The 57671-nt window shown below is 60.9% G+C and carries 51 protein-coding genes, 1 tRNA gene and 8 pseudogenes (2 of these 60 cut by a window edge); 33 read left to right on the top strand and 27 right to left on the bottom strand.

Annotation, left to right across the window (positions count from 1 at the left end):
- The 5 genes and pseudogenes from ABSY17_RS12115 to ABSY17_RS12095 all read left to right on the top strand — a co-directional run.
- A tRNA-Val gene (locus ABSY17_RS12115) sits at positions 1-44 on the top strand; it begins 31 nt to the left of the window's first position.
- Positions 45-86: 42 nt separating this feature from the next.
- Positions 87-233 carry a DUF2171 domain-containing protein gene (locus ABSY17_RS12110; RefSeq protein ID WP_378950710.1) on the top strand — a complete coding sequence of 49 codons (147 nt, stop codon included), beginning with the start codon at positions 87-89 and terminating at the stop codon, positions 231-233.
- Positions 234-238: 5 nt separating this feature from the next.
- The gene (locus tag ABSY17_RS12105) at positions 239-1156 is read left to right on the top strand and encodes a helix-turn-helix transcriptional regulator (protein WP_378952628.1); all 918 of its coding nucleotides are present in this window, start codon (positions 239-241) and stop codon (positions 1154-1156) included.
- Between the two features lie 235 nt (positions 1157-1391).
- Complete coding sequence (locus ABSY17_RS12100; RefSeq protein ID WP_378950707.1) at positions 1392-2039, top strand: outer membrane protein; 648 nt, start codon at positions 1392-1394, stop codon at positions 2037-2039.
- Positions 2040-2157: 118 nt separating this feature from the next.
- Positions 2158-2752: pseudogene (locus ABSY17_RS12095) on the top strand (SOS response-associated peptidase).
- A 221-nt stretch (positions 2753-2973) separates the two neighbouring features.
- On the opposite strand, the pseudogene ABSY17_RS12090 reads toward ABSY17_RS12095, so the two are convergent.
- A pseudogene (locus tag ABSY17_RS12090) lies at positions 2974-3081 on the bottom strand (transposase); the annotation flags it as partial.
- Positions 3082-3204: 123 nt separating this feature from the next.
- On the opposite strand from ABSY17_RS12090, the gene ABSY17_RS12085 reads away from it, so the two are divergent.
- The 4 genes and pseudogenes from ABSY17_RS12085 to ABSY17_RS12070 all read left to right on the top strand — a co-directional run bounded on the left by ABSY17_RS12085 (position 3205) and on the right by ABSY17_RS12070 (position 7379).
- Complete coding sequence (locus tag ABSY17_RS12085) at positions 3205-3567, top strand: hypothetical protein (RefSeq protein WP_378950704.1); 363 nt, start codon at positions 3205-3207, stop codon at positions 3565-3567.
- A 413-nt stretch (positions 3568-3980) separates the two neighbouring features.
- Positions 3981-4757, top strand: a complete 777-nt coding sequence (locus tag ABSY17_RS12080) for an outer membrane protein (protein ID WP_378950701.1) — start codon at positions 3981-3983, stop codon at positions 4755-4757.
- 709 nt (positions 4758-5466) lie between these two features.
- A pseudogene (locus ABSY17_RS12075) lies at positions 5467-5742 on the top strand (SOS response-associated peptidase family protein); the annotation flags it as partial.
- Positions 5743-6140: 398 nt separating this feature from the next.
- A complete protein-coding gene (locus tag ABSY17_RS12070) occupies positions 6141-7379 on the top strand; it encodes an acyltransferase family protein (protein ID WP_378950698.1) in 1239 nt (412 codons plus the stop codon).
- Here ABSY17_RS12070 and ABSY17_RS12065 read toward each other — a convergent pair.
- The 8 genes and pseudogenes from ABSY17_RS12065 to ABSY17_RS12030 all read right to left on the bottom strand — a co-directional run.
- Positions 7348-7479, bottom strand: a pseudogene (locus ABSY17_RS12065) (MFS transporter); the annotation flags it as partial. The gene ABSY17_RS12070 and the pseudogene ABSY17_RS12065 overlap by 32 nt on opposite strands.
- 637 nt (positions 7480-8116) lie before the next feature.
- Complete coding sequence (locus tag ABSY17_RS12060; protein WP_378950695.1) at positions 8117-8614, bottom strand: hypothetical protein; 498 nt, start codon at positions 8612-8614, stop codon at positions 8117-8119.
- Between the two features lie 364 nt (positions 8615-8978).
- Positions 8979-9164 carry a hypothetical protein gene (locus ABSY17_RS12055; RefSeq protein WP_378953035.1) on the bottom strand — a complete coding sequence of 62 codons (186 nt, stop codon included), beginning with the start codon at positions 9162-9164 and terminating at the stop codon, positions 8979-8981.
- Positions 9165-9366: 202 nt separating this feature from the next.
- Positions 9367-9582 (bottom strand): annotated as a pseudogene (locus tag ABSY17_RS12050) (hypothetical protein); the annotation flags it as partial.
- A 65-nt stretch (positions 9583-9647) separates the two neighbouring features.
- The gene (locus tag ABSY17_RS12045) at positions 9648-10937 is read right to left on the bottom strand and encodes an efflux RND transporter periplasmic adaptor subunit (RefSeq protein ID WP_378950692.1); all 1290 of its coding nucleotides are present in this window, start codon (positions 10935-10937) and stop codon (positions 9648-9650) included.
- Positions 10930-14112: an efflux RND transporter permease subunit gene (locus ABSY17_RS12040; protein ID WP_378950689.1), complete on the bottom strand. Its 3183-nt coding sequence runs from the start codon at positions 14110-14112 to the stop codon at positions 10930-10932. Before ABSY17_RS12040 ends, ABSY17_RS12045 begins: the two co-directional genes overlap by 8 nt.
- Before the next feature lie 529 nt (positions 14113-14641).
- Positions 14642-14959 carry a sensor histidine kinase gene (locus tag ABSY17_RS12035; RefSeq protein WP_378950686.1) on the bottom strand — a complete coding sequence of 106 codons (318 nt, stop codon included), beginning with the start codon at positions 14957-14959 and terminating at the stop codon, positions 14642-14644.
- An 8-nt stretch (positions 14960-14967) separates the two neighbouring features.
- Positions 14968-15528: a histidine kinase dimerization/phospho-acceptor domain-containing protein gene (locus ABSY17_RS12030; protein ID WP_378952625.1), complete on the bottom strand. Its 561-nt coding sequence runs from the start codon at positions 15526-15528 to the stop codon at positions 14968-14970.
- Between the two features lie 139 nt (positions 15529-15667).
- Between ABSY17_RS12030 and ABSY17_RS12025 the strand changes: the two are divergent.
- The 3 genes and pseudogenes from ABSY17_RS12025 to ABSY17_RS12015 form a co-directional block, all read left to right on the top strand.
- A pseudogene (locus ABSY17_RS12025) lies at positions 15668-16504 on the top strand (ATP-dependent DNA ligase); the annotation flags it as partial.
- 71 nt (positions 16505-16575) lie between these two features.
- Positions 16576-18210 carry a DHA2 family efflux MFS transporter permease subunit gene (locus ABSY17_RS12020; RefSeq protein WP_378950683.1) on the top strand — a complete coding sequence of 545 codons (1635 nt, stop codon included), beginning with the start codon at positions 16576-16578 and terminating at the stop codon, positions 18208-18210.
- 1351 nt (positions 18211-19561) lie between these two features.
- Positions 19562-20146, top strand: a complete 585-nt coding sequence (locus ABSY17_RS12015) for a DUF4337 domain-containing protein (protein ID WP_378950680.1) — start codon at positions 19562-19564, stop codon at positions 20144-20146.
- 17 nt (positions 20147-20163) lie between these two features.
- Here ABSY17_RS12015 and ABSY17_RS12010 read toward each other — a convergent pair.
- Positions 20164-20406, bottom strand: a pseudogene (locus tag ABSY17_RS12010) (PRC-barrel domain containing protein); the annotation flags it as partial.
- A 61-nt stretch (positions 20407-20467) separates the two neighbouring features.
- Here ABSY17_RS12010 and ABSY17_RS12005 point away from each other — a divergent pair.
- Positions 20468-20794 (top strand): terminase small subunit, encoded by a 327-nt coding sequence (locus tag ABSY17_RS12005; RefSeq protein ID WP_378950677.1) that lies wholly within the window; start codon positions 20468-20470, stop codon positions 20792-20794.
- Between the two features lie 494 nt (positions 20795-21288).
- On the opposite strand, the gene ABSY17_RS12000 is transcribed toward ABSY17_RS12005, so the two are convergent.
- Positions 21289-21768, bottom strand: a complete 480-nt coding sequence (locus ABSY17_RS12000; protein ID WP_378950674.1) for a VanZ family protein — start codon at positions 21766-21768, stop codon at positions 21289-21291.
- Between the two features lie 358 nt (positions 21769-22126).
- Positions 22127-22639: a DUF2380 domain-containing protein gene (locus ABSY17_RS11995; RefSeq protein ID WP_378950671.1), complete on the bottom strand. Its 513-nt coding sequence runs from the start codon at positions 22637-22639 to the stop codon at positions 22127-22129.
- Between the two features lie 517 nt (positions 22640-23156).
- Here ABSY17_RS11995 and ABSY17_RS11990 point away from each other — a divergent pair.
- From ABSY17_RS11990 to ABSY17_RS11955, 8 genes and pseudogenes are all read left to right on the top strand, one after another.
- A pseudogene (locus tag ABSY17_RS11990) lies at positions 23157-23768 on the top strand (tyrosine-type recombinase/integrase); the annotation flags it as partial.
- An 82-nt stretch (positions 23769-23850) separates the two neighbouring features.
- Positions 23851-24021, top strand: a complete 171-nt coding sequence (locus ABSY17_RS11985) for a hypothetical protein (protein WP_378953032.1) — start codon at positions 23851-23853, stop codon at positions 24019-24021.
- Between the two features lie 471 nt (positions 24022-24492).
- A complete protein-coding gene (locus ABSY17_RS11980) occupies positions 24493-24684 on the top strand; it encodes a periplasmic nitrate reductase, NapE protein (RefSeq protein ID WP_378950668.1) in 192 nt (63 codons plus the stop codon).
- Positions 24685-24690: 6 nt separating this feature from the next.
- Positions 24691-25194: a ferredoxin-type protein NapF gene (locus ABSY17_RS11975; RefSeq protein WP_378950665.1), complete on the top strand. Its 504-nt coding sequence runs from the start codon at positions 24691-24693 to the stop codon at positions 25192-25194.
- Positions 25187-25453 (top strand): chaperone NapD, encoded by a 267-nt coding sequence (locus tag ABSY17_RS11970; RefSeq protein ID WP_378950662.1) that lies wholly within the window; start codon positions 25187-25189, stop codon positions 25451-25453. The genes ABSY17_RS11975 and ABSY17_RS11970 overlap by 8 nt, the downstream gene beginning before the upstream one ends.
- Positions 25450-27954, top strand: a complete 2505-nt coding sequence (gene napA / locus ABSY17_RS11965) for a periplasmic nitrate reductase subunit alpha (RefSeq protein WP_378950659.1) — start codon at positions 25450-25452, stop codon at positions 27952-27954. The genes ABSY17_RS11970 and napA overlap by 4 nt, the downstream gene beginning before the upstream one ends.
- Positions 27924-28415, top strand: a complete 492-nt coding sequence (locus tag ABSY17_RS11960) for a nitrate reductase cytochrome c-type subunit (RefSeq protein WP_378950656.1) — start codon at positions 27924-27926, stop codon at positions 28413-28415. Before napA ends, ABSY17_RS11960 begins: the two co-directional genes overlap by 31 nt.
- A 3-nt stretch (positions 28416-28418) precedes the next feature.
- Positions 28419-29126: a cytochrome c3 family protein gene (locus ABSY17_RS11955; RefSeq protein WP_378950653.1), complete on the top strand. Its 708-nt coding sequence runs from the start codon at positions 28419-28421 to the stop codon at positions 29124-29126.
- 63 nt (positions 29127-29189) lie between these two features.
- Here the strand turns inward: ABSY17_RS11955 and ABSY17_RS11950 are convergent, their stop codons facing one another.
- From ABSY17_RS11950 to ABSY17_RS11900, 11 genes are all read right to left on the bottom strand, one after another.
- Positions 29190-30326, bottom strand: a complete 1137-nt coding sequence (locus tag ABSY17_RS11950; RefSeq protein WP_378950650.1) for a helix-turn-helix domain-containing protein — start codon at positions 30324-30326, stop codon at positions 29190-29192.
- A 321-nt stretch (positions 30327-30647) separates the two neighbouring features.
- Entirely contained in the window at positions 30648-31706 is a 1059-nt protein-coding gene (locus ABSY17_RS11945) for an AI-2E family transporter (RefSeq protein WP_378950647.1), read from the bottom strand.
- A 155-nt stretch (positions 31707-31861) separates the two neighbouring features.
- Complete coding sequence (locus tag ABSY17_RS11940; protein WP_378950644.1) at positions 31862-32122, bottom strand: Kazal-type serine protease inhibitor domain-containing protein; 261 nt, start codon at positions 32120-32122, stop codon at positions 31862-31864.
- A gap of 191 nt (positions 32123-32313) precedes the next feature.
- Positions 32314-32640, bottom strand: coding sequence for a hypothetical protein (locus ABSY17_RS11935; protein ID WP_378950641.1), 327 nt, complete (start codon positions 32638-32640; stop codon positions 32314-32316).
- Positions 32641-32708: 68 nt separating this feature from the next.
- On the bottom strand, positions 32709-33206 hold the full coding sequence (locus ABSY17_RS11930; protein WP_378950638.1) for a DUF1269 domain-containing protein: 498 nt from the start codon (positions 33204-33206) through the stop codon (positions 32709-32711).
- Between the two features lie 139 nt (positions 33207-33345).
- On the bottom strand, positions 33346-33933 hold the full coding sequence (locus tag ABSY17_RS11925) for a hypothetical protein (protein WP_378950635.1): 588 nt from the start codon (positions 33931-33933) through the stop codon (positions 33346-33348).
- A 116-nt stretch (positions 33934-34049) separates the two neighbouring features.
- A complete protein-coding gene (locus tag ABSY17_RS11920; RefSeq protein ID WP_378950632.1) occupies positions 34050-37139 on the bottom strand; it encodes an efflux RND transporter permease subunit in 3090 nt (1029 codons plus the stop codon).
- Entirely contained in the window at positions 37136-38242 is a 1107-nt protein-coding gene (locus ABSY17_RS11915) for an efflux RND transporter periplasmic adaptor subunit (RefSeq protein ID WP_378950629.1), read from the bottom strand. Before ABSY17_RS11915 ends, ABSY17_RS11920 begins: the two co-directional genes overlap by 4 nt.
- Positions 38243-38318: 76 nt before the next feature.
- Positions 38319-39563: an arginine deiminase gene (gene arcA / locus ABSY17_RS11910; protein ID WP_378950626.1), complete on the bottom strand. Its 1245-nt coding sequence runs from the start codon at positions 39561-39563 to the stop codon at positions 38319-38321.
- Between the two features lie 19 nt (positions 39564-39582).
- Entirely contained in the window at positions 39583-41016 is a 1434-nt protein-coding gene (locus ABSY17_RS11905) for a basic amino acid/polyamine antiporter (protein WP_378950623.1), read from the bottom strand.
- 243 nt (positions 41017-41259) lie between these two features.
- Complete coding sequence (locus ABSY17_RS11900; protein ID WP_378952622.1) at positions 41260-42690, bottom strand: basic amino acid/polyamine antiporter; 1431 nt, start codon at positions 42688-42690, stop codon at positions 41260-41262.
- A gap of 255 nt (positions 42691-42945) precedes the next feature.
- Between ABSY17_RS11900 and ABSY17_RS11895 the strand changes: the two genes are divergently transcribed.
- From ABSY17_RS11895 to ABSY17_RS11885, 3 genes are read left to right on the top strand one after another with little or no spacing between them, the layout of a single operon-like run.
- The gene (locus ABSY17_RS11895; RefSeq protein WP_378950620.1) at positions 42946-44091 is read left to right on the top strand and encodes an alpha/beta hydrolase; all 1146 of its coding nucleotides are present in this window, start codon (positions 42946-42948) and stop codon (positions 44089-44091) included.
- 55 nt (positions 44092-44146) lie between these two features.
- The gene (locus tag ABSY17_RS11890) at positions 44147-44875 is read left to right on the top strand and encodes an esterase/lipase family protein (protein ID WP_378950617.1); all 729 of its coding nucleotides are present in this window, start codon (positions 44147-44149) and stop codon (positions 44873-44875) included.
- A gap of 25 nt (positions 44876-44900) precedes the next feature.
- A complete protein-coding gene (locus ABSY17_RS11885; protein ID WP_378950614.1) occupies positions 44901-46196 on the top strand; it encodes an alpha/beta hydrolase in 1296 nt (431 codons plus the stop codon).
- Positions 46197-46222: 26 nt separating this feature from the next.
- Here ABSY17_RS11885 and ABSY17_RS11880 read toward each other — a convergent pair whose 3' ends face one another.
- The 3 genes from ABSY17_RS11880 to ABSY17_RS11870 all read right to left on the bottom strand — a co-directional run bounded on the left by ABSY17_RS11880 (position 46223) and on the right by ABSY17_RS11870 (position 49670).
- Positions 46223-48085 (bottom strand): murein L,D-transpeptidase, encoded by a 1863-nt coding sequence (locus tag ABSY17_RS11880; protein ID WP_378952619.1) that lies wholly within the window; start codon positions 48083-48085, stop codon positions 46223-46225.
- A gap of 222 nt (positions 48086-48307) precedes the next feature.
- Complete coding sequence (locus tag ABSY17_RS11875; protein ID WP_378950612.1) at positions 48308-49192, bottom strand: sulfite oxidase heme-binding subunit YedZ; 885 nt, start codon at positions 49190-49192, stop codon at positions 48308-48310.
- Positions 49193-49316: 124 nt separating this feature from the next.
- Positions 49317-49670 (bottom strand): gamma-butyrobetaine hydroxylase-like domain-containing protein, encoded by a 354-nt coding sequence (locus ABSY17_RS11870; protein WP_378950610.1) that lies wholly within the window; start codon positions 49668-49670, stop codon positions 49317-49319.
- 170 nt (positions 49671-49840) lie between these two features.
- Between ABSY17_RS11870 and moaA the strand changes: the two genes are divergently transcribed.
- From moaA to ABSY17_RS11825, 9 genes are all read left to right on the top strand, one after another.
- Positions 49841-50836 carry a GTP 3',8-cyclase MoaA gene (gene moaA / locus ABSY17_RS11865; protein WP_378950607.1) on the top strand — a complete coding sequence of 332 codons (996 nt, stop codon included), beginning with the start codon at positions 49841-49843 and terminating at the stop codon, positions 50834-50836.
- A gap of 155 nt (positions 50837-50991) precedes the next feature.
- Entirely contained in the window at positions 50992-51912 is a 921-nt protein-coding gene (locus ABSY17_RS11860; protein WP_378950604.1) for a DMT family transporter, read from the top strand.
- Entirely contained in the window at positions 51909-52529 is a 621-nt protein-coding gene (mobA, locus tag ABSY17_RS11855) for a molybdenum cofactor guanylyltransferase MobA (protein WP_378950601.1), read from the top strand. Before ABSY17_RS11860 ends, mobA begins: the two co-directional genes overlap by 4 nt.
- A gap of 2 nt (positions 52530-52531) precedes the next feature.
- Positions 52532-53044: a molybdopterin-guanine dinucleotide biosynthesis protein B gene (gene mobB / locus ABSY17_RS11850; RefSeq protein WP_378950599.1), complete on the top strand. Its 513-nt coding sequence runs from the start codon at positions 52532-52534 to the stop codon at positions 53042-53044.
- Between the two features lie 163 nt (positions 53045-53207).
- Entirely contained in the window at positions 53208-53987 is a 780-nt protein-coding gene (locus ABSY17_RS11845; protein WP_378950596.1) for an ABC transporter substrate-binding protein, read from the top strand.
- 134 nt (positions 53988-54121) lie between these two features.
- Complete coding sequence (locus ABSY17_RS11840; RefSeq protein WP_378950593.1) at positions 54122-54835, top strand: ABC transporter permease; 714 nt, start codon at positions 54122-54124, stop codon at positions 54833-54835.
- Positions 54832-55662: an ABC transporter permease gene (locus ABSY17_RS11835; RefSeq protein WP_378950590.1), complete on the top strand. Its 831-nt coding sequence runs from the start codon at positions 54832-54834 to the stop codon at positions 55660-55662. The genes ABSY17_RS11840 and ABSY17_RS11835 overlap by 4 nt, the downstream gene beginning before the upstream one ends.
- A gap of 90 nt (positions 55663-55752) precedes the next feature.
- Entirely contained in the window at positions 55753-56622 is an 870-nt protein-coding gene (locus ABSY17_RS11830) for an NAD(P)-dependent oxidoreductase (protein WP_378950587.1), read from the top strand.
- 11 nt (positions 56623-56633) lie between these two features.
- Positions 56634-57335: a DNA alkylation repair protein gene (locus tag ABSY17_RS11825; protein WP_378950585.1), complete on the top strand. Its 702-nt coding sequence runs from the start codon at positions 56634-56636 to the stop codon at positions 57333-57335.
- Here ABSY17_RS11825 and ABSY17_RS11820 read toward each other — a convergent pair whose 3' ends face one another.
- A protein-coding gene (locus ABSY17_RS11820) for an Lrp/AsnC family transcriptional regulator (RefSeq protein ID WP_378950582.1) crosses the window boundary here: on the bottom strand, positions 57336-57671 show its 3' portion. The gene runs 156 nt beyond the window's last position; the window shows 336 of its 492 coding nt (coding positions 157-492); the start codon falls outside the window, past its right edge; the stop codon is at positions 57336-57338.

Raw genomic sequence — 57671 nt, 5'->3', positions numbered from 1 at the left:
TCACACGGGTGGGGTCATAGGTTCAATCCCTATATCGCCCACCATTTCTTTTCAAAGACTTAGCCAAAATTTGTTACGCTGCCGTAATGGTTCACTTGAACCAGTCGCGCGGCGCTTTCGTGCTTTGTTCTCGCCTCGTTCTAGGGCACCATCACTTCATCCCTCTTAGCCTCGTGGTTGAGATAGAGAATGGCACGGTCCGGCTATCGGCGAATGCAGACGTCGCAGTTTGAAGACGATGCCCAGCGCAAGCACCTTTGAATGCATCGCATCTATTCGGGCCCCTCCAATGGGTGGGGCCCTTTTCATGCCCCAACCGGGGCAAGGATGTGGCTTTCGATGCACCGGCAACGGTGGCGACGATCTCGCGCCTCAACGGCTTGGCGAAGGGCCATCGCCAGGCCCAGGAGTAATCGCGATCGATCCTCAACGTAACAAGTTCGCCATTTCGAACGGAGTCAACAACGGCGACACCATGCTGAGCGGCACCCAGGTCGGCCGCGACTACAGCGTGAGCAAAGGCGAAGCAGCACTGGTCTCGGCTTCGGAGGCGCTGAAAATGACCGGCAGCGACAAGAATATCTGGGCGAATGTGGTGGTACCCCGCGCCGTCCTGGCGGACGCCTTCGCCCATATCGACGATCGGCTGGCGCTGTCCATCGGGGCCGACAATGAGGCCCTTGATATGCTCAAGCGCTATTGCAGATTTCTGGATACCGGCCCCGCCATAGCCTCGCCCGATCTCATCACCCATGTCACCGAAACGATCGTCGACCTGATCGGCCTGGCGACCGGCGCGAAAGGCGAGGCCGCCGAACTGGCGGGCTTGCGTAGCCTGCGTGCGGCAAGGCTCCAGGCCATCCTGAACAAGATACGGGACAGTTTTGCCGATCCCTCCGTCTCGGCCCAGGGCGTTGCCCAGCAACTGCGGCTCTCCGTGCGCTATGTCCATGATCTCTTGCAGGAAACCGGGATGAGCTTTGCCGAGCGCATTCTCGAACTGCGCCTGCAAAAGGCCCACCGGATGCTTTCCGACAGGCGCAATGACCGGATGCTGATCAGCGAGATCGCATTGCTGAGCGGGTTTAGCGACGTGTCTTATTTCAATCGCTGCTTTCGCCGTCGTTTCGGCTCGACGCCGAGCAGCACCAGGTAGTCTCGCGCGACCCAAGGCCGGCCGCTCGCATGTCGCTGCCAACAGGCAGCGGTGCGAACACGCCCTCCGACTGAGGCAGAACAGCCACACTGATCGGGAAAGCGCCGCTGTGCTGTCCATGACAATTCGGGTGCGGTGCAGCCCAAGACGCTGACGACAGACAATGCGACACCTTACGCGACAACACTGCATCACCTATGAGACAGATGCTGCATCTTCGAGGGCACGGCATACAATGAAAACGACTCTTCTCGCTTCGACATTCTTGTTTGCTGTTTCTGGCAGCGCGTTTGCTGCTGACGCAGTCGTCTACCAGGAAGGCGCCGCCGCTTATAACTGGTCTGGCCTCTACGTCGGCGCTGCAATTGGCTACTCTTCTATCCGCACCGAGGACGTTGGAGAGGGTCAACCCAGCATTGCGGACGGCGGTCTTGGGAGCGCAATCTATGCCGGCTACAATTTCCAGTACAGAAATTGGGTCTTCGGTGCCGAAGCTGATTTGAAGTTCAGCAATGCTGAGGTGGAAGACATCGTATACCCGCTTCCGTACATTCGCCCGATCGAAAGTCGGGTCGCCGGATCACTTCGTGGGCGGGTAGGCTATTCGCTTGGCCAGGTCATGCCGTATGCCACGGGCGGCCTGGCCATGGGTAGTTTCCGTGTCGACCATGCTGCCGGCAAGGCTGACGTATTGGCCACGGAAACGATCACCGGATATGTCGTGGGTGGCGGCGTAGAGTGGGCTGCCACGGACAAACTCATTGTGCGCGCCGAGTATCTTTTCTCCGACTACGGAACCGATGATTTTGAATTCTCGTTCGACACTCATGAATTTGATGTCCGAACCCACGATGTCCGCCTCGGCGTCGCCTACATGTTCTGACCGGCATCCTCCCGCCTGACAAAAGCCCCGGCCCACCCGCCGGGGTTCTTGTTTGCATAATTGACGCCGGCCGCAACCCAAGGCAGGCTCGCGCCCCTTCATCCAGTGGACGCGCGCCATGCGCGACCTGACCGGCTTCAACGAGCCGTCACGTGACGTCTATCCGGGCACGCTCGCTCCGATCGTGCGTGTCGGCGAGGACGGTCAGCGCGAGATGGTGGCCGCCACATGGGGCATGCCGTCGCCGCCGGCCTACGTGAAGAACTACGATCCCGGCGTCACGAACATCCGCAACACCTCCTCACCCCACTGGCAGCGCTGGCTCGGGCCGGCGAGCCGCTGTGTGGTGCCGTTCACCGCCTTTGCCGAGCCGGACCCGGCGCGCAAGGTCGATGGTGGACGCTACGCCGAACGCCTGGTTCGCAACAGGCGCCGACCGGCCGCTCGCCTTCTTCGCCGGCATCAGGACGCCATGGAACGGCGTAAAGAAGGTCCGCGACGGCGAGCGTGATTTCGAACTCTACGGCTTCCTGACCACGTCGCCCAACTCTGTCGTGGAACCTATCCGCCAGAAGGCTATGCCGGTGATCCTGACCGAGCCTGATGAGGTCAACACTTGGCTGTCCGAGCCATGGGAACAGGCGAAAGCCCTTCAGCGCCCCCTGCCCGATGGCCAACTCACCATTGTCGAAAGGCAGGCCGTAGCTGCATGAGGCTCAACCCGCTGCGCCGTCCGGATTGCTACCCCAACCGCGGCATCGACTGCCAGGAAGCGGCAGACGAAGCGTTTCGGGAAGTCTGGGAGAACATGGCGACAGCAGGCTGGGGCGCCGAGGAAATCGCAGCGACGCTCTACGAGATGTGCGACAGCTTTCCGCTCGGCAGCGGGCATCACTACCTCTTTCCCAAGAGGTCCTTCAGCGCGACATTGTCGAGCATCGCGTACGCCGTGCTTCCGGCAGAGCTCCAAGACAGGAACGCCCGCCTCCAGCTCCTTCAGGATCGCGATGATCTGCTCCTCGCTGAACCGGCTACGCTTCATGTTCTGATCCTTTCAAGTCGGCCAGAACGAACTTCAAGCTGGATTAGGTCACGGGGGCGGCCCCACAATCACGACGTTCCCACCGTCGCCAAAGAAGAAGTTATCGTTGTTGGAGCGGTGGAAGTGATCATTGTGAACGCGGTGGAAGTGGTCCTTGTGGAAGTGACTGACATGATCAAAGCGATGACCGTGGAAGCCATTATGGAAGCCACGCATGCCGTGGAAGCCATTATGGAAGCCCATGCCGTGGAAGCCGTGGCCACCCATGCCATGGAAGCCACCCCCACGCCGAAACATGAAGCCGCCGTGACCGCCGCCGCCCATGCCGCCATGACCGCCGCCCATGCCGCCGCGGACGAGTTGCACGCCGCCAAGATCACCATTCCATGCACTTCCAACCGTTGGGGCAATGTCGGAGATGGGACCAGGAATGCTGCCGGCAAAAGCAGGCGCCCCACAGAACGCTCCAATGCTCAGCAACCCTGAGCAGGCGAGTACGGGAAGATAGCGTCCCATTTGTCTTCTCCAAGGAAAATGCCCGTGGAGACTCAAAGCCTGCGACGATCGTAGGGGATGGGCCTCTATCGGACCTCCTAAACAAACGCTTCGGAAACTTGAAAGCTTCCCCGCTCTCATCGCGTCGTAAGGTTGCTGTCGCTTATGGGTTCCCTGCCAAGGAGAGCCGCCAGCACCGCCGCCAGGACAAGGACCCCGGCCTAGCGCCGGCCTTGTCTGTTTGATCGAGACTCGAAGCCCCTACCTTTCGGCAGCGGGCTGACGCGCGCCCCAAAATCAGCGGCTTAGAATATGTGGTCAATCCGCAACGGAAGATCACGAAGCACGCCGTGCCATACAATGACAACTGTCTATGTCTGCCCCGATTGATTGAGGGGTTTTGCATGAAAACGATTCTTCTCGCGTCGACATTCTTGTTTGCTGTTGCCGGCACGCCATATGCTGCGGATGCAAGCGGCAAGTTGCCAGTTGCGTCAACCTACAATTGGTCTGGCTTCTATATCGGTGCGAACGTCGGGGCCGTCTTCGATGGACCAAACCAATCTTTTTATCAAAGCAATGCCGCACCCTTTAGTGCCACGCAATTTGCTCCGGTGGCCTTTGATCGCGGCACCCCCTCTGACGCGGTCGGAGGGGCTCACGTTGGTTACAATTGGCAAGTCGCTCCGAATTGGGTTTTAGGCATCGAGGGCGACTACAACCATTCTGGAATGGCTAAGGCTGCGTCGAGGCAACTCGACAGTTCACCCCCGGGAATTGCCGGAAGCAATTTCGTAACAATGGCCGATAGACTGCGCTGGCTCGCAAGCATTCGTGGCCGTGTGGCCTACGCGACCGACAATTGGCTATTCTACGGAACTGGCGGTATCGCCATCGCCGAGCAAAGGTTCCAGGGCGGCATTGTCAATGGCCTCGTCAGTGTGCCTGTGACATCCATTCAATCGGAATTCTCCAGTGGCTCCACCGGTTGGGTCGCCGGTGCCGGTATCGAGTGGCGCCATGGAGGAATAACTGGCTGCTTCGAGTCGAGTATCTCTTCTATGGGTTGCCCGGCAAAACAAGCACGGCGCCGTGCACGAGTTGTACCCCTGGTAGTTTCGACTACCCAGGCGTGTTTACCTGGAACGCTAACCATTTCGAAACTGCGCGTGTTGGTCTGAGCTACAAATTCTGACCTACGCCGGATCCGCTATGCTCCAGCCCCGGCCTAGCGCCGGGGTTTTTGTTCGCGCCTGAAACGCAAAGAGCACCCCGCCACCTTTCGGCAGCGGGGCGAATGATTGCTTGAATGCGAAGCGCCGAACTTATCCGATACGGCTACGTGCAAGAGCCATAGTGGGAGCCGCAGTGAGAATACTGGCCGCCCCCAAAGACACCGTGCATGCTACCTCTGCTGTTGCCGTGGGAGTGGTGATGACCACCGCTGCCGTGGGAACCGCTGCCGTGGGAGCCGCTGCCGTGACCACCACTGCGAACCAGTTGCACGCTGCCGCCAAGATCACCATTCCAAGCACTTCCGACCGCTGGGGCAATGTCGGAAACGGGGCTAGGAATGCTGCCGGCAAAAGCAGGTGCACCGTAGAGCGCACCAGTGCTCAGCAACGCCGAGCATGCGAGTATGGAGAGAATGCGTCTCATTTGTCTACTCCAAGGGAGGGGATGTCCGTGGCGCGCCCTACGATCATCGGAGGAGTTAGGCCACTATCGGACGACGTTTTGTAAACGTTCGGCAGCGACGATGCTTCCCCCGCTCAACGTTTAGTGATGAGACGTGAAGTCCCTGTCCTGTGCGGGCTTCCTTCGACGCGGACCAGGGCGATCATCCAGATGCGCAACTCAGGCTAGCCCCGGCTCTCCAGCCACTGGCGGCGCGCCCTCGCCTTCTTCGTCGGGCTCTGGACTCCATGGAAGGGCATCAAGAAGGTCCGCGACGGCGAGCGCGATTTCGAGCTTTTCGGCTTCCTGACTACGTCGCCCAACCAAGTGGTGGAACCGATCCACCAGAAGGCCATGCCAGTCATCCTCACCGAGCCCGAGGAAGTCGACACATGGCTGTCGGCGCCTTGGGACGAGGCCAAGGCACTGCAGCGGCCCCTGCCCGACAACCGGCTCACCATCGTCGAGAGGCAGCCAACCGCAGCATGAAGCTCAGGCAGCCGCGCTATCCAGATTGCTACCCACACTAGAACATCGGCCCAGGATGCAGCAGACGAGTGGGAGAACCGCGGAGATCAGGGAGGCGAAGCGCCAGCAAGCATTGAACGAAGGGCTGCGTAAACTATCCCAACATCTCAAGCGCCCGGGTGGTACGACCTGGAACACAGTCACCGCCGTTCGGTCTGTGGTCTAAGCGTTGCGAACTCAGCAACAACGTAAAGCGCTGGATCGTGACTGGGCACGATGCCACCCATAGCCGCTGATTGTTTTTTCAAGTAACAGCGGGGCAAGGTACTTCTCTGACGGAGGACTTCCATCGGCGCGCCGGCCGCGTTCGACGAACGACTGCGGCAACGCAAGAGAAGTAGAAATTTCGGAATTTCCCAATGCAGTTCTCAAAGATCGGTGGAACAAATCGCCTGTTCGAACTCGAGTGCTTGCGGGGATTCGCTGCGGCATACGTCGTGGCATTCCATGTGCTGCGCCCAGAACTGCAGACCTACTCATATCTGCTCTCGGTTCCGCTTCGCTTCGGTCAAGAAGCCGTGATCGTATTTTTCGTGCTGTCCGGGTTCGTAATCCGCTACTCTTGGGTCACAGCGACTGAGCGGAATTGGCAGAAGTACGTGATTGCCAGGGTAGTTCGTATCCTGCCAATATTTATCGCAGCACTAGTCGTCTCATATTTTTGCGCGGTATCGCTTCGGGGCGATCTTATTGACCCAGATCTGCGGGCTCTGGCTGGCAATCTGGCCATGCTACAGGACCGCCCCCGAGTGGGCACAATCGTTGAACCCTACCTGGGGAACGCAGCACTTTGGTCGTTGTCCTATGAGTGCGCCTTTTACGCTCTTTACATTGTGGTCATTCAATTCGTGCCAAGGCAGCTGCGGACGCCCACAGTGGCGGTCGTCTCCACGGCAGCGTTCTTGCTGATGCTGGCTTATCCGAACCAGTTTGCACGATTCTTCGCCTATTTCCCGATCTGGTGGGTCGGCGTCGTGCTTTGCGATGTTCATCTCGGACGTACGGGGCATCGGGAAATCGCATTTGCGATAGCGCCTGTTGCACTTATGGGGGCGATCCTTTTGGCACTGACGCTTAGGGCGGAGATTACGCTTGAGGTTGGCGCCTCGGTCCTGTTTCCGTTTCTGGAGCTGCGTCATTTCACGGCGGCACTTGCGGTGACGGCTCTTCTCCTGGGTTGGGGGCGTTTAGGCTGGAGTAATTTTGCATCTCTGCTTGGCCCATTCGCGAAGTTGGCTCCCGTTTCTTATGCAATTTATGTAGTTCACTTTCCGATCATGACTGGTTGGCGTGAGAGCCTCCCTGTTCCTTTCTGGCTTGGTGTATTGCTTACAGGGACACTTACACTCGGCTTGTCGATCGTCCTGGAAGGTCCGTATCAGAAGTGGGTTGGGCGACATGTTCGACGGTTCTTCACCGGGCCCTTGCCTACAACGGGTGGAAGCTCCGGTGGCCAAACCTCCGGGAATTGCGCACGACCATTGTTCATCCTTGGAACGGTCGTCCTGTTAGGGCTTTGGTTGAATCCCACTACAATCAGGTCCGCACGACCGACGGATATGCATTCGCTGCAGCGAGGCTACGAGGGACCGAAGTGAAGCTGGTGTCGGCGGCGCGTTCCACCTCGTTCACGACCGCCATGAAATAGGACGAGTGCGTCGACACATCCATCTGAGACAGGGCCACTCGTACAAGCTGCGCGGCGGTAGGCACCTTGGGACGAGGCGAAAACCCTTTGACGCCCCTGCCCGACGACCGGCTCACCATTGTCGAAAGGCAAGCCGCCGACGCATGAAGCTTTGCCCGCCGCGCTATCAAGGCGAGCGAGACACCTAGGCCTTGCCGGCGTGATGGACACGGAACCAACCTCCCCAGAAGATTGTTGAGCGATGTCTCAACGGCATCGGGAGGCCTTCAATGGATCGCCGACTATTCCTGACCGGTATGGTCGCTCTGGCCGGCTCGGCAGTCGCCACAAGCATGATCCGGCCAACCCACGCATTCCCGCTTCGCTCGTCCGCTCGGGGCGGTATCCTGGGCGATCTGGATAGACCATCAGATGACGTCGCCGAAAGCGACGCCGAGCCTACACTCGTCCAGTGGGGCCCGGGGCCCTACCGTCGTAGGCGCCCTGTCTGGCGAAGGTATTGCCGAAGCTACTGGCGACGCGGCCGGAGGATCGTACGCTGCTATAGGCGGCGCGTTTGGGTCTGGTACTAGCCCTGGCAATCTGGAAGAAGCAAAGAAGCCCCGCCTCCTTTCGGCAGCGGGGCTCAATGTTTGGCTTGAAGTGAAGTGCCGAACTTATCGAACTTATCCGACGCGACTAATATCCCTAGTAGTACCCAGGATAGCAGGAGCCGTAGTAGTAGCTGGAATAATAGGGGCCACAGTAAGAATACCACCACGGCAGGCCGTACCCAATCACGACGTCCCCACCGTCGCCAAAGAAGAAGTTATTGTTGTGGAAGTGGTGGAAGTGATCAAAGCGATGACCGTGGAAGCCACTATGGAAGCCACCCATGCCGTGGAAACCATTGTGGAAACCACCCATGCCGTGGAAGCCGTGGCCGCCCATGCCGTGGAAGCCACCCATTCGCGGAAACATGAGGCCGCCGTGACCGCCACCGCCCATACCGCCATGACCGCCGCCGCCCATACCGCCGCGGACGAGTTGCACGCCGCCGCCTAGATCACCGTGCCAGGCAATTCCGACGGTCGGGGCAATGTCGGAAATGGGACCAGGAATGCTGCCGGCAATGGCAGGTGCGCCGTAGAGCACTCCAAGGCTCAGCAACCCCGAGCATGCGAGTACGGAGAGATAGCGTCTCATTTGTCTTCTCCAAGGAAAAATGTCCGTGGAGACTCAGGGCCTGCGACGATCGTAGGGGATGGGCTCTATCGGACCTCCTAAACAAACGCTTCAGAAACTTGAAAGCTTCCCCGCTCTCATCGCGACGCAAGGTCGCTGTCCCTTACGGGTTCCCTGTGGCGACTGCGTCGGCGGCGATGCGCATTACAGCCGCAGGGACGCACTCGACGATCTCGGCAGGCTTCGCATCCTGTGCCGGGGAGCCAGCGCGCGGCCTACCTGATCGCCATATCCCGCTTTATACACCTGAAACGCCCGTTGGTGAGAACGTTGAGCAGCTTTCTTGCGGCGAACCTCTTCCTCGAAGTTGTATTGTCGCGCCACTCTACGCGCCGCCCGTTTCGCTGTCGTCCAGTGTCCCCACGGACAGATGCCAGCGCTTGTCCAACCAGTCGCGGATGATGTTGCCGATCACATCCTGCTTGGTTATTCCGGCCGCGACAGACAGCGACATCACCGCATCGTCGATATCGGGCGCGCGCGCCGGATCGCCACTGTTTCGCAGCCGCAAGGCGGCGCACCTGACCGTTACACCGAGAAACGGTCGCCGAACATCGGCAGCCCGCTGACTGAATCCGCTTCAGTAGCTTCGTCCTGAAGAACGTCCCAGTGTTCGGCGAGCTTGCCACCTTCGACGCGCACGATATCGGCGGCGATCCAGGCCGGGGGCGACCATGACCTGAAAAGCGCCCATGGACGATCACGTAGTCGCCTTCGGCAAGGATCACGTGATGTTCATAGCGGAGTGTGTTGGGCAGGCCGCGAACAAGATTGAACAGGCCATCGCGGCCAGGCGGAATATGGGCGCTGTGCTGGATGTAGCGGTCCGACCAGTAGCGCTCCGCAGCGGAATAGTCGCGTTTGTTGAACAGCGCGTCGAAGGCTACGAGTACGAGTGCCTTGTTCTCTGCTGGCGAGGTGGGAGGCATTTCGCTGTTCTCCGTCGGGCCTTGTTGCGTCGGACTGCATATTGTCCCACACGATCCCTTCAAGCCTACTTGCTCGGCGCAGTGGCCTCGGACTGAGGCTGCACCCTGCTGCCGTCGGTGAGGTCGACCGGTGGGTTGAGGATCACCTGGTCGCCCGCCTTTACCCCGGTGTCGACTTCCACCTTTGTACCGAGATCGCGCGTCTCCCTGACTTTGCGGATCTTGGCCTTGCCGTCGTTGACGACCGCGACCTGCAGGCCGTCGCGGTTGAAGATGAGGGCTTCGGCAGGCACGACGACCGACTGCGACTTGCTTGGCACCTTGAGTTCGACCATGCAGTAGGCGCCGGGCTTCAAGGCGCCGTCTGGATTGGCAAGGTCGATCTCGGTGAGAAGCGTGCGTGTGCCGCTCTGAAGTGCGGTGGCGATCCGGGTGACCTTGCCTGCAAATTCGCGATCAGGCAGCTCGGGCACGCGCACGATGGCTTCGACGCCCGGCTCCACGCCGAACGCGGAATCCTGCGGCACATACACCCCGACGCGGATCACATCGGTCTGCATGATCTCGAACAGGAAGGTTCCCGTGTTGGAATTGCCCTGCACCAGACTGCCCACATCGACATTGCGCTGCGTGATGGTGCCGTCGAACGGTGCGACCACGGCGGCATAGCTCCGGTTCTGCCGAAGTACCTCGAGTTGGTTCTCCTGGGCGGCTATGTTGGCCTGCGCGACCCCGACGGCTGCCTGCTGCGCCTTGAGGTTTTGAACGTCGATCGTCCCCTGCTGCTTGGTCACCCAGCCCTGGTCCACCAGCTTCGTGTCTCGATTCCAGGTGACCTGGGCAAGATTCATATTGGCCTGAGCCTGATCGAGCGCCGCCTGCAACTGCTTGAGCGTCGCCTCGTTCTGTGAAATCTGATCGTCGAGTTCGGGAACCGCGAGCTCCGCCAGCTGGTCCCCCTCCTTGACCTCATCCCCTATGTCGACGTTTCGTTTGCCGATGTAGCCGGTGGCACGTGCGTAGATGCTGGCCGTCGCGAAGGCAGCCGTCGTTCCCGGCAGGCTGACCGGCACTATGCCGGAATTGGGCTCGATCCTGGCAACGCGGACGCTGGGTACCAAGTTACGCTGCTGTTCGGCAGCCTCCGCGACCTGTTGCTGCCGCGAATAGGCGCGCCAGGCCCCAAGCGCGAGACCGCCGGCGAGCAGCAGAAATGTGACAAGCGCCAGCAGCCGCCCACCGTAGCGTCGTCGTACTGCCGGGGGAGACTTGGGCGGGCTCTCCGCGTCGCGATCCACAGTTTCCTGCAATCCACGGGCAGGTTCGTCTTCCTGGTCGATGCGCACGCTATTCATCAGGAAGCTCCTCAAAGACGCCGTAGGAGGCGACACCGTCGTTGCGCTTGCGCAGCAAGGCAAACAGATAAGGCACGATCAAGAGGGTGGTGGGCGTTGCGAACAGCAGGCCCCCGATCACCGCGCGCGCCAGCGCCGCATTCTGTTCCTCGCCGGGAGCGCCAATGGCCATTGGGGTCATGCCGATGATCATCGCGCCCGCGGTCATCAGCACAGGGCGGATACGGGTATAGCCGGCGTCGATGGCAGCCCGGAACGCGGAGCGCCCGTCCAGTTGTCGCTCGCGCGCGAAAGTGACCAGAAGAATGGAATTAGCCGAGGCGACGCCGACGGCCATGATCGCCCCCATGAGCGAGGGGACGCTCAACGTCGTGCCTGTGATGAACAGCATCGTGAGGATGCCGCAAAAGGTCGCGGGCAGCGCCAGGATGACCACCAACGGATCGCCGAAATTCTGGTAGTTGACGACCATGAGCAGGTAGACGAACACGGCTGCGAAAATCAGTCCGATGATCAGATTTCGGAAGGAATCGTGCATGCTTTGGATTTGCCCGAGAAGCTGGATCGTGTTGCCGGGCTTCAGCTGCGGCTGCAGCTCGGCGACGATCTTTGCAATGTCGTTGGAGATGCTGCCGAGATCCCGTCCTTGTGCGCCGGCATAGATGTCGTAGACAGGCTGAATGTTGGTCTGGTTCAAATTCGTCGGCACGCTGCCGCGCTGCAGCGTGACTACATTGCTCAGGAGGCTGGGCACCGGCGCGCCGGCTCCAGCCGCAGCGGTGGCCAGCGGGGTGTTGCCGAGTTCTCCAAGCGTACTCACGAGATACTGCGGCGTTTGAACCGCGATGAAATAGGGAATGCCGGCCGCCTGATCGGTCCAGAAATTGGGCGAGACCTGTTCCGACGAGCTAAGACTTATGTTGATGTTGTTGGCAATCGCTTGCGCATTGAGACCGAGCTGCAGCGCCCGTGAGCGATCGATCTTGGCCAACAAGGCTGGTGAATCAACCTCTTGCTGTAGATGGACGTCGGCAAGGCCTGGAACGGCTGCCATACGGCTGCGTAGCTGCTGCGCCACCTGTAAATTGGTGACGCGGTCGCGACCGACAACGCGAACGTCGATCTGTGACGGCAGCCCGAAATTGAGAATCTGGGTCGTCATGTCGGCCGCCTGAAAATAGAAGGTGTCGGCCGGAAAGGCAGCCGGCAGTGCCGCGCGCAGCTTGCGCACATATTCGGCTGTCGGCGCGTGCCCTTCCTTGAGCGAGATAAGGATCACGCCGTCATTGACGTTGATCGTCGAGCCGTCGGTGAAGGCAAGATTGTACACCCTCTGCGGCACACCGATGTCGTCGACGATAAGGTCAAGGTCGCGCGCAGGGATGACCTCGCGGATCTTGTTCTCGACCTCCTGGAAGATGTGCTCGGTGGCTTCGATGCGTGTCGCCGCCGGGGCGCGGACATGAAGCTTGATCTGTCCGCCGTCGATGACGGGGAAAAAGTCACGGCCAACCATCATGAACATCACCGCGCCCAGCGCGAGCATGAGTACCGCGATCACCGGGATGATCGCCCGCCGCTTCAGCAGCAGCGTCAACACGCGCACATAACCCTGACGAAACCGGTCGAAGCCGCGCTCGAACGCCTGATGGAACCGCGCGAACCAGCCTCCCCTGCCTTCTGTCCCTTCTTGATGCTCGCCCTTCAGGAGCATGCCGATGGCGATGGGCGTCAATGTCCGCGACAGGACATAGGAAGCAAGCATGGCAAACACGACCGCGAGCCCGAGCGGTGTGAACAGGAATTTGGCGGGACCTTCGAGAAATACCACCGAAGTGAACACGCAACTGATCGCAAGCGTCGAGACCAGTGTCGGAACCGCAATGCCGGCCGAGCCGTGCAGCGTTGCGGAAGCGAGGCTCATACCTTCGCCGCGCAGCCGAAACGTATTCTCGATCGTCACCGTGGAATCGTCGACCAATATTCCCACCGCCAGCGCCATCCCGCCCAGGGTCATGGTGTTGAGCGTATGGCCGAGGAAATAGAGAACGACGATCGATGTCAGGATGGAAAGCGGGATCGAGATCAACACGATCAGCGTCGACCGGAACGAGCCAAGAAACAGCAGGATCATCAGCCCCGTGAGCCCGGCAGCGATCGCTCCCTCACGGACGACGCCCACGATCGAGGCGGTGACGAGCTTGGACTGGTCGAACAACTCGTTGATGTTCAGTCCGGGCGGCGCGGCGGCGCGCGCGATCTGCAGTGCGTTCCGGACCCCATTGACGACGGCAACGGTAGAGGCGTTGCCGTTCTTGATCACGCTCAGCAGAACCGAACGGCGGCCGTTGTCTCGCACGATGTTCTGCTGAACCGCCCAGCCGTCGTGCACCTGCCCGACATCCTTGAGGAATACGGTCTGGCCGTTTGTATACTTGATCGGAATGGCATTGAGATCGGCGATGGTCGCGGGCATCGCATCAGTGCGTACCGTGTACTGCGTGTTGCCGATCTTGGCGAGGCCCGACGGCAAGGTAAGGTTCTGCGCATTGACCGCGTTGACCACATCCGCCGGGGTGAGGCCCCGGGCCTGAAGCTTCACCGGATCGATGTCGACCATGATCTGCCGATACTTGCCGCCATCCGGCGTCGGAAACGTCACGCCCTGGACCGGCGCCAGCTGCTGGCGCAGATTGTAGATGCCATAGTCGTAGAGCTGCTGCTCGTTGAGGCGGTCAGAGCTCAGGCTGAGCTGCAAGACCGGGACGCTGGAGGCGTTGTATTGGACCACCACCGGCGGCTGGATGCCGGCCGGCATCAGGGCCCGGATGGCATTCGTCCCCGCCACGATCTGGGAGATGGCGAGGTCGAGGTTCACATCCGGCTGGAAATAGATCTTCAGAACCGAGATGCCGTTGAGGGTCTGCGCCTCCATGTTCTTGATGCCGTTCACGTTGGAGCTGATCGCGTACTGGCTGTAGGTGGTGACGCGCTGCTCCATCTCGGGCGTGCTCAGGCCCGTGTACTGCCAGATCACCGACACCACCGGAATGTTGATCTGGGGGAAGATGTCCATCGGCATGACCATGATGGCCGAAACGCCGAGGAAGACGATCAGGAGGGCGAGGACGTAGAATGTGTAGGGGAAACGCAGTGCAAACCGAACGATGCCCATCTTGATCTCCGTTTCCCCGCAGGAAACCGATCAGCTAAAGAGCCTGCCCCTCCATTGCCGGATGGACGTAGCTCCAAAGGCTCTCTTTGCGAGACCTACGTTTCCGAAACGCTGCGGGCGCGACGATGATGCTCGACTGCGTCTCCGCGTACCTGGTCGGGCGCTTCCGCGTCACGAAACGACCCACAAGACTTAAGGCTGAAAGCCCGAAGTTCAATAATCGGCTTCACGCAACCAACGGACCCGGAAGCTTGTTGAGCGACATCTCAACAACATTGGGAGGTTTCCAATGGAGCGCCTCGGCAGTCGCCACAAGCATGATCCAGCCAGTCCAGGCGTTCCCGCTTCGCTCGTCCGCCCGCGACGGTGACCCACCGAAACCCACTGAATGACCGCGATGCAGCCATTCGCAAGGCGGTCGGTGAAGGTCACTGACGGATCAATTCGCGTCGCTGCGCGAACAAATCCGGATGAGTGCAAAGGGCTCAATGGGTAACGGCACGCAGGCGAACGCGACCGACTCCTTCACCTACAAAGTCAACAAGGCTTCAAACCCGTCTGTCCTGTTGCTGGCCGGAGATCGGAAGCGCAACGTCCCGCCCATCGGCCGGGCAAGTGTCGCCGCGATGGACAGGCCAAGGCCTGTGCCTGCAGAACGCGCCGATGCCCTTTGGAACCGGGCTGTCAGTTTTTCAAGCTGTTCTGCCGATATCGTCTGGCCGGCGTTGGAGGAGGAAATAGCTTCCTGATTCAGCAGCGAAATGGTCACAGCGCCGTCGGAAGCCCCGTGGATGAGGCTATTCTCGATCAGGTTGCGCAATACGATGCCGAAAGCGTCGATATCCACCCTTCTGATCAGCGTGGCTGAAGGATCCACAACAAGTACGACCCGCCCAGAATAGTCGGGCTGTGCTCAAAATCGGAGGCAACCAGGCGAATGACAGCTGCGAGGTCGGCCGTTTCCTCGGCCAATCCGATGCCGGCTTCGGCACGGGCAAGCTGAAGGAGCTTTTCCGTCAGTCGACCGAGCCTCACCAGCGATTTCTCGATTTCCTGGGCTCGCGTCCGTGCGTTTCCGTACGGCAATTCAAGGTTCAGTTGCTGGATCTGTGCAAGCGCACCGGCAACCGGCGTTCGCAGTTCATGGGCGGCGTTGGCGGCGAATTCCCGCTCGGCTTCGATGGCGTGGCGCAGACGCACAAGCAAGTGATTTACCGAACTGGCGATCGTTGCCAGTTCGGTCGGCAGCTTCTCTATCGCGATGGGCGTCAGGTTGGCCCTGTCGCGCGCTCCGATCTCGTGCCTGAAGGCTTTGATCGGCTTCAGGGACCGCCTGACGACAAGCCAGATCACTCCGAGACTCAGGGGCGCAAGCGGAAGCACTGGGACAAGGAGCGAGACTGCGCTTTCACGCATCGCTTCCCACCTGTGCTCGAGTGGATCGGCGACCTGAAGGAACAGCGTGCCACTGAGCGCCGCTTCGGTATAGATGCGGTGCGTCGACGTCTGATAAAAGCCAGGCTTGAGCGGCACACCGAAAGCTGCTTGAGGCGCTGCCTTCGACCTGCTCTTTCTCAACGGTTGGAATTTGACCAAGGTCCCGCTGGCGCAGCGCAAGGCGCTGCTGGATAAGTTGCTCGCCGGACACGTCAATGCCCGCAGCGCCATCCAGTACAGCGACCATGTGATCGGAGACGGCGGGCAGTTCTACGATCGCGTCAGCGAAATGGGGTTGGAGGGCATCGTCTCCAAGCTCGCTGAAGCGCCATATGTGTGCGGGCGCACGCGCAGCTGGACCAAGATCAAGGCGCTGCAGCGGGGCGAGTTCATCATCGCCGGCTATACCGCCTCCAAGGCCACCGGTGGCCTCGGCGCCCTGGCGCTCGGCGAATGGGTCGACGGCGATCTCGAATATCGCGGCAAGGTGGGAACCGGCTTCGACGCAGAAACGTTGCTGCCCCGTCTGGAGGCACTGAGGGACGATGCATCGCAGCTTGAGCGAGCTCCCAAAGAGGTGATCCCGGTGCGCCCGGTGCTGACGGCACGTATCCACTATGCCAACAAGACAGCCGACAATGCCCTGCGGCACGCCGTTTTCAAGGGGTTGCGCGAGGCCCAGTTGAGCGCCAACGGAACGACGGTCGAGCGCAAGCGGCTGATCTCGGACGCGGACCTGGCCGGCATCTCGATCACCAACCCGACGCGCCGGCTGCTCGGCAAGGCGGGGCCGACCAAGCTCGACATCGCCGTCTACTACGCGACAGTGGGAGATTTCATGCTGCCGCACATCCTGGGGCGGCCTGTCTCGCTTTTCCGTTGTCCTTCGAGCAGGCTTCAGGACTGCTTCTTCCAGCGCCACGCCTTCACCGGCATGCCGCCCTCCATCGCCTCCTGCGTACCGAATTGCCCCTCGCAGCTACCAGGACATGGATCGGCTTCGGCCTGATGTGCCTTGGCATGTTCATGGCAATTCTCGACATCCAGGTCGTGGCGACTTCCCTGCCGGCAATCCAGCACGCTCTTGCAATTGATCCCGAGCTAATGAGCTGGATCCAGACCGCATATCTGATCGCCGAGATCATCGCCATTCCGCTGACGGGCTGGCTGACGCGACTGCTGTCGATGCGCTGGCTGTTCACCGCGGCCATCGCGCTTTTCACCTTGGCCTCGATCGGATGCGCCGCGAGCAACAGCTTCTCAACGCTGGTTTCGTTTCGCGTGGTGCAGGGATTTGCGGGCGGTACGCTGATCCCGGCAGTATTTGCCGCGGTGTTCATCCTGTTCTTACCGCGCGAACAAGGAATCACAACGACGTTGGCCGGGATCATGGCCGTGCTTGCACCGACTGTCGGCCCCGTGGTTGGTGGTTGGATCACGCGAACGTATTCCTGGCACTGGCTGTTTCTCATCAACGTTGCTCCGGGACTGATTGCCTGCCTGGCCATGCCGTTCCTGTTGCCCCGGCACAGAACGAATTTCGTCGATGGCAAGATGTTCGATGGCTTGTCCTTGGTTCTGATGGTGGTTGCGCTCGCGAGTCTCATGATCGGACTGAAGCAATCGCCACATGAAGGATGGCTTTCTTCGATCTGCATCGGCTTGTTTTCCTTGAGCGCGCTCTGCAGCGGCTTCTTTGTCTGGAGAACGCTGCGGGCCTTGCGTCCGATTGTGGAACTGACGTTGTTCAGGGACCGCTCGTTCGCGATCGGGTGCATGCTGAGTTTCTGCCTGGGTATCGGCCTGTTCGGTTCGGTGTATCTCATCCCTGTGTTTCTTGCGTTCGTCCGGGGGCACGATGCCTTGGAAATCGGCCGGACGATGTTGGTGACCGGCGCTGCCCAACTTGCGACGGCACCTGTCGCCGTCGCGCTGGAGCGACGTCTGGATCCGCGACTGCTGACTGCCTTTGGCTTTGGCTTATTTGCGCTGGGATTGGGACTAAGCACACTCGAGACGCACACCACGGACTTCAATGAGATGTTCTGGCCGCAGGTCATTCGCGGCGTGGCAATCATGTTTTGCCTATTGCCGCCCACTCGTCTGGCACTGGGCGCGCTGACCGAGGCAGACGTGCCGGGTGCCAGCGGGCTCTTCAATCTGATGCGAAATCTGGGTGGCGCGATTGGCATCGCGCTGATCGACACGCTTCTCTACGGTCGTACCGCTATTCACGCGGACGTCCTAGGCTCTCGACTCCTGGCCGGTGACAGGGCGGCCGCGGATGCAATTGGATTGGATCCGGATTTGTTGGCGAGCCGACTATCCGGTCCAATAACGCCCAACGCGGAGGCCTATGTGCGGCCATTGATCGAAAAGGCCGCTTTCGTCTGGAGCGTTAACGACGCATGGGCGATGTTGGCAGCCTTCGCGTTGTTCGGCGTATTGCTGGTGCCATTCGCCTGGAGGCGGGCATCGGGAACGCGACAAAACCCGGAACATTCGCCGTCCGTGCAAGTCGATGAGAACGCCCGCGGCATCCACGAAGACGGCACAGCTGTGCGGCCGGGCCAGATGCGGCGAGCGATGCCGGGTAGTCCGCCAGAATGTCAGCTTCGTCAGCCCACAACATCGTGCAGAGTTCCATCTCAAGCACCTTAGATCGACAGCTGACACATGGTCATCCCTATTGTCAAAGAAGGCGGCCACACAACACCGGTGTCTCGCGACATCACAGATTCGCGATGCTCGCAAAGCGCCGTGGTCCCATACAGCGTGCAGTGGCATAATAGCGGGTTCGCCGGGTGCTCCCAAACCCGAGCACCCCTCCTGAAATCAAACGCTTTTGGGAGGACACCATGAAACATCTCGTAACACCGATGATGCTTGGCGTTTCCTTGCTCATAACCTCCAGTGGCTTGGCTTTGGCTGGCAATGTCCACCATTCAACGGGGACGAAGGGTCAGCCCAACCAAACGTTTGGAACCCCACAGACCGGCAGTGTCACACCTGGCCACGCTAGTAGGGCCCCGGGTTCAGCCTTCAACCCAAATGGGAACGCGGGAACACACTACGCAGGCACCCAGCCGCAGAACTCCAAGAATCCGAAGAGCGTATCTCAGTACGATGTGGCTGGCTTCCAGCAGTCCCATAAACATAGGTGACGGCATTGCGAGTAGAAGATCCGCCCGTGGGTGAGATTTCGCCGGTAGGGCATAACACTCGATGCCGTCATTGGCAGCATCATGGCGGGGCGGCCAGTAACCCGGCTCTCCACGTATGGCGGATGCCAGGACAACTGCTCGAGCCGCGGTGCAGCTGCTCGGAAAAGACGCAAGGTGGCGGCCATCGTCCCCAATGGAGTTGATGCGAATTGCTTGCTGGGCCTCTATGCGCTGCCCGTCTCGCTTCCAATCGCAATAGCGCCGGCTGCAGAAGCGCCAAATAGCCACCACCTCATTCCCACGCCCTCCCCCTCCCGGGTTATCGCGGGCCGGTTCTTGGCGAGTAAGGCGCCAAGGCCAGTCGCTACTTGTGGTTATCGAGGATGCACCAAGCGGCCGCCAACTAGTTTGCCGTCTTGGCGCCCCATAGGCGGCGTAGGGGCGACCAGAGAGGCAACAGGGAAACGCGCTCCTGCACGTCCTGAGAAGCACCGGGAAAGGCTGCTGAGCGCCGTAGTTGCTTCGGATTGGCTCATCGTCGAAACTGGCAAGTGCTCCGATTTCGAGAAGCTGCCACGTGGCTTCTTCGCCAACCTCTTCGCGACCATCGCGCGCTGGCTTTCGGTCAGGTGCCGACGCTTCAGATTATTGCTGATGACGAAGGTGCGCCTGCTGTCAAATGCTGTCATGCAGCATTGATCAGACCGGGCTCAAGCCGAACAAAGCTACCCTGCACGCGCGACCGATCGGGTCCGAGAGCCTGACAAAACCTGACATTTCCGCCCAGATGCGAGGTGGCTACAGCCAGGTGCGATTTTAAGCTAGGCTGATGCGCAACGGTGAGCGCCATGCCCGAAGAGATCGAAGTGGATACCGACAAGCTGCACGAGGCGATCCACGAGGAGGTGGAGAAAGAGGGTGGCACATTTCTTCGTACGATAGCGCTGACTACAGCGCTGTTCGCAGCGTTGGCGGCAGTCTCGTCGCTACTTGCCGGCAGCTCGGTCAACGAAGCACTCGCACTCAAAACCGAGGCGACGCAGCTGCAGGCGCAAGCGTCCGACCAATGGGCTTACTACCAGGCCAAGGGCATCAAGGCCGTTGTTTTAGAGTCACAGATGGCTCTGCTGACGAGCAGCGGCAAATCTGTTTCGTCCGACCTTGGAAAGAACATCGCGCGCTACAAAGACGAGCAGCAGGAAGCGCAGCAAAAGGCCCAGGAGTTCGAGCACCAGCGCGACGAGAAGGGTACGGATGCCGACCTTCTGATCCATCGACATCACTTCTTCGCCTATGCGGTGGCGATGCTTCAGGTGGCGATTGCGCTAGGAGCCGTAGCGGCACTGACTCGCAACCGCTTCGTTTGGCTCGCCTCGACAGCGCTTGGCCTTGTCGGCGCGGCCATCTTCCTATGGGCAGTGCTTGCGATATGAAGTGCCGAGGCGCACCCGGCATGAACTTCGCCGCCCTCGCCGCGCATGAACTCGAGTTGGTGTGCCTTAACGGCAATCGACTTTGCGCCAATGCCCAGGAAGCCGCCGACATTGATGATGACCTGAGCGGTGCTTCCGGAGCCGTGGACGTGCGAGACCGTCCCGATGTCCTCATCGTCTGGCCCGAAGACCGAAACATCCTGAAGCACATCGGGAGTTAGCTCTGCCCCGGTGAGGCGGCGGTGGTTGCTGTGATCCATTGCTGGTCTCCTCTGGAGGTATCACTTCCTCAACACCACAGCCAGCCTTCTGTTCCGAAGGATGTCAGGTAAATGCTACGACAGCCTGAGCAACCTCGTGCCACTCCCTCCTCTCGCGAGGTACCAAAATGCAATTCGTCGACGCTGTAACCGTCGCTGTCTTGTTGCTTGTGGGTCCCCCTTCGATCTGAACGCGACCCAGCCAGCGATACGTGCGAAGACGGCTGGACAGGTTGGGTTTGAGAACCTGAAAGTACCTGAAATCGCAGAGGCCATCGAGAAGGCCAGAAGTAAGACCGCAGCAAAGCTCGAAATCAGCAAAGAACGGATCATAGACGATCTGGCGAAGATCGCCTTCGCATCCTGCTCGGCATTGCCGCGCGCTTAAAGGCAAATGAAAGCATTCACGGGAGCGTCAGGGAACGCATCGACGGTCAAAGCAAAACAAATCACCCAAGCGGCTGCCGTGCAGGCGCACCGTTGGGATGTAGCACATGCCAGTTGCGGACGGCACGATTGCTTGACGGGTTCTTGATAACTGCTTCAGAAAAGTCGCAGAGGCTATTGAAAAAGGCGAGTTCAACCCAAAGAAACAACCGCGCCGCACGCGTACCAAGACGGATCGATACCTGACCGGTACCTGAAAAAACCTGACATCGCTGCCTGCGTGCCGGTGCTGTTGTCCCTCACCTACAAGCATCGAGGGGACACAGGAGCAGGGTTCTCGCCTGTTATGGTTGCAACGACCGTAGCACGGACCGAGCCAGGGCGATCTTACGGCGGCAAAATCATCGCTGGGCCCGCCGCTGAGCAAATCGCATTCGATCGCGGGCTGGGCAAAATCGTTATGGGCGAGATGGTCGCGCGGGTCGATGGGTGACTTTAATCCCGGGTCCGCCCAGTGAAACGGCTGATGGCGGCACCGGCTACTATCCCCGCGATTCCGCCAGCCGCCTTGATGATAGCGTCCTGGATGTGAGCGTGCCGACTGGGCGACAGAAGCTGGGCTGCTTCGAACGCGAATGCGGACCCGACGACAAGGCAGGTCAGCAGAAGCCAATGCCGCGGGTAACCAAGGACAAAGGCGAAGCCGACCGCCGCAAAGGCGGCAAAGCGCTCCACGTCAGCCGGCTCATGTGTGTGCGGCCGCCACTGAATGGGCGAGACGGTGACGAACAGAATGGCCGCAAGCAGCAGCCAGGCGAATGGTCGTGCAAACGATCTGATCATGCGCTGGCTATAGCGCGACCGAACACCACGATCCATACCGCGCAAAGGCAAGTTCACCAGCGGGCAGCGAACATATGTCATGCTGGCGTTGGCATGCTTCGACAGTCCGGCTGTAGTCGTCGCCGCGCTCAAGAAAGCATGCGGCCGATCGCGACCTTCTCCTCATCGGTGCAGGAGCCTAGAGGACGGCCGAGCAGCAGGGGTATCAGCTACTTCAGAAAACTTCAGTTTCCGTCGGGCACACGTCTGCTTGCAAATGCTGACATTGCAACTCTTCGCAAATAGCTTCCTGAACCACAACATTTAACCACAGGCGCTGGCCCCAAGTGGGCTCACCTCGCCTGGTCACGAGCAGATGCAAATTGAAACTCCAGTGCGGGCAAGCCAATCGAGCGTTTGCGAGGAATTGAACCAGTGCAGCCGCCAGCAGAAAGCATTTTCACCCCTGTACCGAAACGCGCGGGGGTTCGTTTCAAGCTGTAACCAGCGCTCAGGGAAAGCAAGCCTTGATGACATTCTTGGCGCCAAACTCGGCCGCTCGCCGCCATGCTTCCTCTGTATCCCCGCGATAGGTAAACAGGCGATCGCAGACACGGTTACTGTCTTCCAAGTCGAAGACAGTGATCTTGGCCCAGCCGACCAGCGTGCTCATCTTTTGGATCCCACCTGCAAGGAGGTATCTCGCATTCGCCGTCTTGGCCTGGCGTCTCAGCGTGTCAATTCCAGGATTTTCCAACGAACAGCGATCCGACCCGCATGGCAGCGCAGCAATCTCTAGACGGTTATCCGCTGACAACGTTTTCTGCAGCTCTGTTTCAAACTGGCGAAGCTGATTTTCGTGTCGGGCCTTTTGGTCCTCGACCTCGCCCGAGGTGTCGACGAAGTAGAATTGCGCCACGGCAATCTCGATTGGTTGACCATCCTTGGCGAAACTGCTTGCTACCCCAAGGAACATGAAAACCGCTACTGCCACCCGGAGAGCGGAAATCGTTGGACGGACCATACTGTCCTCCATTGAGAGAGGTGCCGCGCCGACAGTAGCAATCGACGCCGGTCCAATCCATCGGCACGGCAAGCACCATCCCCCTGAAAGGGGCAAAGCCAACAGACGCTGGTGGACAGGTAGGTCTGCATGGCCCGTAACACCTACTACCGGACGCCCCATTGGGCAGCACTGAAGCGCAGCACACATGAACGAGATGGATGGCGCTGCGTAGTGCCAGGATGCCAGACCCCGACATACCGCCTCACCTGTGACCATATCCACCGCCGCCCGAACGTCGAATATCCGACTGGCTTCGATGTTCTGAGCAACACCCGGACCCTCTGCGGCAACCACGACGCCCAAGTCAAAGAGACGTCATCAGGTAGGCGTAGGCAGGACGGCAAGCTGATCGTCAAGGGCTCAAGAGGCCGTAGATAAGCTCAACAAGAGTGAGGAAAGCGCGCCCGGCCAGACTGTAAAAACGCTCTGGGACGCCTACCGCCAAGAGAAGTCTGGGCGGCGCATCGCCGAAAGCATGCTCACTAGATGGAAGGCATTGGAAGGGACGTTCGGCAACCGAGTGGCCGAGAGCATCGGGGATGAGACTTGCCAGGGTTACATCAAGCTCCACCGGAAGCCGACCGAAGCAATTGAAGGCGGACCCGGCTCAAGACCGGCCTACCCCAATGGACGATCAGACGGCACGATCTGGACGGAACTCAACCACCTCCGCATTGTCCTGGAGTGGGCGAAGCGGAGAAACCGCATCGCGCAGGCACCGTATATTGTCATGCCCCTGAAGCCCGCACCGCGCGACAGGTGGCTAACCCGCACCGAAGTGCAAAGGCTTACCGAGAATGCAACGGGCGAGCACATTCGCCTGTTTATCATCCTGGCCATAGCGACAGGCGGGCGAAAGGAAGCGCTGCTTTCGCTCCGGTGGGAGCAGATTGATTTCGTGCGGGGGATAATCTACCTCGATGACCAGCAAGCAACGCATAAGCGCAAGGGCCGCGCATCGGTGCCCATGAACAAGACCGTTCGGGCAGCGCTGGTTGAGGCACGTAGGGCGGCCCTCAGCAAGTACGTGATCGAGTGGAGCGGGGAACCAGTGCAGTCCGTCAAACGATCACTTGCGAAGACCGCCGAGAAGGCAAAGCCGGATGGCGTTACCGCTCACGTTTTCCGCCACTCGGCGGCTAGGTGGCAGGCAGGAGGCCGGGATTCCCATGTCGAAGATTGCGCAGTATCTTGGGCACAGCGACAGCCGGATCACGGAGCGCGTCTACGCTCGATTCGCCCCCGGACACATGCAGGATGCCGCCGATGTTCTGGATCTTAGTTTCGTGGAAGGTGTTCCCACTGGTACGCTTGAACCAGTGCCCGTGACCGGAAGGTGAACAGATGGCCAACCTTTCCTCAAACGACACAGCAAAAACGGCGCATTTTTGCGGCTTCCAGAGCGGCGCCACCCTTCACACGGGTGGGGTCATAGGTTCAATCCCTATATCGCCCACCATTCTCCTTCGCTGAATTCGGCTTTTCACACACTCTGCGTGAACAAATCGTCGCTTGCTCGGGCAACGCACACGATGGGAATACCCGTGTCCGCCGAGCATCTCGAACGCTGCGTGCGCGAGCAATTCAGCCCTGCCATCAACAATGACTGCGGAACCATTGCTGCGCACAGTCGAGTTCGAAGAGCTTGGCGCTGCTTTGCTGCCGCGCCGTGCGACGGCAGTCGCCAACAGCGGCTCTGGGTTCGCCTGGGAGTGATCCCGGCAAGCGCCCGCCCATCCCTCTGGACAAGCCGCCTCAGCGACCTAGTTGCCCTGACAGGCAGTACGAACTCGCCTTGACGGAGTATTTCCATGGCCAGTGGTTCAGTCGAACCGGCCACCGAGCCTGTCGAGCGCAAACGCAGGCGGTGGGAACAATGGGCGTTCCTTGTCCTTGCCTTCGTCATCTGGCCGTTCATCGCAGTTGGCTTCGTCGCAACCTATGGATTCATCGTATGGATGTGGCAGGCTTGGGCCGGCCCGCCCGGCCCGCCCGGCGGATGACCGGCCATGGCGCCCTCCTCGCTCAGCAGGCGCGCATTGCTTCTGGGGCACCTGGCCTCCCGGCAGCGGTTCCGCATCTACCCGCCAGAGGCGTCTGAAGGCGGTTTGAATTCCTGTATCGGTTGCGGAGCCTGCGTTGCTTCGTGTCCGACCGGCATCATCGTGCTGGCGGACGGGGTCCCCGAGATAGATCTTGCCAAGGGGGAATGCACTTTCTGCGGAGAATGCTCCAAAGGATGCCCGGAGCCCGTCTTCGACGCCGTGTCGCCGGTCAGGTTCGCTCATGTCGCAGCCATTTCCGATAGCTGCCTCGCCAGGCTCGGCATTGCGTGCGGCATCTGCCGCGATGTCTGTCCTGAACAGGCTATCCGCATGCGCCCCCGCCCCGGCGGCATTTTCGTCCCGGAGATAGATGAGGATACCTGCTCCGGCTGCGGTGCTTGCATCGGCATCTGCCCTGCGACAGCCATTGGTGTGGCGGCACCGAAGATGGAGCCAGCCCATGCCTGACGCCAGTCGCCTCTACCATATCTCCAGCGCCATCATAACCGTGCAGCCTGCGAAAGCGGAAGGCGTCGCCACGCTGGTCGCGAGCATGCCAGGTGTGGAGGTCCATGCCCGTGAAGGCAGTAAGATCGTCATCACCATTGAAGGTGCCACGACCGGATTCCTCGGCGACAGCCTGATGCAGATTGCGCTGCTCGACGGCGTGTTCGCCGCAAACATGGTCTTCGAACACGTCGACAAACTGGAAGGTACGGAACAATGACAGCCGATCTGACGCGGCGCGACGTACTCAAGGCACAGGCTGCGGCAATTGCTGCGGCAACTGCCGGCATCAGTCTACCGGCGCCGGCCCAGCCGGTGCCTGGAGGCGTGAATGCCCTTGAGATCCAATGGTCGAAGGCGCCATGCCGCTTCTGCGGCACCGGTTGCGGCGTCATGGTCGGGGTAAAGCAAGGCCAGGTCGTTGCCACCCACGGCGACTCACAGGCGCCGGTCAACAGGGGCCTCAACTGCGTGAAGGGCTACTTCCTGTCGAAGATCATGTACGGCGCCGACCGCTTGACGACGCCGCTGCTGCGCAAGCGCAATGGCGTCTACGACAAGGACGGAGAGTTCGAGCCGGTCAGCTGGGACGAAGCCTTCGATGTCATGGCCGAGAAGTGCAAGAAGGTCCTGAAGGAAAAGGGGCCGGACTATGTCGCCATGTTCGGGTCGGGCCAGTGGACCATCTGGGAAGGCTACGCGGCAACGAAGCTGATGCGTGCCGGCTTCCGCACCAACAACCTCGACCCCAACGCCCGCCACTGCATGGCCTCCGCTGCCTACGCCTTCATGCGGACCTTCGGCATGGACGAGCCGATGGGCTGCTACGAAGACTTCGAGAATGCCGACGCCTTCGTGCTCTGGGGCTCCAACATGGCCGAGATGCACCCGGTGCTGTGGTCGCGCCTCGCCGCCTGGCGGCTTGGTACCCCGCACGTCAAGGCAGCGGTGCTGTCGACCTTCACCAATCGCAGCATGGACCTTGCCGACATACCGATCATCTTCAAGCCGGGCACGGACCTCGCGATCCTCAACTACATCGCCAACCACATCATCACCACAGGGCGGGTCAACGAGGATTTCGTCCAGAAGCACACCACTTTCATGCGCGGCGTAACAGATATCGGCTACGGCCTGCGGCCCGAGCATGCGCTCCAGCAAGCGGCCAAGAACGCCGCCGATCCCGGCAAGATGGATCCGATCGACTTCGAGGCCTACAAGACTTTCATCTCCGACTACACGCTCAAGAAAGCGTCGGACCTGTCGGGCGTCGAGCCGTCGCTGTTGCTGGAACTCGCCGAGCTATACGCCGATCCCAAGATCAAGGTCATGTCGCTTTGGACGATGGGATTCAACCAGCACATCCGCGGCACCTGGGCCAACCAGATGCTCTACAACATCCACCTGTTGACCGGAAAAATCTCCGAGCCCGGCAACAGCCCGTTCTCGCTCACTGGGCAACCCTCCGCATGTGGCACGGCGCGCGAAGTCGGAACGTTCTGCCACCGCCTTCCTGCAGACCTTGTGGTGACGAACCCGGAACACCGCAGGATCGCCGAGGATATCTGGAAAGTACCGTCAGGTCTGCTGCCCGCCAAGATAGGCTATGACGCGGTCCAGCAGGACCGCATGCTCAAGGACGGCAAGATCAATTTCTACTGGATCCAGGTCACCAACAACCTGCAGGCCGCACCGAACAGCAGCAACGAGACCTACCCCGGCTACCGGAACCCTGAGAACTTCATCGTGGTGTCCGACGCCTACCCCACCGTTACCGGCATGGCCGCCGACCTGATCTTGCCCGCCGCAATGTGGGTGGAGAAGGAAGGTGCCTATGGCAACGCCGAGCGGCGCACCCAGTTCTGGCGTCAGTTGGTCAAAGCTCCAGGCCAAGCGCGCTCGGACCTTTGGCAACTTGCCGAGTTTTCCAAGCGCTTCACCACGGACGAGGTCTGGCCTGCCGAGATTCTGGCTGAGAATCCCGAGTTCAAGGGAAAAACCTTGTTCGACGTATTGTTCAAGAACGGTCAGGTCGACAAGTTCCCGGTCAGCGACATCGACCCGAACTACCAGAACCATGAATCCGAGGCGTTCGGCTTCTACATCCAGAAGGGCATGTTCGAGGAATACGCCATATTCGGCCGCGGCCACGGCCATGACCTCGGGCATTTCGACCGCTACCACGAGGAACGAGGCCTGCGCTGGCCGGTGGTGGACGGCAACGAGACCAATTGGCGCTACCGCGAAGGTTTCGATCCATATGTAAAGGCCGGCGAAGGCGTCAGTTTTTATGGGCGGCCCGACGGAAGGGCGATCATCCTGGCCGTTCCCTACGAGCCGCCCGCCGAACCGCCGGATGCCGAATTCGATATCTGGCTGGTGACGGGCCGGGTGCTCGAGCACTGGCACTCCGGCTCGATGACCCTGCGCGTACCCGAGCTCTTCAAGGCGTTCCCCGGTGCGGTTTGCTACATGAACGCCGACGATGCCCGCAAGCGCGGCATCAATCAGGGAGGCGAAGTCAGGATCATTTCGCGCCGTGGCGAAATCCGTTCGCGGGTCGAGACGCGTGGCCGCAATCGAATGCCGAGCGGAGTGATTTTCGTGCCGTGGTTCGATGCGAGCCAGCTGATCAACAAGGTTACGCTCGACGCCACTTGCCCCATCTCCAAACAGACGGATTTCAAGAAATGCGCAGTCAAGGTCGTTTCCGTCGCTTGAGCGGATCGCGCCAGCTCGCGACCGTCTTTGGTCTCGTCGTGCTCTGCGCCAGCAGTGCGGCAATCGCGCAGATGATTTCGGAACTCACCGGGCCGGTTCCACCCATGAGGCCGATTCCAGCTCCTCCAATCCCGAAATGGGTCACCAACGATGTGAGAGTGATGCGAGCCTTTCCTGACCAGCCGCCGGTCATTCCGCATTCGATCGAAGGCTACCAGCTTACAGTCAACACCAACCGCTGCCTCAGTTGCCACAAGCGCGAGTTCACCGTCGGGTCAGGCGCGCCAATGATCAGCGTGACTCACTACATGACACGCGACGGCCAGATGCTCGCCGACGTAGCACCTCGCCGCTATTTCTGCACGGCATGCCACGTCCCTCAGGCCGATGTGGTCCCTCTCGTGAAGAACACGTTCAGGGACATGAGCGAACTGGGCTTCAAGCCGACTGGGAGCGAGTGAGCGATGCAGCGGCTCAAGGATTTGCTTCGCCGATTCTGGGCAGTTATCTCCAGGCCCGCCGTCAGTCTCAGCCTTGGTTTCCTGACGCTTGGCGGCTTCATTGGAGGCGTCATGTTCTGGGGCGCCTTCAACACGGCACTGGACCTGACGAACACCGAACAATTCTGCATTTCGTGTCACGTGATGAAAGACAACGTCTATGACGAGCTGACGCACACTGTGCATTTCACCAACCGCTCGGGCGTTAGGGCATCCTGTCCGGATTGCCACGTTCCCCACAACTGGACCGACAAGATCGCGCGCAAGATGCAGGCGTCCAAGGAAGTGTGGGGAACGATCTTCGGCACCATCGATACAAGGCGCAAGTTTCTCGATCACCGCCTGGCCATGGCCGAGCACGAATGGGCGCGCTTCAAGGCCAACGACAGCCTGGAATGTCGCAATTGTCATTCCGCCGTCGCCATGGATTTGTCCAAACAGACCAAGCGAGCAGCCGAAATACACGAACGCTACCTGCTTACGGGAAAGGCGACCTGCATCGACTGCCACAAGGGCATCGCCCACAATCTGCCCAACATGCAGAACGTCGCCCCCGGCTGGAAGGTTTCGCCAGAAATGGACGCCACCAAACCAGCGGAGTCATCGGCAATCGACCAACTCGAGGGACTGGTTGCGTCTTACCATCGGATGGTATCGGGAACGGCCCAATAGCGTTCACGCTTGCGGCGTAGGGCTACTCCTGACTGGCATTGCCGATCGGACGCCCGCAGGCATTCACCCGTGTAGCCGCCGAAGCAGAATACCCAGCCGCTCATCCGGCGCGCATGTCTCGAGATCCACGCCGGGCTTGGCAGGTACGGCACCCTTGCCGCGCATTCTCGCCTCGCTCGGACTGTAGCCAAATTCACGCCTGAAGGCCCGGCTGAACTCTGCCCCATCGTTGAAGCCGCGCTGCTCGGCTATTGCAAATATGCGGCGCGTATCTGCTGGGTCGGTGAGGACCGCATGCGCATCGACAAGCCGCCGATGCAGTATGTAGCGCATGACCCCGCCGCTTGGCTCGAACAGCCGATAGAGCCGAGTGCGCGAAACACCGAGCGCCCGGCACAAGCTCTCGTTCCCCAATCCCGGGTCATGGAGGTTGGCATTGATATGCTGCCGCGCCCTCTCCAGCAATACTGCCGAAATGGGAGCGCTGGCCTCCTCCAGACTGTCCCCGGATGGCGACACGCATGCCTGGATCATGGCACGCGTCGCCGTTGCCAGTTCAGGGAGGTCAGCGACCGTCATTGTCGGCAGGCAACGGGCGAGCCCGGACATGTAGTCGGCAAAAAGATGCCCCAATCCGCCACCAAGCGTCGAGAACTCGGCCGCACCAAGCGTTGCCGCCAGATTGTGAGACAAGTCCCTAGGCACAAACAGCATCAGCATATGGCTGTCGCTGACGTGCCCCTCGAAGGGACCATCAAGGGCGTGGATCTGCACCACCCCAGGACCGGCGGAGAAACTGCCGCGGCGGGCCATCGTGTGGGCGTGGCCCTCAAGCAGCAAGGTCATGATCCAATGGTCGAGCGGCTCGCGGCGGACACGTCCTTGCAAACCGGCAAAGTCGAAGCCTTCGGTGCTGATCGACGAAAATGCCATGCAGCCAAGATCCCAGATCGCCTGCCTTGCGTCGAATCCGGGCGTTCGGCTGCCTGGATTGGAAAGATCAATCATGGGAGCGAAGTTCTGCCGCCACGCCGCGAATTGGTCAGTCCGTGAGAACCCGTCGGTGGAAAACTCGAAATGAGGGATTGGCGCCCGCTGCTCATCAAGCGCCTGGGCATGACTGAAGGTAAATTCAGGCCCGCCGCGAACAACGGTTGGACTGCGACCATTCCGCCCCAACGCCCGCTGCGCTGCAGTCATGCTGCCTCCCTGATGAGAGGCAACGTCAGCGTTGCCTCTGGTGGCAAACTTATCAACCCCAACAGGCAGGCGCGAATGCGCCCTATGTCCCGCCGCGGTCGCCGCTATCTTATCCTGTCCGCTGACGGCACATCATCTGCGGACAATGAAAATTACATCGAAGCAATATCGCATTCAACCCGATTTTGCGCAGATTTCTACGCAACATACTAAAAGCATTAAGCAATATTGCGATTATGCTTAAATCATCAAAACAATCAAAAAATACGAACTAAAACATGTCTAAATTTAATTTATATTTAAAACACTAGTGAACCCGAACTATTCCTCGCGATACTCGGCCTGGGCAAACGACCTCTCGACATCGCCTGACGCGAGCAATGTCGCGATCCACCGGCCATTCGGCGATTGGAAGCAATAGACGATGAACGCGATCAGGATCGGCACGCCGATGAATGCACCGGCAATGCCCCATATGAAGCTCCAGAAGAACACCGAAAAGATGACGGCGAAGGGCGAGATCGACAAGGAGGCACCGGTCAGCAGCGGCTCCAGATAACTGCCGATGATGAACTGGATCACGTTGAGGCCGATGAAGATCACGACGGCCATCTGCCAGGATTCGAACTGCGCGATGGCAAAGAGCGTGGGAAACATGGTCGCGACGAATGGCCCGAGGAAGGGAATGTAGTTGAGCGCGAAAGCGATCGCCCCCCAGGCCGCGGCAAGTTCAAGGCCGGCCGCGAGTGCAAACACCCACACGACGAGGCCGGTAAGCACGCTGGCGAAGCTGCGCACGACCATATAGCGCCTGAGCTTGGCGGCAATCAGACGGTTGGCGGTGCGGATACGCGAACCCTGAGGTTGGGCAGAAGGCGCGGCTAGCCTGCGGTTGAAGTCCTCGACCTCAAGCAGGCCAAGCATCACCAGAATGAACACAAGCACCGCGAAACCGGCGAAGCCATTAAGCCTCCCGGCCACCCCTTGGGTAAAGCCGACGAGCCAGTTGACATCGTAGCGGTCGGCGAGTGGCCCGGCGATGGCCAGGCCGTGTTCCTCGAGCCAGTTGGTCCAATCGGTGTAGATTGCCTGGAATCGGCCGGCATTGAGGAACAGCCACTGGCCAATCCTGCCGAACCCCCAGAAGACGGCGGAGCCGACGGCGAGCACCACGGCAATCGTCGCCGAAAGCGTAACCAACAGCGCCAGCAATTTAGGGAGGAAGCGCTGAAGCGCGGCCTGCATCGGCCAGACCATCGCGATGACGAAAAGCGAAAAGACCAGCGGAACGAAGATCGTCTGCCCCACATACAGCAGGGCAAGTACGAGAATTCCGGTCGCCAGATACCCGATCAAGCGACCCTCACCGCCAATTGCCATCACCGCCCCTTGCCCCTCATGCCAAAGCTCTGTCCAACCGAAGTTCAACAACTCCGGCAGCATTGTCCACTATGAATATGCGCCTTGATGCAAAAGCACACGCGAAGTCGAATTCGATTTCGCGTGTGGACTTGCTTTGACGGCTCGCCGCTGCGTCAGCGGCATTGGCCTTGATGCACGATGCGGAAGCCATCCGCCCGCGCAAGGCAGCTATTGGAGAAAGTCTGCCATCTGTTGCCCCTGACGGCACAGACGGGCACGAATTCCATCGTGCAGGCACGCGGCGGCTCGGCCCTACGGCATTGCCCGTTGTGGATCACGCGGAACCCGTCGGCCCGCGCCAGGCAGGCATTGGAGAAGGTCTGGGTGCGGTCGGCGCGTTGGCCGCAAACGGGCGCGTATTCGAAACTGCACATTTGCGGGCGCGAAGGACCGGGAACGGGGCCAGGACCTGGTGACTGCGGAACACAGGAAGACAATGCAACGGCGGCGACCAATAACAACACCGGCCCAAACAAACGATAGACTATGGTCATCAATCTCCCCCCTCGGGTTTTGAAGTGCCGTAAGGCTCCGTGAAAATCAGCCGGGCTTCGTCGCCGGCGCACTAAAGGTCCCAGGTTCCGGCGAGCCTTCGCAGGAACCCGAGAGCCAGGATGAAAACGACCCCGCCGAGAAGGCCCGCGATCCCTACACCGATCATGATCGTGGGAGCGAGCATGTCAGCGGCTGCGTTCCCTGCTCCGCCGACAAACCACTCGATGCCCGGCGTGCGAGCCACGAGCCAGGTGAGGATCAATCCTCCGACCGCGCCCGCCAGTGCGTTGACGCCGCGACCGAGGCTGGCGCTGTTTACCCAATGGCCCACGGCCAGTCCGCCCGCCGCCCCGCAGATCGCTTCAATCAGAATGGGGATGATGGTTTGCGCGGACATCACCGTGCTGCCTGGATCGTCATGTGCGATGGGCGGACCTTGGCGATCCGCCCCATTCGCCATCGGCCTCAGGCGGCCGGGCCTGCCTGCTGCAGCGCGTTGCGCAGCGCCTGTTCCTTGGTCTCGTCGAGCGAGGTCTTCAGCACCACGCCGCCAAAACCCTGGATTTCCTTCAGCACCTTGTCGGCCGTCATATCCTGAACCAGCACGAAAAGCGCGCCGTTGCCTGGCTGCATGCTGCCCGACAGTTCCTTCATGAAGGCGTCGTTGATGCCGAAATCGCTGAGCGCGCCGCCAAGCGCGCCGGAAGCAGCGCCGACAGCCACGCCGAGCAGCGGATTGAGGAACAGGACGCCGACCAGCAGGCCCCAGAAGCTGCCGGAAACGGCACCCGCCGCAGTGGTGTTTACCAGCTGATTGAGCTTGATCTTGCCGGCTTCCGTCTTGGTCGCAATGACCGCGTCGCCGAGCTTGATCAGGTACTGCTTCTGCAGTTCGAACAGGCGCTCACGCACCTCTTCTGCCTTGGCTTCGGTAGGGTAAACGATAACGATCAGATCGGACATGGTAACTCCTGTATGCAGAACGACTGAGCGAGAATTTCGCGTCTCGTCCGCGACACTAGCGCGACGGGCATACGGAAGGGATTAGCGTTGAATCCCGCGACTGTGCATTGCGTTCCAATTTGTGCAACTGCGAACGCTCTCAAGCAACTTTCCCGCCGCCGGCCACAGCATTGTAGAAGCTAACGCTCACGCGAGCATTCGCCAGCCGACGGTAGAGCTTTTTCTTCTCGTGGAGAGCCCACCAATCGTAGAGGAAAATGTCGAGTGGCCGCCACAGCGCGACCCAGCCCACGATGATGAAACCCTCCTCCACGAAATGGCTGACACCGCCGCGGGAGGAATATGCCGCGAATGTCTGGCCAAGGACGAGGCAGAGGCCGAGTACCGTAAGGCCGATCAGCAAGGTGCGCCGCCCGAGCCGGAAAAGGTCGCTCAGTTCGCGCCCCATGGTCTTTTCGCGATGGGCGAAATGATGCTGAACTGAAGTTTCCAGACTACTGACCTCCGGGTCCTCTTCCGCACTCGCGGGCACGTGGATGCGGATCTGGATCGGCTTGTCCGCAGGCAACTCGTCGACCCAATCGCAAATGTACTCATCCGCCTCCTTCGCCAGGTCGCGCTCCCGGAACGGAAATGGATCCATCGTATCGAAGAGTTGCGAGACATCGTCGAGGCGGATCTCGATCGCCGGGGACTGCCCAGGTTCCAATGGTGCATAGCGGGTCATCGCGATGGCCTCCGGAACCAGGGCCCCCGCCCCGGCTTTGCTTGAAAAACTCGGCATTCTAGCCGCATGGGATTCTCCAATCGCTGAAGGCCGAAATTGCCCGTCGCGCCAGATCGTCAACCGACCACATCAACGGCCTCCGCCTGCAGCGATTGGCGAGCATCGCCATCCGGCTCAGCGGGAATGCCGAACCACAGGACATAAAGTGCGGGCAGGAACACGAGCGTCAGTGCCGCCGCGACGACCAGCCCGCCGATAACCGTGAATGCCAGCGGCGCCCAGAACGGATCGCGGATGATCGGCAGCATGCCAAAGATGGTCGACCCGGCAGTAAGGAACACTGGCCGCACCCGCTCCGTTGTCACGTCGATCACGCCCTGCCAGGACCTGCCGTCGGCCGCCATCCGCTTGTCCAACTGGTCGATGAGCACGAGCGAATTGCGCGTGATCATGCCGATCAGGGCGATCATGCCGAGCACGGCGATGAAGCCCATCGGTATGTTTGCGATCAGCATGACCAGCACGACACCGATCAGCCCCAGCGGAACAACGCTCAGCACCAGCAGCAGCCTCTGTACGCTCTGCAGCTGGAACATCAGGATCACGACCATCACGATCGCCATCAACGGGAGCATTTCGACTACCGACTTGAGCCCCATTTCTGCGCCCTCGACCGAACCGCCGACCTCAATCTTGAAGCCCGGATTGTCGGCACGGATCGCATCTATCTTGTTGGCCGCAGCATTTACGGCAGTGGCGGCAAGGACGCCCTCCTGAGTGTCGGCCTGGACTGTGACGGTGGTCTCGCGGTTATGCCGCCAGATGATCGGCTGGGTCGTCCGGTATTCGATCGTAGCGATACTGGCCAGCGGCACGGTCTTGTTGGTACCGATCGGAATCTGGAGGGAACGAAGCGTATCGATGCTCGTACGCTCGTCCGCCCCCGCGCGGGCCACCACATTCACCAGATAGATCGAGTCCCTCACCTGCGTGATCGGAAGCCCAGATGCGGTCGCAAACAGCGACTGCGCGATCGCCGCGGAATTCAGTCCGACCAGCCGGGCGCGATCCTGGTCGACCTCGATCACGACTTTCCTGACCGGTTCGTTCCAGTCGAGGTTGGGCGCAATCACGCCCTTGATCCCCGCCAGCGCGTCGGCAACCTGCCAGGCGACGTCGCGAACGCCCGCAACGGTTGGTCCGCTGACGCGATACTGTATCGGCCAGCCGACCGGAGGTCCCATCTCAAGCGGCGAAACCCGCGCAATCATGTTCGGGAAGCGGCTGTCGAATTCCTGTTGCAGCCGGGCCTGGAGCGCGTCGCGGGCCTCGACACTCTTGCCGATCACCACGGCCTGCGCGCGGAAAGGCGCAGGTGCCTGTATGTCCATCGGCAGATAGAAGCGGATGGCATCCGAACCGACATAGAAGCTCCAGTCGACCACATCAGGGTCGGCAGCCAGGACTTGCTCGACCTTCTTGACGTCCGCCTCGGTAGCGCGCAGCGAGGCATTCTGCGGCAGCACCAATTGGACCATCAGCTCTGGCCGATCCGACGGTGGAAAAAACTGCTGCTTGAGGAGCGGCCAGGCAAGCAATGCGGCCACGAACAGTGCCGCTGTACCGATCACCACTGCGATGCGCAGCCGGATGCAGGCGCCAAGGATCTTCTTGAACCACCGCGTCATGGTACCTTCGCCCTTCTTGGCCGCCTTCGGGTCCGGCTTCAGAACGGCAAGCCCGACGATGGGCGTGAGCAGCACCGCAACGAGCCATGACACGATCAGCGAGACGGCGACCACGACAAAGAGCGAGCGCGCATATTCGCCCGAAACGCTGCGGGCAAACCCGACGGGGATGAAGCCCGCGATCGTCACGAGCGTACCCGCCAGCATCGGGAAGGCGGTGGCGGTGTAGGCATAAGAGGCCGCCTTGACCCGCTCGTAGCCCTCGTCGAGCTTTGCCACCATCATCTCGGTGGCGACCATGGCGTCGTCGATCATCAGCGTCAGGGCAATGATCAGGGCGCCGAGCGAGACGCGCTGCAACGCGATCCCCATCAGATCCATAGCCAGGAAGGTCATGGCCATGACCAGCGGAATCGACACCGCCACGACCAGCCCGGCCCGAAAACCGAGCGCCAGGAAGCTGACGCCCAGAACGATCAGCACGGCCTGGGTAAGCGAGACGGTGAACCCGCGTATCGCATTGGTAACGACCGTCGGCTGGTCGGCGACCTTCACCAGATCGATGCCTATCGGCAGATCGTTCTCGAACTGCTTCATCGCCACATCGATGTTGCGGCCAAGCTCGAGAATGTCGCCGCCGGAGGCCATCGACACGGCCAGGCCGATCGCCGGCCTGCCCTTGACCCGGAACAACGGCTGGGGTGGATCCACCGTGCCGCGCACGACGCTGGCGATGTCGCCCAGGCGGACGAAGCCAGACCCTGTCGGAATATTAAGGTTGCGGATGTCTTCTTCGTTGCGCAGGTCGCCGGACACCTCGAGGATGGTCCGATCGTGTTCAGTGGTCATCGTGCCGGCAGGAAGCACAGCATTTTGCGCCTGGATGGTGCCGATGATCGTGGACGCGCTCAGGCCGAGGCTGGCCAACCGCTGCGTCGAGAATTCGATGTAGATGGTCTCGTCCTGGGTGCCGAGCAACTCGACCTTGCCGATGTTGTCGAGCCGCAGCAGGCGGTTCCTTGCCTCATAAGCCCAGTCGCGGACCTCGCGGTCGCTGAAGTCCTCCGAGGAGAAGCCGTATATGATGCCGAATGTATCGCCGAATTCGTCATTGAAGAACGGGCCGCGTATGCCCGAGGGGAAAGTCGCCTGGATGTCGCCGACCTTCTTCCGCACCTGGTACCACAGGTCGGCCACCTTGTCGGGCGCAGTGGCATCGTCGAGCGTGACATAGATCACCGATTGGCCGGCGGTGGTCAGGCTGCGCAGTTGATCCAGGCCCGGCACTTCCTGCAGGGTCCGTTCCAGCCGATCAGTGATCTGATCGGTGGTCTGTTCGATCGTGGCGCCCGGCCATGCCGCATGCACCAGCATGGTCTTGACGGTGAATTCGGGATCTTCGCTCCGGCCGAGACGCACATACGAAAAGGCGCCGGCAACGGCGCCAAGCAGCATCAGGAAGACGATCAGCCCCCGGCGCTTTATCGCCCATTCGGAAAGATTGAAACCGCCGTTCATTGCGCTCCGCCCTGCAGCAGGCGGACGGGCATCTGCGGACGCAACTGCTGGGTGCCGGCAATGACGACCCTGTCGCCATCGGCAAGGCCGTGCGACACCAAGAAATCACGGTCGCCGAAGCGCGCCACCTCGACCGGCACCAGTTTTGTCGTGCTGTCGGCAGGATTGACGACCCAGACGGCAGGCTGCGCGCCCTTGTTGAAAAGTGCGGTCATCGGCAGCCGTGCAACCGGCTCGCCCGGAATCTTGACCGTACCGCGCACCGCGCTGCCAAAGCGAAAGTCGCTCGGGACGTTTTCGAGCGCCACGCGAACGTTGAAGTTGCGCGTGACCGGATTTGCGGTCGGCGAAATTTCACGGACCGTACCGGTGGCCATGCTCTGGGGATTGCTGAGCAGGCGGGTCTCGACCTGCATGTCGCGGGCCGCGGCTTGGAAGGTAGATTCGGGCACCTGGAAAACGGCGTCCTTCTCCGCCTGCTGCGCCAAGCGGACGACCATCTGCCCGCCGCCGACGACTTGCCCGACCTCGGCGCCCACTGCCGTGACAACGCCGGCCGTATTTGCCGTGAGCACGCGGTTGTCGAGATTGTTCTGCGCGACACGCAGCGCAGCCTGCGCGGCATCGACCCCGGCACGCGCCGCATTTGCCTGGGCGATGGCGTTGTCGAGCGCGGCGCGGCTCGTCGTCCGCGGGTAGAGCTGCTGTTGGCGGCTGCGCGCCACATCGGCATTGTCGAAATTCGCCTGCGCAGCGGCAAGGTTGGCCTCGGCCTTGCGCGCGGCATCCTGCGAATCCTCGATGTCCAGTCGCGCCAACACCGTGCCTGGCTCGACGAGATCGCCGACATCGACATTACGCTCGCGGATTTCGCCGCCCTGGCGAAAGCCGAGATTGGTCTCGAAACGCGGCTGAACCTCGCCGACAAGCGAGCCGAACGTGTCTTCGGGGCTGAACGAGACCGTCTCGGTCTTCACCGGACGCGGCTGCGATTCGACAGCCTCTTCTTCCCGCTGGCATCCAGCAACCAGCAGTGTGGCAAGCGTCGCGGCTGCGAGACCGAGACCGGCCCTGCATCTGGTTGCGGATGGCCTGGGCATCATTGCGCGTCCCCTCGTCAGACAACCAGCGCGCGGCATCCGCCGCACGCTGGCTCCAGCGATCTCGTAATCCAGCTGGTCAGTAGTCGACCGCATCGCGGATGATCGGGCAGGTCATGCAATGACCGCCGCCTCGTCCACGCCCGAGTTCTGCACCAGTGATCGTGATGACCTCGATGCCTTCCTTGCGCAGCAAGGTGTTGGTGTAGGTATTGCGATCATAGGCGAAGACCACGCCGGGCGAAGCGCAGACCAGGTTGGCGCCGCTGTCCCACTGCGTCCGCTCGCGCATGTAGGCGTTGCCGCCGGTCTCGACGACGCGCATCTTCTTCAGGCCGAGCGAATCCCGCACGGTCTCCACGAACGATCCCTTGTCCTTGTGGAGTTCCACGCCGCCCTTGCCATCAGGACGATAGGAGAAGGCCTGGATGTTGTTGACGATGTCGGGATAGAGCAGCACGCAGTCGCGGTCGGCGAAGGTGAACACCGTATCGAGGTGCATCGCCGCGCGCAGCTTCGGCATGGCCGCAACGATGACGCGTTCGGCCGCGCCCTTCTCGAAAAGGTTGGCCGCGAGCTGGCTGATCGCCTGGCGCGAGGTGCGCTCGCTCATGCCGATCAGCACATTGCCCTTGCCGATGGGCATGACGTCGCCGCCTTCGAGCGTGGCGAGGCCATGATCCTTGAGCGGGTCGCCGTACCAGACGTTGACCTTGCCGACGAAGTCGGGGTGGAACTTGTAGATGGCGGTGGTGAGGATCGTCTCTTCGTGGCGGGCCGGCCAGTAGAGTGGATTCAGGGTGACGCCGCCATAGATCCAGCAAGTGGTGTCGCGGGTATAGAGCGTGTTGGGCAGCGGTGGCAGCAGGTACTCGTTCACCCCTGCCGCATCGCGCACGAGTTGCAGCATCTCGCCGCCATGCGTCTCGGGGAACTCATGCGTCGACAGGCCACCGATCAGCGTTTCGGCGAGCTCGCGGTTGGACAGGCCCTCGAGATAGCTGCGGACCTCATCGACGAGGCCGAGACCGACCTGGTCGGGCACCACTTGGTTGTCGAGAATCCAGGCCTTGGCCTCGGGATTGGCAACCGTTTCGGCGAGCAGGTTGTGCATCTCCACGACCTCGATGCCGCGGTCGCGCATCTTGGTCATGAAGTCGAAATGGTCGCGCTTGGCGTTGTCGACCCAAAGTACGTCATCGAACAACAGATCGTCGCAATTGCTCGGCGTCAGGCGCTGATGGGCTCGGCCTGGCGCGCAGACCATGACCTTACGAAGCTGGCCGACCTCGGAATGAACGCCGTAGGGAGTGTCGTTTGTCATGACGTTTCTGCCTTTATGTTCAGGGTGTGATGATCCCGGTCACCAGACCGTAGAAACCGACAAGTCCGGCGATCAGGGTGACGGCGAAGACGATGAGTTCGGTTGGGGTGAACAACTGCAGTTTCTGTTCGCGACGTGCCCAGAAGTAGAGAATAGTGCCCGGCACGAAGAGCACAGCGACGAGCAGCACGTATTTCAGACCGGCGGCGACGAACATGAAGATCGTGTAGATCGCCGCGATCCAGGCAATGACCTGATCACGGCCACGGTCGCCGGGGGTCGTTTCATAACCTTCACCGCTGCGCGCGATCAGAATTCCGTAGCCGGCAACCAGCAGATATGGCAGCAGCGCGGTGACGCTCGTCATGTCGAGCATGAAGTTGAAGGCGTCGCGGGACCAGTAGGTGGAGATCACGAACAGCGACACCACGATGTTGGTCAGCCACAAGGCATTGGCGGGCACGCGATTGCCGTTCTGCGCGGCGAAGAGCTTCGGCATGTCGTTGGACTTGGCCGCAGCAAAGAGCACCTCCGCACAAATCAGCGACCAGGCGAGATAAGCGCCCAGCACCGATACCAGCACACCGATGGAGATGAAGACGGCCCCCCAGTGACCGACAACGGCCTCGAGAACGCTTGCCATCGAAGGCTGCTGGACGGCCGCGATCGCCGATTGCGGCATTGCTGCGTAGGGCAGCATAGTCACTGCCACCATCAGGCCGGTTACGCCGACGAAACCCAGGATGGTTGCCTTGCCGACGTCGGAGCGTTCCTTGGCGAAGCGCGAGTAGACGCTCGCGCCCTCGATGCCGAGGAAGACAAACACGGTGATGAGCATTGTGTCACGCACCTGCGCGACCAGAGACTTGGCCGGCATGTCGGCGCCGCCGAAGAAATTCTCGGAGAACTGGGAATAATTAAAGGCGAAGACCAGCACGAGAATGAACACCAGGATTGGCACGATCTTGGCGATCGTGACGGCGGTGTTGATGAATGCGGCTTGCTCGACGCCGCGCAAGATGAGGAAATGGAAGGCCCAGATGCCGATCAGCGACACGATGATTGCGGTCGCGCTGCTGCCATCGCCGAAGATGCCGGGGAAGAAACGCCCAAGGGTCGAACCGATCAGAACCCAGTAGAAGACGTTGCCGAGGCAACTGCCGAGCCAATAGCCGAAGGCGGACAGGAACCCCATGTAGTTGCCGAAGCCCGCCTTGGCATAGGCGAAGACACCGGAGTCGATATCCGGCTTCTTTTCGGCCAGTGCCTGAAACACGCGTGCCAGCATATACATGCCGGTTCCGGCGATCGCCCAGGCGATGATGGCGCCGAACGGACCTGTCGCTGCGCCGAAACGTCCGGGCAGGTTGAATATGCCAGCGCCGACCATGGACCCCACGACCATGGACGTGAGTGCAAACAGCGACAGCTTCTGAGCATTACCGGTAGCCATCCAACCCCCTTCTGCACCGCCCGAACTTGGATCCGCCGTCGGCGTGTGCATTTCGCTTCTTGGAAGAATTATAGGGTGGTTCAGGTGCGGCTGTGATCAGCATGGAATCCCACGACTAGGCCGTGCGTCCCAATGTTTTTGCGTCAACCCTTGCTGGAAGATTGTCCTCACGGGGCCAATCGCCCCAGATTGAACCGCCCGCATATAGGAACGATGTCGACGACAGCCCGGCGTCGTTGGGCGCTAGACGGAGATCAACCCCGTCGCGATGGCATAGATCGCAGTCGCCGCGCCAAGTGCTGCAACCGCAAACATGACCTTCTCGGCGGCCGTGAACACGCGCCTGCCCTGTTCCAGCCGCGCCATGAAGAACAGGATGGTGCCGGGTCCGTAGATGACCGCAGACAGGAGCAGATGCTTGGCGCCAGCCGCGTAGATCAGGCCCGCGGCATAGACAACGGCAATCGCCGCCCGCACCAGGTCGCCACGGTGGCCTTCGGGATCGCGATCGTAGGTCTCGCCGGTCCAGGCGAGCTTTAAGCCATAGGCGGCGACCAGCAGATACGGGATGAGGATCATCGAACTCGTGAGTTCGAGAGCGAACCTGAATGCATACTGCGCAAACAGCGTCAGGATGAGGAACGTCTGGACAATGATGTTCGTTAGCCACAGGGCATTGGAAGGAACGCCGTTGCGGTTCTCATGCGAAAGGAAGCGCGGCATGGTGTCGTGCCGGGACGCGGAAAAGAGAATTTCGGCCGCCAGCAGCACCCAAGAAAGATACGCTCCGGCAACCGATATCAGCAGTCCGAGGCTGACGAACTTCGCGCCCCAGGGCCCCACCACCGCCTCGAGTACGCCGGCCATCGACGGATTCCGCAATGCTGCAAGGTCGGGCCTGAGAAGGATGCCATAGGAAAGAATCGTCACCAGGACGAGCAGGCAAAGCACGCCCAGAAAGCCGAGCAGCGTGGCCACGCCGACGTCGGATCGATTGCGCGCATACCGAGAATAGACACTCGCCCCTTCGATGCCAACGAAGACAAAGACGGTGACCAGCATCGTGGCGCGCACCTGGCTGGCCATGCTGCTGACGCTGACCTGCTCGCCGCCCCAGAAATTGGCGGCAAACACATCCGCCTGGAAGCCCACAGCCACGAACACGATGAAGAGGAAGATCGGGATGATCTTGGCGAATGTCACGATCGTGTTAATCGCCGCCGCCTCCTTGACGCCCCGCAGGATCAGCGAATGGACGGTCCACAGCAGCATCGAGGAAACGACGACGGCTATCACCGTATTGCCGTCACCAAAAACCGGGAAGAACAGTCCGAGCGTCGATTTTATCAGCACGAAATAGGAAACGTTGCCGAGGCAGGCCGCCGACCAGTAGCCGAGGGCGGACAGGAAGCCGAGGTAATTTCCAAAGCCTGCCTTGGCGTAGGCGTAGATGCCGGCATCAAGGTCGGGCCTGCGCCGCGACAGGGTCTGGAACACGAAGGCCAGCATCAGCATGCCGACGCCGGCGATCGACCAGGCGATCAACGCGCCGAACGGGCCGGTAGCCCGGCCGAAGGCCTGCGGCAAGGAAAAGATGCCGGCGCCGACCATCGAGCCGACGACCATCGCCATCAGCGTCCAAACGGAGAATTTCTGTACAGGTGTTGAGTCCATCGAAATCGCCGCCCTGATGGTGCCCAGTAGATTGACACCAAAGCACATGCGCCAGGGGCCGGACATCAATCTAGCCCCTGGTTTGCCATGGTGTGATTGGCAAAGAATCCCAGAGTTTTGCCTGACGTCCCATTTAGTATTCAGCACGTGCAAAAGAATGGACAATTTCGAGCTCATGAACGCATTTCGGCTGTTGCTGTCACGAAGATTTGCTGCTCTTTGCTCCAGACACTCGCGACGAATTCGAGATGGAGCATGGCAGTCAAGCAGCGTCTGGCCTTACTTGCAGCCCTGATGCTGTTGACCGGCTGCGGCGGCCCCAGGGCGGTGATGGGGCTGGATTCGGCCAGACGGGGCGAACCCGCGACAGCCGTCCCGATTTTTATGGCGACCACGCGCGCCCGTTCCGACGACCTGTCACGGCCCTATTCGGCGGAACGGTCGCAAATGCTCAATTTCGCCGAGTTCGACATTGGCATTCCGCGCAACCACGTTCCCGGCGAGGTGGAAAAGACCGGCCATACCCCTGATCCAGCACGGCATTTCACCGCCCGGACCTATCGCCCGATCGACGACCGAAAGCAGTTCGTGGCGCAGCTCGACGCGGCGCTCATGCAGCGTCCGCCCGCCAGCCGCGAGATCTTCATCTTTGTCCACGGCTACAACAACAATATTGCCGACAGCGTCTTCCGCGCCGCGCAGATCGCGCAGGACTTCAACGTGCAGGCCGTCTCCCTGCACTATGCCTGGCCGTCAGGTGGAGCTTTGCCGCTTTATGTCTATGACCGGGACAGTACGGTTGTGGGGCGCGGCGGCCTTGCCGACACCATAGAGATCGCTGGCCAGACCAAGGCCAGTAGGATTATTCTGGTCGGCCATTCGATGGGGGCTTATGTCGTCATGGAAGCGCTGCGCGAACTGGCACAGACAGGTCGCGGCCGATATCTCAAGCGGCTGGGCGGCGTCGTGCTCGCAGCACCCGACATTGACGTCGATGCATTCCAGAGCCAGGTCAGGGACATCGGCGAATTGCCCCAACCCTTCGCAATCGTCGTCTCGCGTCGGGACCGGGCACTGAGCATTTCGAGACGTATTGCCGGTGGCCACCCGCGCGTCGGCAGCGGCTCCGACATCGCTCTTCTCCAGAAGAAAGGCATCACCGTTCTCGATGCCTCGGAACTCGATGGCGGAAACCATGCCGTCTTTGCCAGCTCCCCGACACTGATCGGCCTTTTCGGCAACGGTCTTCTCATGCGCCGCTTCATCGACAGCGATGAAGGCAGCGCCACCGAGACGGTTCTGGCCGACGGCGGCTCGGCGGTCGAAGGTGCTGCCGCGCTCGTCGTCTACCTGCCGGCGCGCATCATCGGCGGCGCCCTGATTGCCGGACGCAGTCGATGATTCAATCACCAGCCCCCGCCTTGAGGCAATCGATCAATCCGGACTAGTTTTTCCCATGCGTATTCTCATTGCATTGCTGTTCTCACTGTTTTCATCGGCTGCGTTTGCGCAGCAATGCGTCGTGCTTCTGCACGGCCTCGGCCGAACGGACTCGTCGTTCCTGCTGATGGAGGAGACGCTTGAGAGCTTCGACTTCAAGGTCGTCAACGACACTTATCCGTCGATGAACGCACCTATCGAAGAGCTGCTCGCCCATGTCGACGCCTCGGTCGCCCAATGCGGCAAGGTCGACAAGGTCCATTTCGTTACCCACTCCATGGGCGGTATCCTGTTGCGCGCCTGGCTTCTGGACCACCGGCCGGCCAATCTCGGCCGCAGCGTCATGCTTGGACCGCCCAACCACGGCTCGGAAATCGTCGATACGTTCGGACATCTGAGGGCATTCGAAATGATCAACGGCCCGGCGGGCATCCAGCTCGGAACGGGCGCCGACAGCATTCCCAACAGGCTTGGCCCGGCCACGTTCGAACTCGGCATCATCGCAGGCGACAGGAGCGTCAATCCGATCCTGTCCTCGATGTTCAGGGGGCCGAACGACGGCAAGGTGTCGGTGGAAAGCACCAAGCTCGAGGGCATGAGCGATCACATCGTCATCGCCACGACCCATACCTTCATGATGAACAACCCGCTCGTGATCGCTCAGACGTTGAACTTCCTCCGCAAGGGACATTTTGATCACGAGTTGACGCTGCACGAACTGTTCCGCCGCTTCGTCGGCAACTGAGCAGCTGGGGACCACAGGATAGACCATGCGCCGATACATCATCATCTTCCTCCTGCTCGTTGCCGGCATCACCGTCGCCATCTCGTTCCATCAGCCGCCCATGCGGCTGATGCCTGCTCCGGCGGTGTTCCTCGACGGAGAATCGAACGCCTTTTCCGCCAATCCGTCATTGACGCCCGATCCGCGCATTCCGCTGTTTTATGCGACGAACCGCCTGCCAATCGGGCCGCGCGACAACCGCCTCTACGCGGTGGTGCCGGGCCGCGACCTTCATCTTGGCGTGGCGACCGTCCGGATTGGAGACGAGGCTACGACCTGGGAGCGGATCTACGAATGGTCCACCCGCGCGAGCGAAGATCGGCGCCCGTTCCTTCATCTCGAAAACATGAGCGAACAGGCCTCGGTGACCCACGACGAGGAGCTGTCTCCGGAGGCAAAAGCCTGGTTCGCCGAGATCAATAAGGCGCTTGAAAACAGCCGCGACAAAGACGTCACCGTCTATGTCCACGGCGCCAACACCACAGTCGAGCGCGCCGCCGGCCAGGCAGCCCAGCTCCATCATTTCACCGGGCGCAATTCGGTCGTCGTCCTGTTCGCCTGGCCGACCGCCGAGAACTTCCTGCGCTATTCGCGCGACATGGTGACCGCGTTCGGTGCGGCCCCGCACCTCGCCAAGCTGGTCGAACTGCTGGCGGAAAATACCGACGCCAGGAACGTCAACGTGTTCACCTACAGCGCCGGCGGCACCGTCGGCAGCGACGCGCTTGCACTCGTCGGCAATGATGCATCCATGCCAGGGGCGGTTTCGCCGCGCCTCGGCGAGGTCTACCACGCCGCTCCCGACGCCGATTTCCGCAGCTTCGTCGATGACATGCGCGCATATGCCGACAAGGCCGAGCGGGTGACGGTCTCGGTCAACCTCAACGACAGTGCGCTCCGGCTCTCGCAGGTGGTCAATCGCGCCTCGCGGGCGGGACGGCCGGACATGAGGGAACTCACGCCCGAGGCCACGGAGTGGCTGCTCGGCGCAACGCAAGCCTACGGTCTCGAATTGCTGAGGGTACGTCCGGAAAACATTCCAGGCCTGTCGCAGCGGTCGCACACCTTCTGGTACGACGATCCATGGGTGAGCAGCGACGTGCTGATCACGCTTCTGTTCCACCTACCGCCTGACCAGCGCGGGCTTGACGACGGCAAGGCCCCGTCTGGCGCCGAGTACTGGACCTTCCCGCCAGACTATCCGGAGCGACTGGCAGGCGTGATGGCCAAGCTGCGCACGCAGGAAAAGCCGGCCTCGCCGGACGCGGCCACGGGCCCCTGATCGCGCCTACGTCGGGCGCGAAGCAATCAGATGCTCGGCGCCCGCGCCGCCTCGGTCTTCGCCACCGCCTCCTTGAGCTTGGCGTCGCGATCGTAGACGTCGCCAAAATACTCGACCTTGCCGTCGAGATCGGGCCAGGCGGTGAAGTAGGCGACGTAGACCGGAATCTTGCGGTTCACCTTCTCGAAGGAGTGGCCCTGCTTGAGCTTGGCGGCGACATGATCGACGCTGGTGCCGAGCACGGCTGCCGCCATGCCGCGCGGATCCGACAGGCGGATGCAGCCATGGCTGAACGCGCGGTTGTCACGATTGAACAGCGCCTTCTGTGGCGTGTCGTGCATGTAGATGGCGTGCTTGTTAGGGAACAGGATCTTGAGTTCGCCAAGCGCATTGGCCTCGCTCGGCGCCTGGCGCACGTTGAACGGCACCTTGCCGCCATACTGGCCCCAGTCGATCGCCGAGGACGGGACGCGCTGGCCGCTCGAATCGGTGACCTCATAGCCCGCACGGTCGAGATAGCTCGGATCCTGGCGCAAGCGCGGCAGCATTTCGTTGACGATGATCGACTGCGGCACGCCCCAGTAAGGATTGTAGTCGACCTGCTCGATCTCGTCCTGGAAGAAGCTGGTCTGGTTGGCGGTCTTGCCGATCACCGTCTTCATGTTCAGCTTCTCAGCACCGTCTTCGATGTAGGTCGCGGTGAAAGCCGGCTGATTGATGAAGACGCGCGTGCTGCCGAGATCGGAAGGCAGCCAGCGCAACTGTTCGAGCGCCACCAGAACCTTGTCGAGCCGGTCGGCCTTGGAAGTGCCAGCGAGCGCTGCCACCGTGCGCGGACCGACGACGCCGTCGGCCTTGAGCCCTGCCCGCTTCTGCACCGCTTCGATGACCGGCACCAGTTCGGGCAAGTAGACATCACTATCGACGAGGCGGGCGAGCACTTCGCCAAATTGTCCGCCCATCTCGTCGTCGAGATCGCGGGCGATGATATGCAGCAGCTTGGGCAGTTCCAGGCTTGTTTCGCCGGGTTTTAGCACGAGCTTGGGATCGACGACGATCGCGTTTTCCTCACTTGCCCGCAACGTCTCCAGTTCGGCGCGCAGCGCCTTGTATTCCGGATTTTGGGGATGATACGCCTCGAGCAGTCCACGCACGTCCTGTGCCTGGCTCAGCGTCTTGAGCACGCCGGCCATGTCGAGGGGCTTGGCGGCAAAATCATAGTAGCCGGAGATGCGGTTCGGATCGATCCGACCGCCCTGGGCGTCATGGACATAGCGCAATGCGCGCGCCGACAGTGCCATCTCGAAGCGCATCAGGTCCTGCAGACCGCCAGCGGCGTCGATCGGCCCAGCGCCCGCAGTCGGTGCAGAAACCGCATAGTCTGCCGGGTTCAGGCCATGGCTGGCGGCGTCGTTCAGAATCCGGATCGCCTCTTCGGCGCGGCTGTTGGCGGCGTGGTCGCTGACCCAGATGAAATCGGGATTGGCCGAGTAATATTCGACCAGCGCCTTGGCGATTTCCTTCTCGGCACTGAGTTCGAATTCGGCTAGCCCGCCGATCGCCTCGCGAAAGGCCGATCCCGGTAGGCTGGGCTCGAGCGAAACCGACTGGGTGGCGGAGATGAGCTTGGAAAAATCGACCGAAACCATCTGGTCGGCCTTGTAGTTGTAGTAGGATGGCGCGCTGATCTTTGCTGCCTGAACCGGCGCACGCTTCCTTTCCGGCTGGGGCGGCGGTGGATATTCGCCGCGCGGTTGACGATAGGCGCGGTTGCCACCGCCAAACAGTATATCGAGGAGGTTTTGCGCGCCTGCGTCAGGCGCGCCCATCGCAAGGCTCGCAGCCAACGCTGCCAGCGGAAGAGAAATCGACCTTTTCAGGAATGCCATCGTCATCAAGTACCCATCCCTGCCGCAAATGTGGCCTGGAATCCCCATCGCGCCCGGTTGGAGATTTGCTGTCGCCGCATGGCGGATGTAAGGCGCGCCCGTATCGATTCATACTGATAACGTTAAGCTTTCATAAATTTCCCTGGAGCTGTTGCCGAACAGTTTCATATCGGCGCGAGACGACGCTCCTGTGCGCCGGACGAACAGTGAGAATCGCATTGCTCAGGCGGCAGCGCTTGCCGCGCGCCTGCCCCGCTGAGGAGCGGACTTGCTCATCGAACGGACATAACCGACCAGCGCAACCCCAAGACCTGTCGCCAGAACCCACCATCCCGGACGGATCGAGTACGAGAACTGCAGATTGGCGGCGAGCACACGGCTTGGCGGCACGCCGGTCGCCAAGCCGTACCAGGCCGCCTCTACGGCCACTGTCGCCAGTGCCGCCGCAACGGCGATTGCAACGAGCACGAGCGGCGACGTCAGATTGAAGCCGCGCCAATGGCCCATGCGATAGAACATCAGCAGCATGAAAAAGCCTGCCATCAGCGTCGGCTGGTAGACATCGGCCTTGGACTGCATGAAGAAATGCAGCGCAGCCATTATGCCGAGGCCGTAGACGATCCTGTGCAGGCGGTTCCAGTTGCTGCCAAGCTTTCGGATCGCCTGGTCTGTCGATGTGGCGCCGAGGAAAAGCAGCCCCAGCAAGGCGACAAAGCCGATGGTGAGGTAGATCCGCAGTGCGATCTCGCTCGCCACCCGCCACAGATCCCAGTTCTGGTCGAAAAAATAGAGCACCAGATGGCCGAGCGCATAGCCCAACGCGGCGATGCCGAGCATGCGACGGACAAGGATCAGCCTGGGCCACTGGCCGATGCGCCGCAAAGGCGTGACAGCGAGGGTAAGCAACAGGAAACGGATCGCCCAATCTCCGGTATGATGGATCGCGGCGGTGAATGGCCGCGGTCCGAGCAGGCCGCCCGTAGGCGCCAGCGACGGGAACCCGGTCACCGCATAGTAGGCAAGCAGCAGTGCCGGAACCAGGGTGCCGGCAAAGGCCGTTGCCTTGAGGGATGAGAATTTTCCGGCGCGGTCGGTCCAGGGCGTCATGCAAAATGGCTCTGTTTCATCATGCCCGGTATACGGCTGAAGCAGGATCTAAGTTACAAGCGGGCAATCACTTTGTCTTGAGCAGTTACCAAGCCGACCGATTTTCACGGTGGGCGACAGCCGCCTAACGGTCGCGCGAAAGCCCTTTCGCCGCCAGTTCGTCCAGATAACCCTGCCAGCGAGCATCCTTCTCGTGGCCGAGCGTGTGGAGATAATTCCAGGTAAAAATGCCGGTGTCGTGGAAATCGTCGAATGTGATGCGCACGGCATAGTTTCCCACCGGCTCGATCTTGAGGATCGCCACATCCTTCTTGCCCGGCACCGTCACGCGTTGCTCGGGCGAATGGCCCTGCACCTCGGCCGAGGGCGAAAGCACGCGCAGCATTTCGGCCGGAAGCTCGAACGGCTGATGGTCGGGAAAGGTCACCGTCAGCAGCCTGCGATCCTTGGAGACCCTCAATTCCTTCGGTGCCGTCATGATATGCCCTGCCGTTTCGTGTCCCCCTTCACTACTGCGCTTCGCAAGGCGCGGAAAGCACCATTCGCAGTACCCAGCCCACCCTTGATTGACAGTGCGCCACACACGACATAGCGATATGGGAACTATGCCGCGTGAGACGGCGCAAACGGGAAACGGAAGCGCAGGCCATGGACATGATCGATCCTTTCGGTCGCTCGATCAGCTATCTGCGCGTGTCTGTGACGGATCGCTGCGATTTCCGCTGCACCTACTGCATGGCCGAGGACATGGCCTTCCTGCCCAAGAAGGACCTGCTGTCGCTCGAGGAACTCGACCGTCTCTGCACCGTCTTCATCGACAAGGGGGTGAAGAAGCTGCGCCTGACCGGCGGTGAACCGCTGGTGCGCAAGAACATCATGCATCTGGTACGCCAGTTGTCGCGCCACCTCGAAAGCGGCGCGCTGGACGAACTGACGCTGACCACAAATGGCTCGCAGCTTTCACGCTTCGCGCAGGAACTGGCAGACTGCGGCGTTCGCCGCATCAACGTTTCGCTCGACACGCTCGACGCCGACAAATTCCACACCATCACGCGCTGGGGACAGCTTTCCAAGGTTCTGGAAGGCATCGACGCGGCACAGGCCGCCGGGCTGCATGTGAAGCTCAATGCGGTTGCGCTGAAGGGCTTCAACGACGCGGAAATCCCCGAAATGCTTCGCTGGGCGCATGGCCGCGGCATGGACCTGACGCTCATCGAAACGATGCCGATGGGCGAGATCGATGCCGACCGCACCGACCAGTATCTGCCGCTGTCGCTGTTGAGGGCCGATCTCGAGCGGCAGTTCACCCTGACCGACATCCCGTTCAAGACCGGCGGTCCGGCGCGCTATGTCGAGGTCGAGGAAACCGGCGGTCGGCTCGGCTTCATCACCCCGATGACGCATAATTTCTGCGAGAGCTGCAATCGGGTGCGACTGACCTGCACCGGCACGCTCTATATGTGCCTCGGGCAGAATGACGATGCCGACCTCAGGGCGCCGTTGCGAGCCTCCGAGGGCAACGAACTTTTGTCGAACGCCATCGACGAGGCGATCGGCCGCAAGCCCAAGGGCCACGATTTCGTCATCGATCGGCGGACCAATCGTCCCGCCGTTTCGCGCCACATGAGCGTGACCGGGGGCTGACTGGCCCGCAGGCAATAAACGCCCCCTCGTTGGCGTGATAGCCAACAGCCTCAAGGGACCGTGACCCGTCGCCGGCCATTGGCCCATCCGATTGCCATTGCTGTTTTGCGTGAGCGTGCTTAAGCCGTAGGCAGCAGCAGCAATGGGAAGCCCAATTGCCTTTTTCCTCGAATAGCCGCGGCGCCGTCTTCATGGTGATCGCGATGGCCGCATTCACCTTCAGTGACGCGCTGAGCAAGCTGGCGTCTCAATCGATCAATCCAGGGCAGTTGATGCTGGTGCGCGGCGTGTTTGCCACAACCCTCATCGGCCTTCTCGCCTGGCACCAGGGCGCGCTCGGGGGAGTACGCCAGTACCTGCACCCGATGGTGTTTCTTCGGCTTTTCGGCGAAGTCGGCGCAACCCTGACTTTCCTGACCTCCCTGCCCCATCTGCCGCTCGCCAACGTGTCGGCCATGCTGCAGGCGCTTCCGCTGGCTGTTACCATCGGGGCTGCACTGTTTCTCGGCGAAGGCGTGGGCTGGCGACGCTGGCTGGCCATCGCGATAGGTTTCGGCGGCGTGCTGGTGATCGTCCGGCCCGGGATGGATGGATTCAACGTCTTCTCCGTGCTGGTGCTGGTTTCGGTCGGCTTTTGCGCGATCCGTGATCTTGCGACGCGCAAGATCCCCGGCCATGTCCCTTCCGTGTTCGTATCGACGGTCACAGCGATCGTGGTGACCTTGACCGGGGCGGTGACCGTCGTACCCTTTGGCGGCTGGAGGCCGATGTCGATCGAACTGGTCGTTATCCTGGCAGGTGCGGCCGTGCTCGTGCTTTTTGGCTATCAGTTCATCATCAATGCGATGCGCGAGGGTGAAATCTCGTTCATCGCGCCGTTCCGCTACACCTCGCTGGTCTGGGCAATCGCGCTCAGTATCCTCGTCTTCAATGACATGCCCGATGGCGCCATGATCGCCGGCGCCACCCTCATCGTCGCATCGGGCCTCTATTCACTCTATCGCGAACGCATTGTCGGCAAGACCAGGCCAGCAGCCGAGAGCACAGGGCCGGCCATGGCACCGGACGGCATATGACCGGCCAGATCGCAGGGCTTATCCTCGCTGGTGGACTCTCCCGCCGGATGGGCGGCACCGACAAGGCGCTGCTGCCCCTGCACGGACAGCCGCTGATCGGCCGCGTGCTCGACCGCCTTCGGCCGCAGGCAACGCCAATCGCCATCAACACAAATGGCGACCCTGCACCCTTTCAACCCTTTGGCGTCGATATCATCGCAGACACCCTCGCCGGCTATCAGGGGCCGCTCGCCGGCATTCTCGCCGGCTTCGAATGGGCAACGGTCAAGCCGAAGATTACTCATCTGCTCAGCGTCGCCGGCGATACGCCATTCTTTCCGCCAGACCTCGCCGCTCGGCTCGCAACTGCCGGCGATCCAGCGCGCATTCGCGTTGCCGCCTCTGCCGGGCGTCTGCATCCGACCTTTGCCTTGTGGCCCGTCCAGTTGCGCGACAAGCTTGCGGCTTTCCTGGAAAGCGGCGATATCCGGCGGGTGATAACTTTTCTCGAGCAAACCGGCATGGACGCCGTGGATTTCCCGAACGAGCAGCTCGGACGGGCAACGGTTGATCCGTTCTTCAACATCAACACGCCTGAGGATCTTGCACAGGCGGAACGTCTGCTCAGCGGAGCCTGATGATGACGCACCGCGTATTCGGTATCACCGGCTGGAAGAATTCCGGCAAGACGACGCTGACCGAACGGCTGGTTTCCGCACTTGTCGCCCGCGGCTGGCGGGTATCGACCATCAAGCACGCCCACCACGACTTCGACATCGACAAGCCAGGTGCCGACAGTTTCCGTCACCGCGAAGCCGGTGCAACCGAAGTGGCCATCGTCTCGGGGCGTCGCTGGGCCTTGATGCACGAGTTGCGCAACGAGAACGAGCCTTCGCTCGACGACGTTCTCGCCCGAATAGCACCGTGCGACCTGGTGTTGGTCGAGGGCTACAAGCGCGAGCGCCACCTCAAGATCGAAACGCGCCGGCTGGAGTCGAAGGACCGTTCGCCACTGACGGCCACCGACCCTGCGATCGTTGCCATTGCGTCGGATCATCCGGTCGAAGGCGAGACGCTGCCGGTATTCGGGATCGATGACATCGATGCAATCGCAGATTTCATCGAGATACGCGCCGGCCTTGCCAGAAATTAACGTAACGTCAGCGAGCTCTTGCGGAGACGTTCACAGCTAACCCCTGATTCACGATTGCTTTTTTGCTGAAAACAGTGGGAGTATCCCCACCAACGAACGGAAAACTTCCGTCGTCCGGTCGAGTGGGAGTATATTTGACCGGAATCGAATAGAGAGGAGCATTATGAAAATTTCAACTCGCATCGCCTTGGCCGCATCGGCGGCACTCGCGCTCACCATCGGAGCCGCGCAGGCGCAGGAAAAGACGCTGAAGATCGCCACCGAAGGCGCATATCCTCCGTTTAACAACCTCACCTCCGACGGCAAGCTCGTTGGCTTCGACGTCGACATCGCCAACGCCCTTTGCGCGGAGATGAAGGTCAAGTGCGAGATCGTCGCCCAGGAATGGGACGGCATGATTCCTGCTCTTCAGGCCGGCAAGTTCGACGCCATCATCGCCCAGATGTCGATCACGCCGGAGCGCAAGGAAAAGATCGACTTCTCCAAGAAGTACATCAACACGCCGGCAGTGATTGCAGCCGCCAAGGACACCGACATCAAGGGTGTCACCAAGGAAGACCTCGCCGGCAAGACGATTGGCGTCCAGGGCTCGACCATCCACTACAACTACGCCGAAAAGGTCTTCACCGACAGCGAGATCAAGTCCTATCCGAGCTCGGAAGAATACAAGCTGGATATGGCCAACGGCCGCGTCGACGCCGTCAGCGACGACCTCGTGTCCATCCAGCAGTGGCTCGACACGCCGGATGGCGCTTGCTGCAAGATCGTCGGCACCATTCCGAACATGCCTGAAATTCACGGCGAAGGCGCCGGCGTTGGCGTCCGCAAGGGCGAAACCGCTCTGGCCGACCAGTTCACGGCTGCCATTGCCGCGATCCGCGCCAACGGCAAGTACAAGGAAATCAACGACCAGTACTTCAAGTTCGACGTCTATGGCGACTGAGCCTGCCACGGCCTGAAAAACTGGACAGGCGGCGGGACAAGTTCCCGCCGTTTGGCTAACATGGACAAAACGACAAGCCGCCATGAAAGGCGGGCGGCCTCCTGCAACCGGGGGCAAAAGGGGACAGCCGACCGATGCAGAGCATCTGGGCGCTTCTGAGTTTCGGACCGGACGGTTGGGGCGACGACCTCGCCCGCGGCGTGTTCACGACCGTTTCGCTAGCCTTGGTCACCTTGCCGTTGGGATTGCTGATCGGCTTCCTCGTGGCGCTTGCCAAGCAGTCGAGCGAGCCCTCGATGCGCCTCGCCGGCAACATCTACACAACCATCTTCCGTGGCCTGCCGGAACTCTTGACCCTGTTCCTGGTGTTCTATGGCGCACAGATCGGCATCCAGCAGGTCGTGCGCCTGGTCAGCCCGGATACGACGGTCGAGATCAACAGCTTCATCGCCGGCATGGTGGCGCTCGGCGTGGTCTTCTCCTCCTATGCCAGCGAGGTGTTCCTCTCGGCCTTTCGCGCCATTCCGCGCGGCCAGTATGAGGGTGGCTACTCGGTCGGGCTTTCGCCGCGCCAGACCATGCGGCTGGTGATCCTGCCGCAGCTCGTGCGCATCGCCCTGCCCGGCCTCTCCAATCTCTGGCTCATCCTGCTCAAGGATACCGCGCTGGTATCGGCGATAGGACTGACCGACATTCTGCGGCAGGCGAGCATCGCCTCGCGCGTCACCAAACAGGCCTTCCTGTTCTTCGGCGTCGCCTGCCTGATCTATCTGGCTCTCGCCATCATCTCGTCCTTCGGCATCCGCGCCATCGAGCGCAGGGTCGGCAAGCGGGAGGCCGCGCGGTGAACGCTTCGACAGAAACAGTTGAGAAAGTGCAGCGCCCGCCCGCCCCGCCACGCGGCTGGCCGAGAAAGCGCATCATCGGATGGATTCTGGTCGGCCTGTGGATCGCCCTGGGCCTCGGCCTGGTCTTCTACCTGTTCGATGCCTGGAACCCCGAGCTTTTCGCCAAATACGCGCCAAGCTATCTGTCCGGACTGCGCGTGACGCTGACGCTGGTCGCGATCTCCATCATCCTCGGCGCCATCCTGTCGCTGCCGATCTGCTACGCGCGCATGTCGAAGAACCGCGTGCTGAATGCTATCTCCTATGGATATGTCTATTTCTTCCGGGGCACGCCGCTGCTCGCCCAGACATTCCTGATCTACTACGGCTTTGGTTCGTTCCGGCCGCAACTCGAAGCGGTGGGCCTTTGGGGCTTTTTCCGCGAGGCATGGTATTGCGCCATCCTGGCCTTCGCACTCAACACGGCAGCCTACCAGGCCGAGATCCTGCGCGGCGCTATCGAAAGCGTGGGCAAGGGCCAGTGGGAGGCAGCCTCCGCACTCGGACTGTCGAAGCTGCAGACGATGTACAAGGTGATCCTGCCGCAGGCATTGATCGTGGCACTTCGTCCCTATGGCAACGAGATCATCTTGATGATCAAGGGCTCGGCTATCGTCGCCATCATCACAGTCTACGATCTCATGGGTGAAACACGCCGCGCATTTTCGCGCACTTTCGACTTCCAGACTTATCTCTGGGCGGCTCTGCTCTATCTGTCGCTGGTCGAAACCTTGCGCCATCTGGTGGAATGGATCGAGAGACGCATCACCCGTCATCTCCATCGCTGAACGCCAATCGCAACAAGCGTTCTACTTGACGAAAATGCCTCGGGGCATAAACCACGAGGCCAGGATACTCGGATTTTGAAAGGTTCTGCCATGGCATCGGTCGCGTTCCTGGGTCTCGGCGTCATGGGCTATCCCATGGCCGGACATCTCAAGAACAAGGGCGGGCACGACGTGACCGTCTACAACAGGACCGAAGAGAAGGCCAAGAAATGGCTGGCGCAGCATGGCGGAGCCCACGCGACGACGCCGGCCGAAGCCGCGAAAGACAAGGATTTCGTCTTCGCCTGCGTCGGCAATGACGACGACCTGCGCTCCGTGACGACAGGCGAGCACGGCGCTTTCCTGTCGATGAAAAAGGGGGCGGTCTTCATCGACAACACCACTGCCTCGGCCGAGGTGGCTCGTGAATTGGCTGCGGAAGCAATGGCCCGCGGCTTCCACTTCCTCGACGCGCCGGTGTCCGGCGGCCAGGCCGGTGCCGAGAACGGCGCGCTGACCGTCATGGTCGGCGGCGAGCAGGATGTCTTCGACCGCGCAAGGCCGGTGATCGAGTCTTTCGCCCGCATGGTCGGCCTGATGGGACCAACTGGGGCCGGACAGCTGACCAAGATGGTCAACCAGATCTGCATTGCCGGCCTGGTCCAGGGGCTTGCCGAAGGCATCCACTTCGGCAAGCAGGCCGGTCTCGACATCGAAAAGGTCGTCGAGGTCATCTCCAAGGGTGCAGCCGGTTCCTGGCAGATGGAGAACCGCCACAAGACGATGAATGCCGGAAAATACGATTTCGGCTTCGCCATCGACTGGATGCGCAAGGACCTGGGCATCTGCCTGGCGGAAGCCGACCGCAACGGCGCCAAGCTGCCGGTGACGGCCCTTGTCGACCAATTCTACAAGGATGTGCAGGCCATGGGCGGCAGGCGCTGGGACACCTCCTCGCTGCTCGCCCGGCTCGAAAAGTAGCACCGGCCAGCATGACCCTCACGCCAACGTCGAGTGCCGACGAGATCGTCGCGTACCTGCGCACGCTGGCCTCGGACGAAAACCGCGCCGGCATGGGCCGATATGGCATCCGTACCGACAATGCCCTCGGCATCTCGAACGCGGTGCTCGGGCCAATCGCCAAGACCGTGAAATGGGACCACGAAAGGTCTCTGCTGCTATGGTCGACGGGAATCCGCGAGGCACGGATTCTTGCTATCGGCACCGACGAACCGGCCAGGATCACGCGTGCCCGCGCCGACGCCATGGCCGATGACTTCGAAAGTTGGGAGATTGTCGATCACGCCGTGCATCTCTTCTGCATGGCAGGATTGGCCCACGAGATCATCCCGGCCTATGCGGCAGATGAACGCGAGTTCGTTCGCCGAGCCGCCTTCGCCGCGATCGCCACCGCCGCGGTGCACCTGAGACATGAACCGCACGAGACCTTCGTTGGCTGGCTCGCCCTGGTCGAGGTTCATTCTACCGACGACAGGAATTTCGTCAGGAAAGCCATCAACTGGGCACTGCGGCAAGTGGGCAAGCGGTCTACGGCGCTACACCTCCATGCCCTCAATCTCGCGACGAAACTGGCAGCCAGCACGGACAAGACTGCAAGATGGATCGGCAAGGACGCGGTGCGCGAACTTGCCGACCCAAAGCTTCTCGTACGCCTGAATGCAAAGAGACGCTAATCAGGCTGCGCTGGCCCCGCTTTCCTTGTCGAGGATCATGTAATCGAGCGGCATCTCTGTCGTGTACTTGATCTGCTCCATGGCGAAGGAAGACGACACGTCGCGGATCTCGATCTTCGCGATCAGGCGCTTGTAGAAGGCATCATAGGCCGCAATGTCAGGCACTACGACGCGAAGCAGGTAGTCGATGTCGCCGCTCATGCGGTAGAACTCGATGACTTCAGGGAACTCCTGAATGACCTCGGAAAAGCGGCGTAGCCACTCGTGGCTGTGCGAGTTCGTGCGGATCGAGACGAAGACGGTGACGCGCGCATTGATCTTTTCCGGGGAAAGGAT

The sequence above is a fragment of the Mesorhizobium sp. ANAO-SY3R2 genome (assembly GCF_042466635.1).
Classification (GTDB): domain Bacteria; phylum Pseudomonadota; class Alphaproteobacteria; order Rhizobiales; family Rhizobiaceae; genus Aminobacter.
Note: the sequence above shows the minus strand (reverse complement) of the source record. Positions and strands in the feature narration are given on the sequence as shown.

Coding starts and splice junctions, on each gene's coding strand:
- ABSY17_RS11995 (WP_378950671.1), bottom strand. CDS start 22,639: ATGGTCCGTCCAACGATTTCCGCTCTCCGGGTGGCAGTAGCGGTTTTC.
- ABSY17_RS11890 (WP_378950617.1), top strand. CDS start 44,147: ATGCGTATTCTCATTGCATTGCTGTTCTCACTGTTTTCATCGGCTGCG.
- mobA (WP_378950601.1), top strand. CDS start 51,909: ATGACCGGCCAGATCGCAGGGCTTATCCTCGCTGGTGGACTCTCCCGC.
- ABSY17_RS12005 (WP_378950677.1), top strand. CDS start 20,468: ATGTCAGGTAAATGCTACGACAGCCTGAGCAACCTCGTGCCACTCCCT.
- ABSY17_RS11950 (WP_378950650.1), bottom strand. CDS start 30,326: ATGACTGCAGCGCAGCGGGCGTTGGGGCGGAATGGTCGCAGTCCAACC.
- napA (WP_378950659.1), top strand. CDS start 25,450: ATGACAGCCGATCTGACGCGGCGCGACGTACTCAAGGCACAGGCTGCG.
- ABSY17_RS12020 (WP_378950683.1), top strand. CDS start 16,576: ATGGCAATTCTCGACATCCAGGTCGTGGCGACTTCCCTGCCGGCAATC.
- ABSY17_RS12030 (WP_378952625.1), bottom strand. CDS start 15,528: ATGCGTGAAAGCGCAGTCTCGCTCCTTGTCCCAGTGCTTCCGCTTGCG.
- ABSY17_RS11900 (WP_378952622.1), bottom strand. CDS start 42,690: ATGGACTCAACACCTGTACAGAAATTCTCCGTTTGGACGCTGATGGCG.
- ABSY17_RS11870 (WP_378950610.1), bottom strand. CDS start 49,670: ATGACGGCACCGAAGGAATTGAGGGTCTCCAAGGATCGCAGGCTGCTG.
- arcA (WP_378950626.1), bottom strand. CDS start 39,563: ATGACAAACGACACTCCCTACGGCGTTCATTCCGAGGTCGGCCAGCTT.
- ABSY17_RS11955 (WP_378950653.1), top strand. CDS start 28,419: ATGCAGCGGCTCAAGGATTTGCTTCGCCGATTCTGGGCAGTTATCTCC.
- ABSY17_RS11840 (WP_378950593.1), top strand. CDS start 54,122: ATGCAGAGCATCTGGGCGCTTCTGAGTTTCGGACCGGACGGTTGGGGC.
- ABSY17_RS11960 (WP_378950656.1), top strand. CDS start 27,924: ATGCGCAGTCAAGGTCGTTTCCGTCGCTTGAGCGGATCGCGCCAGCTC.
- ABSY17_RS11915 (WP_378950629.1), bottom strand. CDS start 38,242: ATGATGCCCAGGCCATCCGCAACCAGATGCAGGGCCGGTCTCGGTCTC.
- ABSY17_RS11935 (WP_378950641.1), bottom strand. CDS start 32,640: ATGTCCGCGCAAACCATCATCCCCATTCTGATTGAAGCGATCTGCGGG.
- ABSY17_RS11885 (WP_378950614.1), top strand. CDS start 44,901: ATGCGCCGATACATCATCATCTTCCTCCTGCTCGTTGCCGGCATCACC.
- ABSY17_RS11875 (WP_378950612.1), bottom strand. CDS start 49,192: ATGACGCCCTGGACCGACCGCGCCGGAAAATTCTCATCCCTCAAGGCA.
- ABSY17_RS11930 (WP_378950638.1), bottom strand. CDS start 33,206: ATGTCCGATCTGATCGTTATCGTTTACCCTACCGAAGCCAAGGCAGAA.
- mobB (WP_378950599.1), top strand. CDS start 52,532: ATGACGCACCGCGTATTCGGTATCACCGGCTGGAAGAATTCCGGCAAG.
- ABSY17_RS11940 (WP_378950644.1), bottom strand. CDS start 32,122: ATGTGCAGTTTCGAATACGCGCCCGTTTGCGGCCAACGCGCCGACCGC.
- ABSY17_RS12015 (WP_378950680.1), top strand. CDS start 19,562: ATGCCCGAAGAGATCGAAGTGGATACCGACAAGCTGCACGAGGCGATC.
- ABSY17_RS12110 (WP_378950710.1), top strand. CDS start 87: ATGGTTCACTTGAACCAGTCGCGCGGCGCTTTCGTGCTTTGTTCTCGC.
- ABSY17_RS11970 (WP_378950662.1), top strand. CDS start 25,187: ATGCCTGACGCCAGTCGCCTCTACCATATCTCCAGCGCCATCATAACC.
- ABSY17_RS12080 (WP_378950701.1), top strand. CDS start 3,981: ATGAAAACGATTCTTCTCGCGTCGACATTCTTGTTTGCTGTTGCCGGC.
- moaA (WP_378950607.1), top strand. CDS start 49,841: ATGGACATGATCGATCCTTTCGGTCGCTCGATCAGCTATCTGCGCGTG.
- ABSY17_RS12040 (WP_378950689.1), bottom strand. CDS start 14,112: ATGGGCATCGTTCGGTTTGCACTGCGTTTCCCCTACACATTCTACGTC.
- ABSY17_RS11980 (WP_378950668.1), top strand. CDS start 24,493: ATGGCCAGTGGTTCAGTCGAACCGGCCACCGAGCCTGTCGAGCGCAAA.
- ABSY17_RS11880 (WP_378952619.1), bottom strand. CDS start 48,085: ATGGCATTCCTGAAAAGGTCGATTTCTCTTCCGCTGGCAGCGTTGGCT.
- ABSY17_RS11830 (WP_378950587.1), top strand. CDS start 55,753: ATGGCATCGGTCGCGTTCCTGGGTCTCGGCGTCATGGGCTATCCCATG.
- ABSY17_RS11925 (WP_378950635.1), bottom strand. CDS start 33,933: ATGACCCGCTATGCACCATTGGAACCTGGGCAGTCCCCGGCGATCGAG.
- ABSY17_RS12060 (WP_378950695.1), bottom strand. CDS start 8,614: ATGAGACGCTATCTCTCCGTACTCGCATGCTCGGGGTTGCTGAGCCTT.
- ABSY17_RS11920 (WP_378950632.1), bottom strand. CDS start 37,139: ATGAACGGCGGTTTCAATCTTTCCGAATGGGCGATAAAGCGCCGGGGG.
- ABSY17_RS12070 (WP_378950698.1), top strand. CDS start 6,141: ATGCAGTTCTCAAAGATCGGTGGAACAAATCGCCTGTTCGAACTCGAG.
- ABSY17_RS12105 (WP_378952628.1), top strand. CDS start 239: ATGCCCAGCGCAAGCACCTTTGAATGCATCGCATCTATTCGGGCCCCT.
- ABSY17_RS12100 (WP_378950707.1), top strand. CDS start 1,392: ATGAAAACGACTCTTCTCGCTTCGACATTCTTGTTTGCTGTTTCTGGC.
- ABSY17_RS11825 (WP_378950585.1), top strand. CDS start 56,634: ATGACCCTCACGCCAACGTCGAGTGCCGACGAGATCGTCGCGTACCTG.
- ABSY17_RS11845 (WP_378950596.1), top strand. CDS start 53,208: ATGAAAATTTCAACTCGCATCGCCTTGGCCGCATCGGCGGCACTCGCG.
- ABSY17_RS11905 (WP_378950623.1), bottom strand. CDS start 41,016: ATGGCTACCGGTAATGCTCAGAAGCTGTCGCTGTTTGCACTCACGTCC.
- ABSY17_RS11985 (WP_378953032.1), top strand. CDS start 23,851: ATGTCGAAGATTGCGCAGTATCTTGGGCACAGCGACAGCCGGATCACG.
- ABSY17_RS12045 (WP_378950692.1), bottom strand. CDS start 10,937: ATGAATAGCGTGCGCATCGACCAGGAAGACGAACCTGCCCGTGGATTG.
- ABSY17_RS11895 (WP_378950620.1), top strand. CDS start 42,946: ATGGCAGTCAAGCAGCGTCTGGCCTTACTTGCAGCCCTGATGCTGTTG.
- ABSY17_RS11945 (WP_378950647.1), bottom strand. CDS start 31,706: ATGGCAATTGGCGGTGAGGGTCGCTTGATCGGGTATCTGGCGACCGGA.
- ABSY17_RS11975 (WP_378950665.1), top strand. CDS start 24,691: ATGGCGCCCTCCTCGCTCAGCAGGCGCGCATTGCTTCTGGGGCACCTG.